General features: G+C 71.5%; 44 protein-coding genes, 8 tRNA genes and 1 pseudogene (2 of these 53 running past the window's edge). 26 read left to right on the top strand and 27 right to left on the bottom strand.

Annotated elements, in window-relative coordinates; translation table 11 throughout:
• Both J8403_RS20660 and J8403_RS20655 read right to left on the bottom strand, forming a co-directional pair.
• Positions 1–640, bottom strand: the start of a protein-coding gene (locus tag J8403_RS20660; protein ID WP_211124461.1) for an ABC transporter permease. The gene continues 1,013 nt to the left of window position 1, outside the view; the window shows 640 of its 1,653 coding nt (coding positions 1–640); it begins with the start codon at positions 638–640; its stop codon lies off the left edge, out of view.
• Entirely contained in the window at positions 637–1,554 is a 918-nt protein-coding gene (locus J8403_RS20655; protein WP_211124460.1) for an ABC transporter ATP-binding protein, read from the bottom strand. The genes J8403_RS20660 and J8403_RS20655 overlap by 4 nt, the downstream gene beginning before the upstream one ends.
• 92 nt (positions 1,555–1,646) lie before the next feature.
• Between J8403_RS20655 and J8403_RS20650 the strand changes: the two genes are divergently transcribed.
• Positions 1,647–2,201: a GbsR/MarR family transcriptional regulator gene (locus tag J8403_RS20650; RefSeq protein ID WP_211124459.1), complete on the top strand. Its 555-nt coding sequence runs from the start codon at positions 1,647–1,649 to the stop codon at positions 2,199–2,201.
• A 1,087-nt stretch (positions 2,202–3,288) separates the two neighbouring features.
• Here J8403_RS20650 and J8403_RS20645 read toward each other — a convergent pair.
• Complete coding sequence (locus tag J8403_RS20645; RefSeq protein ID WP_211128348.1) at positions 3,289–4,335, bottom strand: hypothetical protein; 1,047 nt, start codon at positions 4,333–4,335, stop codon at positions 3,289–3,291.
• Between the two features lie 214 nt (positions 4,336–4,549).
• Between J8403_RS20645 and J8403_RS20640 the strand changes: the two genes are divergently transcribed.
• Entirely contained in the window at positions 4,550–5,833 is a 1,284-nt protein-coding gene (locus J8403_RS20640; RefSeq protein ID WP_211124458.1) for an adenylosuccinate synthase, read from the top strand.
• A 98-nt stretch (positions 5,834–5,931) separates the two neighbouring features.
• Here J8403_RS20640 and J8403_RS20635 read toward each other — a convergent pair whose 3' ends face one another.
• A complete protein-coding gene (locus J8403_RS20635; RefSeq protein ID WP_211124457.1) occupies positions 5,932–7,773 on the bottom strand; it encodes a protein kinase domain-containing protein in 1,842 nt (613 codons plus the stop codon).
• Positions 7,774–9,903: 2,130 nt separating this feature from the next.
• Positions 9,904–11,037, bottom strand: a pseudogene (locus J8403_RS43705) (serine/threonine-protein kinase); the annotation flags it as partial.
• 353 nt (positions 11,038–11,390) lie between these two features.
• Here J8403_RS43705 and J8403_RS20625 point away from each other — a divergent pair.
• The 3 genes from J8403_RS20625 to J8403_RS20615 all read left to right on the top strand — a co-directional run bounded on the left by J8403_RS20625 (position 11,391) and on the right by J8403_RS20615 (position 14,546).
• Positions 11,391–12,752, top strand: a complete 1,362-nt coding sequence (locus J8403_RS20625) for an aspartate aminotransferase family protein (protein WP_211124456.1) — start codon at positions 11,391–11,393, stop codon at positions 12,750–12,752.
• A 209-nt stretch (positions 12,753–12,961) separates the two neighbouring features.
• Positions 12,962–13,687 (top strand): GntR family transcriptional regulator, encoded by a 726-nt coding sequence (locus tag J8403_RS20620; RefSeq protein WP_211124455.1) that lies wholly within the window; start codon positions 12,962–12,964, stop codon positions 13,685–13,687.
• A gap of 208 nt (positions 13,688–13,895) precedes the next feature.
• Positions 13,896–14,546 (top strand): hypothetical protein, encoded by a 651-nt coding sequence (locus J8403_RS20615; RefSeq protein ID WP_014053817.1) that lies wholly within the window; start codon positions 13,896–13,898, stop codon positions 14,544–14,546.
• Positions 14,547–14,610: 64 nt separating this feature from the next.
• Here the strand turns inward: J8403_RS20615 and J8403_RS20610 are convergent, their stop codons facing one another.
• Complete coding sequence (locus J8403_RS20610; RefSeq protein ID WP_211124454.1) at positions 14,611–15,345, bottom strand: SLATT domain-containing protein; 735 nt, start codon at positions 15,343–15,345, stop codon at positions 14,611–14,613.
• A 340-nt stretch (positions 15,346–15,685) separates the two neighbouring features.
• Between J8403_RS20610 and purD the strand changes: the two genes are divergently transcribed.
• The 3 genes from purD (at position 15,686) to J8403_RS20595 (ending at position 20,899) form a co-directional block, all read left to right on the top strand.
• A complete protein-coding gene (gene purD, locus J8403_RS20605) occupies positions 15,686–16,951 on the top strand; it encodes a phosphoribosylamine--glycine ligase (protein WP_211124453.1) in 1,266 nt (421 codons plus the stop codon).
• Between the two features lie 327 nt (positions 16,952–17,278).
• Positions 17,279–19,114, top strand: coding sequence for a hypothetical protein (locus J8403_RS20600; RefSeq protein WP_211124452.1), 1,836 nt, complete (start codon positions 17,279–17,281; stop codon positions 19,112–19,114).
• Between the two features lie 273 nt (positions 19,115–19,387).
• A complete protein-coding gene (locus tag J8403_RS20595; RefSeq protein WP_211124451.1) occupies positions 19,388–20,899 on the top strand; it encodes a N,N-dimethylformamidase beta subunit family domain-containing protein in 1,512 nt (503 codons plus the stop codon).
• A 160-nt stretch (positions 20,900–21,059) separates the two neighbouring features.
• Here J8403_RS20595 and J8403_RS20590 read toward each other — a convergent pair whose 3' ends face one another.
• The gene (locus tag J8403_RS20590; protein ID WP_211124450.1) at positions 21,060–22,514 is read right to left on the bottom strand and encodes a phytoene desaturase family protein; all 1,455 of its coding nucleotides are present in this window, start codon (positions 22,512–22,514) and stop codon (positions 21,060–21,062) included.
• 190 nt (positions 22,515–22,704) lie between these two features.
• Here J8403_RS20590 and J8403_RS20585 point away from each other — a divergent pair, with 190 nt between their 5' ends.
• The gene (locus J8403_RS20585; protein WP_211124449.1) at positions 22,705–23,625 is read left to right on the top strand and encodes a phosphoribosylaminoimidazolesuccinocarboxamide synthase; all 921 of its coding nucleotides are present in this window, start codon (positions 22,705–22,707) and stop codon (positions 23,623–23,625) included.
• A gap of 51 nt (positions 23,626–23,676) precedes the next feature.
• Here J8403_RS20585 and J8403_RS20580 read toward each other — a convergent pair.
• From J8403_RS20580 to J8403_RS20560, 5 genes are all read right to left on the bottom strand, one after another.
• Positions 23,677–23,752 (bottom strand) — tRNA-Gly (locus tag J8403_RS20580).
• A gap of 127 nt (positions 23,753–23,879) precedes the next feature.
• Entirely contained in the window at positions 23,880–24,500 is a 621-nt protein-coding gene (locus tag J8403_RS20575) for a response regulator transcription factor (protein ID WP_211124448.1), read from the bottom strand.
• Between the two features lie 163 nt (positions 24,501–24,663).
• Positions 24,664–24,739: transfer RNA gene (locus J8403_RS20570), tRNA-Gly, on the bottom strand.
• An 80-nt stretch (positions 24,740–24,819) separates the two neighbouring features.
• A tRNA-Gly gene (locus J8403_RS20565) sits at positions 24,820–24,891 on the bottom strand.
• Between the two features lie 104 nt (positions 24,892–24,995).
• Positions 24,996–25,313, bottom strand: a complete 318-nt coding sequence (locus tag J8403_RS20560; RefSeq protein WP_059146536.1) for a histone-like nucleoid-structuring protein Lsr2 — start codon at positions 25,311–25,313, stop codon at positions 24,996–24,998.
• 303 nt (positions 25,314–25,616) lie between these two features.
• Between J8403_RS20560 and purS the strand changes: the two genes are divergently transcribed.
• Genes purS through purL form a run of 3 tightly spaced genes read left to right on the top strand, consistent with a single transcriptional unit; the run spans position 25,617 to position 28,824 of the window.
• Positions 25,617–25,901 carry a phosphoribosylformylglycinamidine synthase subunit PurS gene (gene purS / locus J8403_RS20555; protein ID WP_211124447.1) on the top strand — a complete coding sequence of 95 codons (285 nt, stop codon included), beginning with the start codon at positions 25,617–25,619 and terminating at the stop codon, positions 25,899–25,901.
• The gene (gene purQ / locus J8403_RS20550; RefSeq protein ID WP_093463487.1) at positions 25,898–26,578 is read left to right on the top strand and encodes a phosphoribosylformylglycinamidine synthase subunit PurQ; all 681 of its coding nucleotides are present in this window, start codon (positions 25,898–25,900) and stop codon (positions 26,576–26,578) included. Before purS ends, purQ begins: the two co-directional genes overlap by 4 nt.
• On the top strand, positions 26,575–28,824 hold the full coding sequence (purL, locus tag J8403_RS20545) for a phosphoribosylformylglycinamidine synthase subunit PurL (protein WP_211124446.1): 2,250 nt from the start codon (positions 26,575–26,577) through the stop codon (positions 28,822–28,824). Before purQ ends, purL begins: the two co-directional genes overlap by 4 nt.
• 106 nt (positions 28,825–28,930) lie before the next feature.
• Here purL and J8403_RS20540 read toward each other — a convergent pair whose 3' ends face one another.
• The gene (locus tag J8403_RS20540; RefSeq protein WP_211124445.1) at positions 28,931–29,329 is read right to left on the bottom strand and encodes a nuclear transport factor 2 family protein; all 399 of its coding nucleotides are present in this window, start codon (positions 29,327–29,329) and stop codon (positions 28,931–28,933) included.
• 84 nt (positions 29,330–29,413) lie between these two features.
• Between J8403_RS20540 and J8403_RS20535 the strand changes: the two genes are divergently transcribed.
• The 3 genes from J8403_RS20535 to purM all read left to right on the top strand — a co-directional run bounded on the left by J8403_RS20535 (position 29,414) and on the right by purM (position 33,053).
• On the top strand, positions 29,414–30,211 hold the full coding sequence (locus J8403_RS20535) for a sterol carrier family protein (RefSeq protein WP_211124444.1): 798 nt from the start codon (positions 29,414–29,416) through the stop codon (positions 30,209–30,211).
• A 174-nt stretch (positions 30,212–30,385) separates the two neighbouring features.
• Entirely contained in the window at positions 30,386–31,945 is a 1,560-nt protein-coding gene (gene purF / locus J8403_RS20530) for an amidophosphoribosyltransferase (RefSeq protein ID WP_211124443.1), read from the top strand.
• Positions 31,946–31,985: 40 nt separating this feature from the next.
• Positions 31,986–33,053, top strand: a complete 1,068-nt coding sequence (purM, locus tag J8403_RS20525) for a phosphoribosylformylglycinamidine cyclo-ligase (protein ID WP_211124442.1) — start codon at positions 31,986–31,988, stop codon at positions 33,051–33,053.
• Between the two features lie 120 nt (positions 33,054–33,173).
• On the opposite strand, the gene J8403_RS20520 is transcribed toward purM, so the two are convergent.
• Positions 33,174–33,428 carry a DUF3073 domain-containing protein gene (locus J8403_RS20520; RefSeq protein ID WP_211124441.1) on the bottom strand — a complete coding sequence of 85 codons (255 nt, stop codon included), beginning with the start codon at positions 33,426–33,428 and terminating at the stop codon, positions 33,174–33,176.
• Positions 33,429–33,797: 369 nt separating this feature from the next.
• Positions 33,798–34,952 (bottom strand): Leu/Phe/Val dehydrogenase, encoded by a 1,155-nt coding sequence (locus J8403_RS20515; RefSeq protein WP_246585917.1) that lies wholly within the window; start codon positions 34,950–34,952, stop codon positions 33,798–33,800.
• 176 nt (positions 34,953–35,128) lie between these two features.
• Between J8403_RS20515 and J8403_RS20510 the strand changes: the two genes are divergently transcribed.
• Both J8403_RS20510 and bldC read left to right on the top strand, forming a co-directional pair.
• Positions 35,129–35,965: a DUF8083 family protein gene (locus J8403_RS20510; RefSeq protein WP_211124439.1), complete on the top strand. Its 837-nt coding sequence runs from the start codon at positions 35,129–35,131 to the stop codon at positions 35,963–35,965.
• A 498-nt stretch (positions 35,966–36,463) separates the two neighbouring features.
• A complete protein-coding gene (bldC, locus tag J8403_RS20505; RefSeq protein ID WP_003949541.1) occupies positions 36,464–36,670 on the top strand; it encodes a developmental transcriptional regulator BldC in 207 nt (68 codons plus the stop codon).
• A 462-nt stretch (positions 36,671–37,132) separates the two neighbouring features.
• On the opposite strand, the gene J8403_RS20500 is transcribed toward bldC, so the two are convergent.
• The 3 genes from J8403_RS20500 to hrpA all read right to left on the bottom strand — a co-directional run bounded on the left by J8403_RS20500 (position 37,133) and on the right by hrpA (position 41,646).
• Positions 37,133–37,381 carry a DUF6274 family protein gene (locus J8403_RS20500; RefSeq protein WP_211124438.1) on the bottom strand — a complete coding sequence of 83 codons (249 nt, stop codon included), beginning with the start codon at positions 37,379–37,381 and terminating at the stop codon, positions 37,133–37,135.
• A 116-nt stretch (positions 37,382–37,497) separates the two neighbouring features.
• Positions 37,498–37,572 (bottom strand) — tRNA-Asp (locus J8403_RS20495).
• 138 nt (positions 37,573–37,710) lie between these two features.
• On the bottom strand, positions 37,711–41,646 hold the full coding sequence (hrpA, locus tag J8403_RS20490) for an ATP-dependent RNA helicase HrpA (protein WP_211124437.1): 3,936 nt from the start codon (positions 41,644–41,646) through the stop codon (positions 37,711–37,713).
• A 110-nt stretch (positions 41,647–41,756) separates the two neighbouring features.
• Here hrpA and J8403_RS20485 point away from each other — a divergent pair, with 110 nt between their 5' ends.
• Positions 41,757–42,956, top strand: coding sequence for an ABC-2 transporter permease (locus J8403_RS20485; protein WP_246585916.1), 1,200 nt, complete (start codon positions 41,757–41,759; stop codon positions 42,954–42,956).
• 214 nt (positions 42,957–43,170) lie between these two features.
• On the opposite strand, the gene J8403_RS20480 is transcribed toward J8403_RS20485, so the two are convergent.
• The gene (locus tag J8403_RS20480) at positions 43,171–44,265 is read right to left on the bottom strand and encodes a DUF1152 domain-containing protein (RefSeq protein WP_211124436.1); all 1,095 of its coding nucleotides are present in this window, start codon (positions 44,263–44,265) and stop codon (positions 43,171–43,173) included.
• 151 nt (positions 44,266–44,416) lie between these two features.
• Positions 44,417–45,775, bottom strand: coding sequence for an MFS transporter (locus J8403_RS20475; RefSeq protein WP_211124435.1), 1,359 nt, complete (start codon positions 45,773–45,775; stop codon positions 44,417–44,419).
• Positions 45,776–46,154: 379 nt separating this feature from the next.
• Here J8403_RS20475 and J8403_RS43700 point away from each other — a divergent pair, with 379 nt between their 5' ends.
• Positions 46,155–46,700, top strand: coding sequence for an alcohol dehydrogenase catalytic domain-containing protein (locus J8403_RS43700; protein ID WP_246585915.1), 546 nt, complete (start codon positions 46,155–46,157; stop codon positions 46,698–46,700).
• Positions 46,654–47,163, top strand: coding sequence for a zinc-binding dehydrogenase (locus J8403_RS43695; RefSeq protein ID WP_246585914.1), 510 nt, complete (start codon positions 46,654–46,656; stop codon positions 47,161–47,163). The genes J8403_RS43700 and J8403_RS43695 overlap by 47 nt, the downstream gene beginning before the upstream one ends.
• A 160-nt stretch (positions 47,164–47,323) precedes the next feature.
• On the opposite strand, the gene J8403_RS20465 is transcribed toward J8403_RS43695, so the two are convergent.
• Complete coding sequence (locus J8403_RS20465) at positions 47,324–47,665, bottom strand: ArsR/SmtB family transcription factor (protein ID WP_211124434.1); 342 nt, start codon at positions 47,663–47,665, stop codon at positions 47,324–47,326.
• A gap of 91 nt (positions 47,666–47,756) precedes the next feature.
• Between J8403_RS20465 and J8403_RS20460 the strand changes: the two genes are divergently transcribed.
• Positions 47,757–48,491: an SDR family oxidoreductase gene (locus tag J8403_RS20460; protein ID WP_211124433.1), complete on the top strand. Its 735-nt coding sequence runs from the start codon at positions 47,757–47,759 to the stop codon at positions 48,489–48,491.
• A 167-nt stretch (positions 48,492–48,658) separates the two neighbouring features.
• On the opposite strand, the gene J8403_RS20455 is transcribed toward J8403_RS20460, so the two are convergent.
• From J8403_RS20455 to J8403_RS20435, 5 genes are all read right to left on the bottom strand, one after another.
• A tRNA-Phe gene (locus tag J8403_RS20455) sits at positions 48,659–48,732 on the bottom strand.
• Between the two features lie 4 nt (positions 48,733–48,736).
• Positions 48,737–48,811 (bottom strand) — tRNA-Asp (locus tag J8403_RS20450).
• Between the two features lie 201 nt (positions 48,812–49,012).
• Positions 49,013–49,837: a DUF1684 domain-containing protein gene (locus J8403_RS20445; protein ID WP_211124432.1), complete on the bottom strand. Its 825-nt coding sequence runs from the start codon at positions 49,835–49,837 to the stop codon at positions 49,013–49,015.
• 174 nt (positions 49,838–50,011) lie between these two features.
• Positions 50,012–50,087 (bottom strand) — tRNA-Glu (locus tag J8403_RS20440).
• Positions 50,088–50,168: 81 nt separating this feature from the next.
• A complete protein-coding gene (locus J8403_RS20435; protein ID WP_211124431.1) occupies positions 50,169–51,761 on the bottom strand; it encodes a metallophosphoesterase family protein in 1,593 nt (530 codons plus the stop codon).
• A gap of 240 nt (positions 51,762–52,001) precedes the next feature.
• On the opposite strand from J8403_RS20435, the gene J8403_RS20430 reads away from it, so the two are divergent.
• From J8403_RS20430 to J8403_RS20410, 5 genes are all read left to right on the top strand, one after another.
• The gene (locus tag J8403_RS20430; protein WP_211124430.1) at positions 52,002–52,352 is read left to right on the top strand and encodes a metallopeptidase family protein; all 351 of its coding nucleotides are present in this window, start codon (positions 52,002–52,004) and stop codon (positions 52,350–52,352) included.
• 440 nt (positions 52,353–52,792) lie between these two features.
• Positions 52,793–53,257: a hypothetical protein gene (locus J8403_RS20425; protein ID WP_246585913.1), complete on the top strand. Its 465-nt coding sequence runs from the start codon at positions 52,793–52,795 to the stop codon at positions 53,255–53,257.
• 401 nt (positions 53,258–53,658) lie between these two features.
• Positions 53,659–55,956 carry a DEAD/DEAH box helicase gene (locus J8403_RS20420; protein WP_211124428.1) on the top strand — a complete coding sequence of 766 codons (2,298 nt, stop codon included), beginning with the start codon at positions 53,659–53,661 and terminating at the stop codon, positions 55,954–55,956.
• A gap of 108 nt (positions 55,957–56,064) precedes the next feature.
• Positions 56,065–56,137, top strand: a tRNA-Lys gene (locus J8403_RS20415).
• Between the two features lie 225 nt (positions 56,138–56,362).
• A complete protein-coding gene (locus J8403_RS20410) occupies positions 56,363–57,460 on the top strand; it encodes a right-handed parallel beta-helix repeat-containing protein (protein ID WP_211124427.1) in 1,098 nt (365 codons plus the stop codon).
• A gap of 123 nt (positions 57,461–57,583) precedes the next feature.
• On the opposite strand, the gene J8403_RS20405 is transcribed toward J8403_RS20410, so the two are convergent.
• Positions 57,584–57,671 carry the final stretch of a hypothetical protein gene (locus J8403_RS20405; RefSeq protein WP_211124426.1) on the bottom strand. It continues 416 nt past the right edge of the window, so only the last 88 of its 504 coding nucleotides appear in the window; its start codon lies beyond the right edge, outside the window — the gene reads right to left on this strand; it ends in the stop codon at positions 57,584–57,586.

Below are 57,671 nucleotides of genomic sequence, written 5' to 3'. Positions count from 1 at the left end.
CGACGCCGACCGCGGCGGAGCTCAGGCCCCGGGCCAGCCGTGCGTTCTCCGTGAGCTGGGCGGCGACGGCGGCCAGACCGCCGAAGGCCATACCGGACAGGCCGACGGCGAGGCCGAGCGCGAGCGCGCCGGTGCCGCCCTGGCCCGCGAGGCTGCCCGCGATGAGCAGGGTCACCGCGCCATTGGCGATGCCCACGGCGAGCAGCGCCGAGGTGAGACCCGCGCGGCGGCCGACCATCCCGGCGGAGAGCGCCTCCTGACGGCCGGTCTCCTCCTCCTCACGGGTGTGCCGGATCACGATGAGCAGGCTCATGATCGCGGCGAACACCGTGAGGAAGGCACCCACGCGCCAGACGGTGAGCGCGCCGAGCGAGTCGTCGAAGGCGGCGCCGAACAGGGCCCGGGTCGACCCGTTCCCGTTCATGTCGTGGACGAGGTCGGCGCGCCGGGCGGGGGTGTCGTACGCGCTCTTCAGACGGCCGACGGTGCTGCTGGCCGTGAGCCCCAGGCACAGCACCCACACCGGCATCATGATCCGGTCGCGCCGCAGGGCGAGCCGCAGCAGCGTGCCCGTGCCGGCCAGATCGCGGGCCGATCCGCGGGTGCGGGGGGAGACCCGGGCGTCGGCTACGGCGGTCATCGGACGATCGCCTCGGCTTCCGTGTGCGAGATGTCGTCCTGGTAGTGGCGCAGGAAGAGCTCTTCCAGGGTGGGCGGGGTGGAGATGAGGCTGCGCACCCCGGCCTGGGTGAGCTGGCGCAGCACGGCGTCCATCTTGTCGGTGTCGACCTGGAGCTTGACCTGGCGGCCCTGAATGTCCACGTTGTGCACACCGGGGAGGCCGGACAGGCCGTTCGGCTCGCCGGCGAGCTCGGCGGTCACCGACGTACGGGTCAGATGGCGCAGCTCGGCGAGTGTGCCGGACTCCACCCGCTTGCCCTTGCGGATGATGCTCACCCTCCGGCAGAGCGCCTCGACCTCGCTGAGGATGTGGCTGGAGAGCAGCACCGTACGACCGCGGTCGCGCTCCTCGGCGACGCACTCGCGGAAGACCTCCTCCATGAGGGGGTCGAGCCCGGAGGTCGGCTCGTCGAGGATCAGCAGCTCCACTTCGGATGCGAACGCGGCGACCAGGGCGACCTTCTGCCGATTGCCCTTGGAGTACGTACGGCCCTTCTTGGTGGGGTCGAGCTCGAACCGCTCCAGGAGCTCGGCGCGGCGTGCGGAGTCCAGCCCGCCGCGCAGCCGTCCGTACAGGTCGATGACCTCTCCGCCGCTCAGGTTGCGCCACAGGGTGACGTCCCCGGGGACGTAGGCGATGTGGCGGTGGAGGTCGACCGCGTCGTGCCAGGGGTCCTTGCCGAGCATCTGCACCGCACCGGAGTCGGCGCGCAGCAGACCGAGGAGGACCCGGATGGTGGTGGACTTCCCGGCGCCGTTGGGCCCGAGGAAGCCATGGACCTCACCTGCCTCGACTTCGAGGTCGAGGCCGTCCAACGCGTGGGTCCGGCCGAAGGACTTGTGGAGGCCGGACACGGAGATTGCCGTTTTCATGATTTCGAAGCTACGCTAGTTTCACAAAATTGTGAAGTTAAGGAACCATATAAACTTATGATGATGTGACGAAGAGAGGAGATGATGAAGCGGTGAGGGAGACGATCGAACCGGAGGACGCGCCCGGTGATGCGCGGGACGAAGCGGCGGTGTCCAGGTTCGTCGAGCGGTTCGCGGCCGATCTTGCCGAGGCCGGTATGCAGCGCATGGCGGCGCGGGTCTTCGCGGCGCTTCTCGTCTCCGACGCCGGGGCCCTCACCTCCGCCGAGCTCGCCGAGCAGCTGCGGATCAGCCCGGCCGCGGTCTCGGGCGCGGTCCGGTATCTGTCCCAGGTGGACATGGTGGTGCGCGAGCGCGAGCCGGGCTCCCGCCGCGACCGCTACCGGCTCTACAGCGAGGTCTGGTACGAGACCCTGACCCGTCGCGACCAGATGATGGCCCGCTGGGAGAGCACCATGCGCGACGGTGCGAAGGTGCTCGGCCCGGGCACCCCGGCGGGGCTGCGGATCACCGAGACCGCCGACTTCTTCGAGTTCGTCCAGCAGGAGCTGCCCAGGATGCTGGAGCGCTGGCGCGCCCACCAGGCCGCGGACCGCGCGGCGGAGGCGCGCGAAGCGCGCGAGGCGCGCGAAGCGGAGGCGGGCTAGCAGCCGGGCGGCCGCGGCGGCCGGGGCGGCGCCCCGAGCGCGCCGCCCATAGACACCGGGTCGGGCGCCCCGGGCCTGTAAACGCCGGGCTCGGAGGCGGGCGGTCCCGCCGGTCGCCGGAGGCGGTTGCGTGCGGCGAGGCGCGGGTGGCGGTCGGTCGCCCAGGCCGCGGACCGTGCCGCGGAGGGGCGTGAGGGGGAGGCGGGGTAGTGGCCGGGGCGTCGGCGCGGGCGCGGTGCTCATAGACGTCGGGTCGGGCGCCCCGGGCCTGTAGACGCCGGGCTCGGAGGCGGGCGGTCCCGCCGGGTGCCGGAGGCGGTTGCGTGCGGCGAGGCGCGGGTGGCGGTCGGTCGCCCAGGCCGCGGACTGTGCCGCGGAGGGGCGTGAGGGGGAGGCGGGGTAGTGGCCGGGGCGTCGGCGCGGGCGCGGTGCTCATAGACGTCGGGTCGGGCGCCCCGGGCCTGTAAACGCCGGGCTCGGTAGGCGGGCGGTCCCGCCGGGTGCCGGAGGCGGTTGCGTGCGGCGAGGCGCGGGTGGCGGTCGGCCGCCTAGGCCGCGGACTGTGCCGCGGAGGGGCGTGAGGGGGAGGCGGGGTAGTGGCTGGGGCGTCGGCGCGGGCGCGGCGCCCGGGGCCGGGGCGCTGGACCCGGGGGCGGGTCGCCGGGCGGTCCTGCCCGGCGCCGGTACCCGTCGTGTCCCGCCCGGCTCCGGATGTGGGCGTCAGCCAGTGGCCGTCGCGTGCGGCGCGGCGCCGGTGGCTGTCGTGTCCGGTCCGGCTGCGGATGCTGTTGCCTGCGGCCCGGCACAGATGGCCGTCGCCTGCGGTCCGGCGCCGGATGCGGTCGCCCCCGCGCCCGCGCGCGAGTGGCGGTTGCGTGCGGCCCCGGCACAGACGGCGGTCGCTTGCGGTCCGGCACAGATGGCCGTCGCGTGCGGTCCGGCGCAAGTGGCCCTGGCGTCCGGTCCGGTGCCGGTGGCCCTCGTGTCCGGCCCGGCGCCGGGCCGGGCCCGTGGTCCTCGCGTCCGGCCCGGCGCCCGTGGTCCTCCTGCCCCGCCCCGCGCGGGTTCGTGGGGGCGCGAGTGGGGCTCAAGGGCGGTGGGGGAGCATCAGGGTCCAGGCCTCCGCCAGGACCGTCCAGGTGCGGCTGCGCACCGGGCCCCGGATCAGCGCGTCCGCGTGATAGCGGAAGTCCGGGCCGGAGACGGTGACGGCCCGCGCCCGGGTGCGCAGCGGGCCGTCCGCCGCGTGGGGATGGACGACGACCTCGGCCAGCCCGCCGCCCGGTGCGGCCGTTGACACCGAGACCCCCTCCACCGGCCGGTCCAGATCGGTCAGCAGCACGCCGTCCGCCTCGATCCGCAGCCGCTGCGGCGGCGGATGGGCCGGTCGCCGGGCGCCGCCGGCCAGCCCGATCACGGGGAGCGAGAGCAGCGTCAGCGCGGTGCGGGCGGTGCGGGCCGCCGGGGTCCACCACGGCCGGTTGCCGTCGCCGTCCGGATCGTCGCCGGGCGGGCCCCCGCCGTGCCCGCCGTGCTCGCCGTTCTCCCCGCTCTCCCCGTCTTCCTCGGCCCGGCGACGGCGGTCGCGGTCGCAGGGATCGCAGCGGCAGTCCCGGCCCCTCGACCCGCCGCCGAACGGCCCCGGGTCGTGCCCGTCCGGCCCGTCCGGCCCGGCCGCCGCGCCGCAGCCGCCGCCCGGCGTCCCGTGCGCACTGTAAGGAGCGCGTCCGGAGGGAATCCGCAGGCCACCGAGGACCACCCCGCCGCTCTCGTCCACCAGCAGATCACGCGGGCGCGCGGTCCCGTCGAGGACCGTACGGGCCGCGGCGACCGCGTCCGTCGGCACGCCGAGCGAATGGGCCAGGGCGACCGTCGCGGAGCCGCCGACCGGGACCACCGACAGCGTCGCGTCCGCCAGCTCCCGCCGCCGGTGCAGCAGCTCCACCATCCGCAGCAGGGCGCGGTCGTCGCCCACCAGCACCGGCCGGCGGGCGCCGCGCCGGGCCAGCGCCCGCTCGACTTCCTCCGGGCCGTCCGGCAGGCAGATTTTCGTCTGCGCGCCCGCACAGAGCACATCTTTCGCGATCCGCACCGACTCCCCGTCCGTTCGCCGGGCGTTGGGGTCGATGACCATGAGCAGCGGGCGCCCCCGGACGGTGTCCGGCGCAGGGGGCCGGGGATCTGGAGCCGACACCTCGGTCCTTCCTCAGGTAATCTCTCGGTGCAAGAGCCCCTGTCGCTGTTGCGCCAGGGGCTTCGTCTATCCGGGGCACCGGTTCGACGGCTCTTGTGGTGGCGCACGTCACCATGCACGTTGGACATGCCCCGCCCGGAAGGGGTGTACGCCTGTGCCCGCACTTGTGCTGCTCGGTGCTCAGTGGGGTGACGAGGGCAAGGGAAAGGCCACCGATCTGCTCGGCGGCTCCGTGGATTATGTAGTGCGTTACCAGGGCGGTAACAACGCCGGCCACACCGTGGTGGTGGGCGACCAGAAGTACGCGCTGCACCTCCTCCCGTCCGGAATCCTGTCGCCCGGGTGCACCCCGGTCATCGGCAACGGTGTCGTCGTGGACCCTTCGGTCCTGCTCTCCGAGCTGAGCGGGCTGGATGAGCGCGGCGTCGACACGTCCAAGCTGCTGATCAGCGGTAACGCCCATCTGATCACGCCGTATCACACGACCCTCGACAAGGTGTCGGAACGCTTCCTCGGCAAGCGGAAGATCGGCACCACCGGCCGCGGCATCGGCCCGGCCTACGCGGACAAGATCAACCGGGTGGGCATCCGGGTCCAGGACCTCTTCGACGAGTCGATCCTGCGGCAGAAGGTGGAGGCGGCCCTGGACCACAAGAACCAGGTGCTGGCCAAGCTCTACAACCGCCGTGCCATCGCGGTCGACCAGGTCGTCGAGGAGCTGCTGGGCTACGCGGACCCGCTCCGCGGCTATGTCTCCGACACCACCCTGCTCCTCAACAACGCCATCGACCAGGGTCAGGTGGTCCTCTTCGAGGGCGGCCAGGGCACGCTGCTCGACGTCGACCACGGCACGTATCCCTTCGTCACCTCCTCCAACCCGACCGCGGGCGGCGCCTGCACCGGCACCGGAGTGGGCCCGACGAAGATCAACCGCGTGATCGGCATCCTGAAGGCGTACACCACCCGCGTCGGCGCGGGCCCGTTCCCCACCGAGCTCCTCGACGAGGACGGCGAGAAGCTGCGCACCATCGGCGGCGAGCGTGGCGTGACCACCGGGCGCGACCGGCGCTGCGGCTGGTTCGACGCGGTCATCGCGCGCTATGCGACCCGGGTCAACGGCCTCACCGACTTCTTCCTCACCAAGCTGGACGTGCTCACCGGCTGGGAGCGGATCCCGGTCTGCGTCGCCTACGAGATCGACGGCAAGCGGGTCGAGGAGCTGCCGTACAGCCAGACCGACTTCCACCACGCCAAGCCGATCTACGAGACCCTGCCGGGCTGGTCGGAGGACATCACCCAGGCCAAGACCTTCGACGAGCTGCCGAAGAACGCGCAGAAGTACGTCCAGGCGCTGGAGGAGATGTCGGGCGCCCCGATCTCGGCGATCGGCGTCGGACCGGGCCGGGACGAGACCATCCAGATCAACTCGTTCCTCTGACCCCGGACGGGACCCCCGACCGACCCCGGACGGGACCCTCGACGGGAGAGCGGCCCGCGCGCCGGCGTCATCACGCCGCGGGCGGGCCGTCGGCGTCACTACGCCGCGGGCGGGCCGAACACTCCGGCGGGCTGCTGCGCCTGGCCGACGGGAGCCGTGGCCCGCTGCTCCTGCATCTTGGTGATCCGCCGCACCACCGCGATGGCCAGCAGCGCCGTCAGGATGCCGATGACGTCGTCGGCGATGCTGACGGCGACCCTGGGCCGCTGTTCCCGGATGGTGTCGCCGACGATCTCGCTGACGCCGTTCACCGGGAACATCAGGAACATGATCACGAAGAACGTCCACCACCAGTGCAGCACCCCGCGTCCGCGACGGCCGGGCCCCGGAGGAGTGCTGGAGGTCCAGATGTCGTTGGCGATCTGCTTGGGCAGCCACAGCTGGGCGACCGGGATGAACCAGGCACCCACGGCGTAGCCGCTGCCGAACCGCTGCCGGCCGGGGTTGAGAACCGTGGAGTTGATGTAGGCGGTCCGGAACCAGACCAGCCACAGCACGACGAGCACGAGCGCGGCGACACCGGTGCCGCTGTCCATCGCTTCGACGTCGCTCTTCTTGCTGTAGAGCATGTCATCGGTGACCGTGCCGGAGTCGAGCGAGAAGTACGTGTCGAGCAGCGAGATGTTCAGCGCCATATCGAGCAGCGTCAGCACCAGCCAGATGCCGAACATGCTCATCAACGCGGTGGCCAGACCCCGTATCGGCTTCAGCCTGGTGCCCGGGGCGGGATAGCCCACCGGCGTCTGATAGCCGCCCTGCCAGGGCTGGGTGGGCGGCGGCACCTGGTACGCGGGCCCCCCGCTCGCATGCGCGTGGGGTGTCGCGTACGCCGACGGCGTGCCGTACGCGGAGGGGCCGGGCGGGGTGTGCGGGGCGGACTGGGGGTGGCCGGTCTGGGGGTGGCCGGTCTGGGGGTGGCCGTACGCCGACGGGCCCTGCCGCGGTGCCATGGAGTCCGGCTGGGCGTTCTCGGCCTCCACCTCCAGCAGCTGCAGCGCGTCCCGTCCGAGCCGGGCGAGCAGCCCGCCCGGCAGCCAGGGCTCACCGTCGTCGGTCACCGGCTGGGTGGCGGCGATCAGCTCGTCCACCGAGGGCCGCTGGGCCGGGTCCTTGTTCAGGCACGCGGTGACCAGCCCGCGCGCCCCCTCGGGGAGCCCCACCAGATCGGGCTCCTCCTGGGCTATTCGGTACATCAGGGCGTGGATCCCGCTGTCCACGTTGCCGAACGGCTGACGTCCGGTGGCGGCGAAGGCGAGCACCGAGCCGAGGCAGAAGACATCGCTCGCGGCGGTCACCGGCTCGCCCCGCACCTGCTCGGGCGACATGAACCCGGGCGAGCCGACGACCGCTCCGGTCATCGTCAGATTGCCGCCCGTGGTGGAGCCCACGGCGTCCAGGGCGCGCGCGATGCCGAAGTCGATGACCCGCGGACCGTCGATGGTGATGAGGATGTTGGACGGCTTGAGGTCGCGGTGGATCAGCCCGGCGCCGTGGATGTCGCGCAGCGCCAGGGCCAGTCCGTTCGCCAGGATCCGCAACGACCGCTCGGGCAGCGCCCCGAAGTCCTCGGCGACGACGCTGTGCAGGGACGGACCGCCGATGTAGCCGGTGGCCACCCAGGGCACCTCGGCGTCGGTGTCGGCGTCGAGCACGGGGGCGGTCCACTGGCCGCCGACCCGTGTGGCCGCCTCCACCTCCCGCTTGAAGCGGCCGCGGAAGTCGGGCTGTCGTGCGAGTTCGGCCTGTACGAGCTTCACCGCGACGGTGCGGCCGCGGGCGGAGCGGGCGAGATAGACCCGGCCCATTCCGCCCTCGCCCAGCTTGCCGAGCAGCCGGTACTCGCCGATCCACCGCGGGTCCTGGGCCCCGAGGTTCTCCATCGCGGTGTGGCTCCTGTCCCTGTGCCGATAGTCCCTGCGCCGATCGGCCGATCAGTCGAGGCGGGTGAACGTCTGTGTCATCGTCTCATCGCTGTAATCGTCCGGGTCGTCATACTCGACACGCAGCTTGTCATGTCCGGAAGACGTGAACGTCAGTGACGTGCCGGGCTCACAGAGATTCTTAGGGGTACCCCCGGTGAACTTCGACGGGCTGAGGACGAGGCCCTTCTCCACCGAGGCCAGCACCCGGTCACCCTCGCAGTGGTACTTCTTACTGTCCGCCACTTCCTGGGCCACCGCGGTGCCGATCGCACCCTGCTTGATGGTGATCTTCAGCGTGGCGTCCTGCTTCCCGAACGCGTCCTTCGCCAGCCACGTGCCCTCGTACGAGGAGGGGATCGGCTTGCCGCCGCTCTTCGAGGGGCGCAGCGTCGCCTCGTAGGAGCCGTCCGTGGTGCTCCAGGCGAGGGTGCCGTCGTTGCCTATCCGCAGGGTCTGCTCGCCGACCGTGCTGCAACTCTCCTCGGGGATGCTGGTGGTGACCTCGTCGTCCTCGATGAGGAGCAGGCTGTCGGCCGACTTGAGCTTGGCCGAGTCCTGGCAGAACGAGTCCGAGTCGGAGGTCAGGGTCTCGGCGACGAACGCGCCGACCGGCCCCTGGGAGAGGACGATCCGGCGGATCTTGCCGGTGGACGAGCCGCTCTCCTTGATCTCGCCCTCCCAGGCGCCCAGATACTCGGTGGGCACGTCGCCGGTCGTGTCCAGCTTGGTCGCGGACGGATCGGGCGCGCCCGAACCACCGGGGGGCGCCTTGGAGTTGGCGCCACCGGGGCTGTTGGGCGGGGTGTGGGTCATCTTGTCGTAGTCGGTCTGGGCCTTGTCGCCCTTGCCGCCCTTGTCATCGTTTCCGTTGACCACGACGAGGGCGGTGACCCCGGCGATGAGCAGCGTGGCGACGGCGGCCGAGATGACGATGAGCGTCTTACGGCGGCGCTTGGGCGGCTGCGGCTGCGGCGAGCCGCCGCCGGGGCCGCTCGGCCCGTTCGGCGTGCCCGGTCCGCCCGGCCCGTTCGGCGCGCCGAACCCGGCGGAAGGCGACCCGGCGGGCTGCCGGCCTTGGGCCGGGGCGGGCCCGAACGAGGTGACGGCGGGCGGCCCGAAGGCGTGCGGCGGCGTCTGCGGTTCGCCGCCCCCGCCGGGCCGCGACGGCGTGGCGTGCGGCGGGTAGCCGTACGCCGGGGCGGCGTAGGGGGAGCCGGAACCGGGCGAGTTGGGCGCGGCGGGGGTCGCTCCGGCGTGCGGTGGGGTGGGGGTTCCGGGGGTGCCGTGGGCGGGTGCGGCGTGTGGCGGTGTGGCGGTTCCGGGTGTGCCCTGCGCGCCGCCTGCCCGCGGCGCCGCGTACGGCGCGGGGCTCTGTGGCCCGGCGCCGCCGGGTGAGTTGGGCGATGCGGCAGCCGCGTCGCCCGTTCCGGCGTGCGGTGGCGTCGGGTGTCCGGGTGCGCCCTGGCCTTCGCCTGCCTGTGGTGCGGCGGAGGAGGGCGCGCCCTTCCGAGGTCCGCTCGGCGTCGCGGCGGGGCTCTGGCTTCCACCGGCCGGGGACGCGTTCGCCTGCCGTGGGTCTGCCTGCCCTGCGCCTGTCTGTGGTGCGGCTGCCTGAACTGCCTGCGCCGCGTCTGCCCGCGGTGCGGCCGACCGTTGGCCGGGCGTTCCGGATGCGGCGGCCTGCGGGGCGTCGTGGCCCCGCGCGGCACCACTGGGAGTGCCGGGCGACGCGGCGGATCCCCCCGCCGCCCCGGCCTGCGGTCCGGCGGCCGCCCCGCCCGGCGTTGCGGGCCCTGCGGCGGGATGGCCCGGGGTGTCCTGGTGCGCGGCGGCCTGCTGCGACGCGCCCTGCCCCGGCCCGCCGTGGCCCGAACCGGCCTGCGCGCCGTCGCCCGATGGCGCGTCGGCCGACGACGAGGCGGCCTGCGGCCCGACGGCCGGGTCCGAGCCGCCTTGGTCCCCGCCCGCCTGCGGCGCGGCACCGTACGGTCCGGCGGCCTGCCCGCCCGGCTGGGCCGTGCCGCCCCGCCCCGCGCCCGCCGAAGGAGGCGCGGACGGAGCCGGGGGGAGCGACGCGCCCGCCTGGGGCGCGGCCGACGGGAGCGGCGGAGTGGTGGGCGGCGGTGTGGTGGGCGGCGGGGGCGTGGTGGGCTCCGCCGGAGCCAGCGGGTACGACGTGGCCGACGGCGGCGCGGAGGGCGGCGGCGGCACGGCAGGCCCCGCCACTCCGCCCACGGGCGTCGCGGGTCCCGCCGCCCCGGCCATGGGCGGCACGGCAGGCCGCGCGGGCATTCCCGGCACGGCGGGCACCCCCGGCCCCGCGGGTGTCTCGACCTCCAGGAGCTGCACCGCATGCCGTCCGAGCTGGGCGACGAGCCCGCCCGGCAGCCACGGTTCGCCGTCGTCGTCCGCACCGGCCGTTCGGTCCAGCAGCTCCTCCAGCGAGGGCCGGTCCTCCGGGGCCTTCTTCAGGCAGTCGGTGACCAGCTCGCGCAGTCCCTCCGGCAGCCCCTCCAGGTCCGCTTCCTCCTGTGCGATGCGGTACATGACCGCGTGCACCCCGCTGTTGGCCGTGCCGAAGGGCTGCCGGCCGGTCGCCGCGTAGGCGAGCACCGAGCCGAGGCAGAAGACATCGCTGGCCGGGGTGACCCGCTCGCCGCGCACCTGCTCGGGCGACATGAAACCGGGCGACCCGACGACGGCGCCGCTGCGCGTGAGGATGCCGTCGGTGACGGTCTCCAGCGCCCGGGCGATGCCGAAGTCGATGACGCGCGGACCGTCGATGGTGACCAGGACGTTGGAGGGTTTGAGGTCGCGGTGGACCAGACCGGCGTCGTGGATGTCGCGCAGGGCCTGCGTGAGGCCGTGGGCCAGGATGCGGACGGTCCGCTCGGGCAGCCGGCCCGACTCGGAGACGATCGCGTGCAGGGAGGGACCGGCGATATAGCCGGTGGCGACCCATGGGGTGGCGGCCTCGGTGTCGGCGTCCAGCACCGGCGCGGTCCAGGCGCCACCGACCCGCTGCGCGGCCCGCACCTCCTGTTTGAACCGCCGCCGGAATTCGGCCTGTTGGGCGAGCTCGGTCTGGACGAGCTTCACCGCCACCGTACGGCCACGCGAAGAATGAGCCAGGAACACCCGGCCCATGCCACCCGCGCCAAGGCGCCGGAGCAGCCGGTACTCACCGATCCAGCGTGGGTCCTCGGCCCCCAGGTCTTCCATGCGTCGATCGCCCCTTCCCCGTGAATCCCCCTGATCAGCCCCTTGGAGAGAATAAAGGCGGCTGAGAGCGAAGTGGACGACGCGGACGATCCGTTATCGGTTCCGTATCCGTCCTGTGTCACTCCCGGGCCGGGGAGCGAATTCCGGACGCCGCGCCCCGATCACCGGCGGTGCCGCGCCCCGGTCACCGGCGGTGCCGCGCCCCGGTCACCGGCGGTGACGACAAGAGCCCGGCCACCCGGCAAGGTGTCGGTGGGCGGCCCGAAACCCTGACAGCCTGTCGGTGCCAGGCCCGGGCACACGATCCGTACGCTGGTGCCACCCCGACCCGCGAGCGATGCGAGGTACCGAACGTGTCCGTGCAGCCCAGCCCCGACCTCGCGGCCGGCGCCGCCGTCAAGGCCGCCGACCGTGCGCATGTGTTCCACTCCTGGTCCGCGCAGGGCCTGATCGACCCCCTCGCCGTCGCGGGCGCCGAGGGCTCGTACTTCTGGGACTACGACGGCAACCGCTACCTCGACTTCTCCTGCCAGCTGGTGAACACCAACATCGGCCACCAGCACCCGAAGGTCGTCGCCGCGATCCAGGAGCAGGCCGCGAAGCTGTGCACGATCGCCCCGGGCTTCGCCGTGGACGTACGGTCCGAGGCGGCGCGGCTGGTCGCCGAGCGCACCCCCGGCGACCTCGACAAGATCTTCTTCACCAACGGCGGCGCCGAGGCGGTGGAGAACGCGGTCCGGATGGCCCGGCTCCACACCGGCCGCCCCAAGCTGCTCTCCGCCTACCGCTCCTACCACGGGGCCACCGCCACCGCGATCAACCTCACCGGCGACCCCCGCCGCTGGGCCTCCGACAGCGCCTCGGCGGGTGTGGTGCACTTCTGGGCGCCGTTCCTCTACCGCTCGCCCTTCCACTCCGACAGCGAGGCGCAGGAGTGCGAGCGCGCGCTGCGCCACCTCGAGGACACCATCGCCTTCGAGGGCCCGCAGACCATCGCCGCGATCATCCTGGAGACCATCCCCGGCACCGCCGGGATCATGGTCCCGCCGCCCGGCTATCTGGCCGGGGTCCGGGAGATCTGCGACCGCTACGGGATCGTCTTCATCCTGGACGAGGTCATGGCGGGCTTCGGCCGCACCGGCCACTGGTTCGCGGCCGACCACTTCGGCGTCACCCCGGACCTGCTGACCTTCGCCAAGGGCGTCAACTCCGGCTATGTGCCGCTCGGTGGCGTCGCGATCTCCGCCGAGATCGCCGCGACCTTCGACCAGCGCCCCTACCCGGGCGGGCTCACCTACTCCGGCCACCCGCTGGCCTGCGCCTCGGCCGTCGCGACGATCAACGCGATGGCGGAGGAGGGGATCGTGGAGAACGCCGCCGCGATCGGGGAGAACGTGATCGGCCCGGGGCTGCGGGAGATCGCCGACCGCCACCCCTCGGTCGGCGAGGTGCGCGGCCTCGGCGTCTTCTGGGCGCTGGACCTGGTCAAGGACGAGGAGACCCGCGAACCGCTCGTCCCGTACAACGCGAGCGGACCGGCCAACCAGCCGATGGCCGACTTCGCCGCGGCCTGCAAGCGCGGCGGTCTGTGGCCCTTCGTGAACATGAACCGCACCCATGTGGTGCCGCCGTGCACCGTCACCGAGGCCGAGGCCAAGGAGGGGCTCGCCATCCTGGACGAGGCGCTGGGCGCGGCCGACGCGCATACGGCGTAGCCGCATCGGGGCTCCCGGCGCAGCCGCAGCGGGGCTCCCGGCGCAGCCGCATCGGGGCTCTGCCCGTTTGCCCTCCGGCCGCCGCCCGAGCGCTGCCCGGTGTAGACCACTGCCGCACTCTGCGTGTTCCGCGCAACGGCCCTCGCATATCGTGATGCGAGGGCCGTCCGCTTTCTTGATCCGACGGCCGTGGAAGGAGACGGTCCTCGATGCCCGTGCCCGGCGCCAGCCCGGTAAAGCGGAACACCCTGCGGCAGCAGATCGCCGACGCGCTCTGTGACGAGGTGCTTGCGGGCCGGCTCCCTGCGGGGCGCCAGTTCACCGTCAAGGAGATCGCCCAGCAGTACGGCGTCTCCGCGACCCCCGTCCGGGAGGCACTGCTGGATCTGTGCTCCCAGGGGCTGCTCGATGTCGAGGAGCACCGGGGCTTCAAGGTCCACGACTTCACCATCGACGACTTCCGGTACATGGTCGACGCCCGCACGATGGTGGTCGAGGGCGTCTTCCGGCACTACGTCGAGCAGACGCTGAAAACCATGACCCCGCAGGCGCTGGCCTCGGTGAGGCGGCGGGCCGAGGAGGCCGAGCGGGCCGCCCGCTCCGGCGACCTGGACATCCTCATCGGCTACGACCTGCGCTTCTGGCGCGAGATCTGCGGGCTGGTGGGCAATCCGTATGTGTCGGACTTTCTGCAGCGGCTACGCGTGCAGACCTGGGTCTTCACGGTGCCGTACCTGCGGCGCGTCCCCGATCTGCGCGGCCAGCTGTGGACGGGGCACTCCGAGCTCACCGCGGCGGTCACCCGGGGGGACCCGCATGACTCGGAGCGGTTGATAGGGGCGTACAACACGCATTTCCGTGCGCTGATCGAGCGGTTGGTGGCGCGGGAGGAGTCGCGCGCCCAGAACCGGACCTCGGAGGTCAACTCCCCCTGATCTCCTCCTGAACTCTTCTCGAACTCCGCCCGGCCTCTCGGCGATTCCCCCGGACGGTCGGTGAACCGGAGGCCGGGGAGGCGGGGAGGCCGGAGCGGCGGCAGGTGAAACGGCCTGCCCGGGTTGGCCTCCGGCACTCTTCGCGAGGCGTACGCGGGGCATTACGCTGGGCCGACCATCGACCGTACGGATACGAGAGTGAGATCGCGTGGCATGTGACCTCTGGCTGGTCCCCCTCGTCGATGTGCTGTGCCACAGCCCCGACAACCCCTTCGCCGAAGAGATCGCCGCGTACGACAAGGCGCTCAGTGATGCGGGTTTGCCGCCCGTACCCGTCTTCAGTTATATGCCGGGACTGTCCGGGGATGTCGCCCCGGTGGCCGGTTTCGACTACGACGCGCTGCACTTTCTCCGCCGTGCCTATCTGCTGCAGCTGTGCGGGCTCGCGGTGACGCCGGTGGACGAACTGGGCGGGGATTACGAGCAGTTGCTGGAGATGTTCGAGCCCACGGCCCAGCAGTCGCATCTGGTGTGGCACTACGACCACGCGGGGGCGTATGTCCCCGTCGACTTCCAGAGCCCGCTGTCCAACGACGAACTCCTCGAGGGCGGCGGCCCGTTGGGATCCAGCCACGGCCTGCTGCGCGAGCTGGAGGCGGTCGCCCCGGCGCTCGGCATCGATCCGTCCAACCCCCCGGCCGCCCCCGCGCCCCCGGCCCGCCCCACGAGCCTGGAGGAGCCGGCGGCGTCGGTCCCGTACGAGGACAGCCCCTTCGCACGGGAGCGCCATGTCTGGCTGGGCCTGCACGCGGCGGCGACGCGCAGCCTGGGCCAGGGCTCGATGATCGTCTTCAGCTGACCGCACCCACCAAGCGTCTCCGGTAGGCGTCTCCGGTAGGCGTCCACGACGGGAGTCGCGGCCGTCAGCGGGGCGGCTCGGGAGGACGCTGCCGCGGCATATTGGGCCGGCCGGGGCCCGGCGGCAGCGGAAAGCGGCTCGTGGGGCTCCCGCTGTCCGGACGGGAGCCCTGGGTCATCAGCGCCTGTGTGACCAGCGGCGCCGAACCGGACCCGAAGTCCACCATCCAGCCCGCCGTCTCGGCCCGTACCAGCTCCGACACGTCCTCGCAGAACCGCCGCAGCACCGAAAGACACCGCTCCACGGCCTCGCTCGCGGTGCCCTCGGTCGGGCCCAGCACCTCCCGCACGCTCTCCGACGCCCAGTCGAACTGCAGCGCCTCCAGCCGCCGGTGCACCGCCTGCGCCGTGGCCACGTCCCGCATCCAGCCGGACGTCAGCCCGAAGAACCGGTCGCCGCCGAAGCAGGCGGCCGCCAGCAGCAGCGCCAGCGCGCCCCAGCCCGCGCCGCCGTCCAGCGCCCCGTTCAGATCCACCAGCGGCAGCACCCCCGCCACGACCGCCGCCACCGCGGCGCCCACCCGCAGCACCCGGGCGGTCCGGCGCTTCCACACCCGTTCGGCGAGGTACCACCCCGCGACCTCCAGGGCGCCCTCCTCGACCCACCGGTACAACTCGTCGAGCCGCTCCGCCGGCTCCCCCCAGTCGCCGTGCGGGAAGGGCCGACCGAGCAGGTCACCCTGGGCTCTCGCACCCTCCGGCCGAGGGAGCCCCTCGGGCTGCATCTCCGGCTGACTCACCGTGCAACTCCCTCTGCGGCGGCGTTTCTCCTGGCGCGCGGCTGATGCGCGACCACCATTCCTACCGCCGAACGGCTGGCCACGAAGACCCGATCACGGGTTTTCAGCCCGTAAGAGCTGCCCCATCGGGTATAGGACCGCCCACTCCTCACCCAAAAGAGTGGCCCGCGGACCGGACCCGGACCGGTCGGCCCGGCCGGGGGCGCCTCCATGCGCCGAAGGCGCGAGACGGAACCCTCGGCGCCGAGCGCGGTAGCCCCGGGGGCCGCAGCCTGGCCGCGCGCGGGGTGGCGGCCCCCACCGCACAGCCGCCCCCGCCCGAGGCAATAGGCTGCATACCGTGAAGGTCCTCGTCATCGGCGGCGGCGCCCGCGAACATGCCCTGTGCCGCGCTCTCTCCCTCGACCCCGACGTCACCGCACTGCACTGCGCCCCCGGCAACGCCGGCATCGCCGAGGTGGCCGAGCTGCACGCGGTCGACGCGCTCGACGGCGCCGCCGTCGCCGACCTCGCCGCCTCCCTGGGGGTGGGCCTCGTGGTCGTGGGGCCGGAGGCACCCCTCGTGGCGGGGGTGGCCGACGCCGTGCGCGAGCGCGGGATCCCGGCCTTCGGGCCGTCCGCCGAGGCGGCGCAGCTGGAGGGCTCCAAGGCGTTCGCCAAGGACGTGATGGCGGCGGCGGGCGTGCCCACCGCCCGCGCCTATGTGTGCACCACGCCCGCCGAGATCGAGGAGGCCCTGGACGCGTTCGGCGCGCCCTACGTCGTCAAGGACGACGGCCTGGCCGCGGGCAAGGGCGTCGTGGTGACCGAGGACGTCGAGGCCGCCCGCGCACACGCGCTGGCCTGTGACCGGGTGGTGATCGAGGAGTTCCTGGACGGCCCGGAGGTCTCCCTCTTCGCGATCACCGACGGCGAGACCGTGGTCCCGCTGCAGCCCGCCCAGGACTTCAAGCGCGCCCACGACGGCGACGAGGGCCCGAACACCGGCGGCATGGGCGCGTACTCCCCGCTGCCCTGGGCCGACCCCGAGCTGGTGGACGAGGTCGTGGCCACGGTCTGCCAGCCCACCGTGGATGAGCTGCACCGCCGCGGCACGCCCTTCTCGGGGCTGCTGTACGCGGGCCTGGCGATCACCTCGCGCGGGGTGCGGGTGATCGAGTTCAACGCCCGCTTCGGAGACCCGGAGACCCAGGTGGTCCTGGCCCGGCTGAAGACCCCGCTGGCCGCGGTGCTGCTCGCCGCCGCCACCGGCCGTCTGGAGGCCGAGCCGCCGCTGCGCTGGAGCGACGGCGCCGCCGTGACCGTGGTCGTCGCCTCGCACAACTATCCGGACACCCCGCGCACCGGCGACCCGATCACCGGGCTGGACGCGGTGGCCGAGCAGGACGGCCCCAAGGCGTACGTCCTGCACGCGGGCACCAAGCGGGACGGCGCGTCCGGTGAGGTGGTGAGCGCGGGCGGCCGTGTGCTCTCCATCACCGCGACCGGCTCCGACCTGGCGAAGGCACGCGAACGGGCCTACCGCGCGGTGGGCCGGATCGGCCTGGAGGGCTCCCACCACCGCTCCGACATCGCCGCGAAGGCGGCGGCCGACGCGGCCTCGTAAGGACAGGCCGCGAGTCGGGCTGTAAGAAGAGTCTCAAGCGGTGTCCCCGGCGGGCCCGTAAACGGTCCCGAAGGCCGCTTCCGCCTGTTCACACGGGGCCGGGCGTCGCCGTCGCGAAGTTCCCGGTTTTACCCAAGGCCATTCCATCGGGTGAGCGCTTCCGCATCCTGCTGACGCGCGCCCTGCCCCCAACTAGTGTGCCGCTCAGGCGAGGTGCGGCAACTGGCCCACCGGCATTGCGGAGTGGGCGGCCAGTGCGACAGTGGGTGGGAGAAAACAACGCCGCCGTCGTCCGCTGTTCAAACATCGGCCGGACAGTAGGGGGTGATGAGAACCGTGGCAGGTACCGAAGCAGGTGCCCTGGCGGCGCGCGCTCGCGCCCTCGCGGTACTGCGCATCCGGAGCACGGCGCTCGCGGTCGCACTCCTCCCGGCCGCGGCCGCCGTCGTGCTGCTGGCCGGAAGCGCCACGGGCAGCGTCGGAGGTTCCCAGGACCAGGGCTGGACGGCCCTGCGCTGGGTGGTGACCGGGGGCGCTCTGCTGGTCCTGCTGCTGGCGGCGGCCGTGGCCGCCGTGGTCGTCCGGGCCAGACCCGCGCTCACCCCGACGGTGCCCATCGCCGAGGAGACGGCGCCCGATCTCTACCGGCTGGTGCGCGATCTGGCCGAGCGCCTGGAGGTGCCCGCGCCCTCCGCCATAGCGCTCACCCCCGACTGCGACAGCTGGCTGGAGGACCGTACGCATCCGGCGCACGCCCAGCGCCGGGAGCATAGGGACCGCGGCGCCCTGGCGGTCGAGGAGCCCCGCTCCGCACGGGGCGCCCCGGCCCCCGCCAGCGGCGCGGACCGGATCGGGGACCGCCCCGAGCGGCGGGTTCCGCAGGCGCCGGTGCTGGTGATCGGCTCGCCGTTCCTGTGGTGGATGCGGGTCGCCGAGCTGCGCGCGCTGCTCGCCCCGGTGGTGGCGGGCACCGGCCCGTCCGTCCATCCCGACATAGCCGCCGCCCGCCGCTTCGTGCGCGGTCTTGACGCCGCCGTGGCCGTCGCGGCCCAGGGCGGCGAGCCGTCGTCCGGCCCCGCGCCCGCCCTGGTGGCGGTGGTGCGCCGGCCCGCCTTCGCCTTCGTCGGCTGGGTCGCCCGGCTGCTGCTGCGCGGCTGCCGGGACCATGCGGCCGAGATGGAGCGCGCGGTCGCCGCGGCCGCCTCCGAGCGGGCCCAGGCGGTCGACTACGGGCTGCGGATCGTCGCCCAGGAGCAGGTGGGCCTCGCCTACGCGGGCTGGGACCGGCTGCTGACCCGGGTCGCGCTGCCGGCCTGGCGGATGGGCCGCTGGCCCTCCCGGCTGGACGCGGGCGTGGTCTCGGCGCTCACCGAGCTCTCCCGCCGGGACCGGCTCGCCGAGGGGTTCACCTCGCGGCTGAGCGAGCGCCCGGCCTGCGACCTCCTGGAGGAGCCCGGGGTGATAGACGAGGCCACCTCGCTGCTGGCCGCCCGGCTCTTCCACGGCGGCCCGCCGGAGCCGGGCCCCGACTGGTCCCCGGTCGACTGGGGCGCGTATCCGGAAGAGGTCGTGGACCGCAAATGGCGGCAGGAGGCCGCCCGGCTCAACCGGCTCCTGGACGAGCGGGAGGACACCCACGACCTCGTCGGCGCCGCCCGCGCACCGGCCCCCGTGAGCGCGCCCGCGCCGCCCACCCTGGCCCGGGTCATGGACCGGCTCACCGCCACCCCGGCCGACCCCGCCGACGCCCCCGACGGCGGCGCCCCCGGGCTCGCCGCCCGGCTCAGCGTCGAGGTGGCCCGCGAGGAGGCCGCCGCCACCCGGGCGTACGGCCAGGGCCCCGCGGCGGGCGCGGAGGGGGCCGCGGGCGACCCGTGGATCGACGACTTCGCCCCGGCGTTCCCGCTGCAGCCGCCGCGCACCGGCCGCGAGCTGCTGGCCGACCACGTCACCGCCATGGTCTGCTGCGCCGCCGTGGACACCGCGGGCGCGGCCCCCGGCCTCGACTGGCTCGACGGGCCCGCGCTGCTCGTCGGCGGGCGGCGGCGGGCCGATCTGGCCCATCCGGTGCTCAGCCTGGTGGAGGACGGGGACGACGGGCCGCTGCGCGCCTGGCTCGGCGAGGTGGGAATCCGGCCGGAAAAGCCCGTCCGGCTGGTGTAGGCGCGCATAGTGCGCCGAATCCGGTCCTATGTCCAGCCTTGTCGCGCGTTCGGCGTCTGTTCCGGCAAATTAGCGACTATCGGTGACGGAGTAGGTGCGTAATGTGATGTGCTTGGACCGGTCGCTGTCCGCCCGGCCCACGAGTTCCGGCCCACCGGCCCGGACCGCCAGACCGGCCCCGCAGCCCGGCCCACAAGGCCGGATCCGCTGCGGTGCGGTGTGCGAGGACAGCGAGGCGAGGCGCCGCCGGGCACGCAGGGGAGGGGAACGATTGTGGGGACGGACCAGATCCGGCGCTGGGAGTCAGGAGCGCTCGCGCACGCGGTGACGGATCCTTTCGGCCAGGGCCCGCTGCCCTGGCTGCGCGACAGTGAGAACTACTTCGACGACACCGGGCGGGTGGTCCCGTGGTACGTCGACCACGTCCGGCAGTCCGGGGCCCACCCCGGGGCCATCGACCGGGCGCCCGGGCGGGTCCGTGCGAAGGGCCCCGCCAGGATCCCCGGCCCCCGCACCGCCGACGATGTCCACCGGCAGATCAAGGGCTTCCCCTCCGCCTCCGCGGCGGCCCCCGGCGAGGCCATCGACTTCCGGATCACGGTGGATCCGCCCCAGCAGTTCAGCGTGGACATCTACCGCATCGGCTACTACGAGGGCGTCGGCGCGCTGAAGATCACCACCAGCCCCCGGCTGTCCGGCATCGTCCAGCCGCCCCCGCTCACCGCCGACCGCACCGTCTCCTGCCACCACTGGTGGCTGTCCTGGCGGCTGCAGATCCCCTCGTACTGGAAGCCCGGCGCCTATGTCGCGGTGCTGACCACCGTGGACGGCTACCGCAGCCACATCCCGTTCACCGTCCGCGACCCCCGCCCCGCCGATCTCCTCCTCGTCCTCCCCGACCTCACCTGGCAGGCGTACAACCTCTATCCGGAGGACGGCCGGACCGGCGCCAGCCTCTACCACGCCTGGGACGAGCAGGGAAAACTGCTGGGCGAGTCGGAGGCGGCGATCACCGTCTCCTTCGACCGGCCGTACGCGGGCGCGGGGCTGCCCCTCCATGTGGGCCACGCATACGACTTCATCCGCTGGGCCGAGCGCTACGGCTACGACCTGGCCTACGCCGAGATGAGCGATCTGCACGCGGGCCGGGTCGACCCCACCCGCTACCGGGGGCTGGTCTTCCCCGGCCACGACGAGTACTGGTCGGCGCCGATGCGCCGCACCGTGGAATCGGCCCGCGACAGCGGCACCTCGCTGGTCTTCCTCTCCGCCAACACCATGTACTGGCAGGTCGAGCTCACCGCCTCGCCCTCCGGCCCGGACCGGCTGCTGACCTGCCGCAAGCGCCGCGGCCCCGGCCGCTCGGCGCTGTGGCGGGAGACCGCGCCCGAACAGCAGCTGATCGGCATCCAGTACGCGGGCCGGGTCCCCGAGCCGAGCCCGCTGATCGTGCGCAACGCCGGCCACTGGCTGTGGGAGGCCACGGGCGCGGAGGAGGGCGATGAGCTCCCCGGCCTGGTCGCAGGCGAGGCCGACCGCTACTTCCCCCGCACGGCCCTGCCCGAACACCTCCGCCGCATCCTGCTGGCCCACTCGCCGTACGAGGACACGGAGGGGGTGGTCCGCCACCAGGAGACGTCGCTCTACCGCGCCCCGAGTGGTGCTCTGGTGTTCGCGTCGGGGACGTTCGCGTGGTCGCCCGCGTTGGATCGTCCGGGGCATACGGATGAGCGGATTCAGCGGGCGACGGCGAATCTGCTGGATCGGATCTGCAAGCGGGGCTGACGAACCTCGCTCGCGGGCCGATGCGCAGGGGGCGTGGCGGATGGCCGGGCGGGTGCTCGCGCCCATCGGGGGTGGTGGGCCGGGGTCCGGGGCGGAGCCCCGGTTGTGGGAAGGGGAGGGGAACAGCCCGCCGCAGGCGGCAAGACCCGTTGGGCACCCCCTACGCCACCGGGGCCAGAGAGGGCGCCGTCCGCACGCCGAAACGATGCCTCAGCGCCGACAACGCGGCCAGATACCCGCACATCCCATGGACCCCCGGCCCCGGCGGGGTCGCCGCCGAGCACAGAAAGAGCCCGGGGAGCGGGGTGCGGTACGGATCGAGCCGGGGCACCGGCCGGGCGAGGCTCTGCCACAGCGTCATCGCGCCCGAGCCGATGTCCCCGCCCACATCGTTGGGGTCGTACGCCTCCAGGTCCCGCCCGGACAGGCCGCGTGCCGCGAGCACGGTGTCCCCGAAGCCGGGGGCGTAGGTCTCGATCCGGGAGCGGATCAGCTCCACGGGGTCGGTGTCGTCGCCGTTCGGCACATGGGCGTAGGCCCACACCGGCCGCCTGCCGGGCCGGGCGCGCCCGGCGTCGGTGACGGCCGGGTCGACGAGCAGGACGAACGGCTCCCGGCTGCGCACCCCGCGCGCCGTCAGGGTCTCCTGCCGGGCCAGCTCGGCGTGGCCGCCGCCCAGGTGCACGGTCCCGGCGCGGCCCACGGCGGGGTCGGCCCACGGGATCGGCTCGCTGACCAGGAAGTCGGCCTTGGCGGCGGCCGGGCCGTAGCGGAACCGCCGCAGCGCCCGGACGTAGCGGTCGGGCAGCCGGCGCCCGGCGATGTCCAGCAGCCCCGGCACACCGGTGTCGAGCAGGACCGCACGAGCGCCACCGGCCAGCTCGCCGAGGTCGCCGATCGCGCGCCCGGTGTGGAAGGTGCCGCCGTGCGCGGTGATGTCGTCCGCCATGGCCTCGGCGATCCGGGCGCTTCCGCCGCGCGGCAGCGGCCAGCCGGGGCCGTGTGCCAGATGCCCGAGGAGGGCGGCCACCGCGCCCCCGGCCAGGCTGGGCAGTTCGCCCACGGCATGGGCGGCGACCCCGGTGAGCAGGGCGGGCGCCGCCTCACCGGTGAAGCGGGCGGCGCCGAGCCGGGTGCCGTGGACGAGGATCCGCGAGGCCAGCAGAAGGGGTGCCACCGGATCGCGGGGGAGGGCGCGCTGTCCGGAGAGGACGAAGTCGACCACGCCCTCGCTGTGCCGCAGCAGCGGCGCCATCAGCCGCCACCAGCGCTCCCCGTCCGGGCCGAGCCCGGCGCAGGTGGCCGCCAGGTCGCGGTGGGCGAGCGCGGCGCGGCCGCCGTCCAGCGGATGGGCGTAGGAGACCTCGGGCGTCAGCAGCTCCACCCCGCGCGCGGCCAGGTCGAACGCGCGGAAGAAGCGGGAGACGGGCGCCATGGGGTGGACCGCCGAGCAGATGTCATGGGCGATGTCCGCGTCGAAGAGCGACTGGGTGCGCAGCCCGCCGCCGATGCTGTCGGCGGCCTCGTACACCTCCACCCGCAGCCCGGCGCGGGCCAGGGTGACGGCGGCCGCGAGCCCGTTGGGGCCGCTGCCCACGATCGCCGCGTCGGCCATGCCACACCTCCCGTCCGGACCCTTCCGGCCCGCCCCCGGACGAGTTCCTCCTGCGAGGTGTTCGAACCGGCCGGAAGCGGAACCCGAAGCGCTGGGCCCCGCGGTCCGCGCCCCGCCGCCGGTCACGGCCGCTTCGTGCGGCAGAATCAAAGAGGGCTGGGACAAATGGACAAAAACACCAGGAGGAAGCGTGTCCGGATTCGTCGAGAAGCCCGAACCGGTCGAGGTTCCGGGCCTTCAGCACCTGCACACGGGCAAGGTGCGCGACCTCTACCGGAACGAGCGCGGTGAGCTCGTCATGGTCGCCAGCGACCGGATCTCCGCCTACGACTGGGTCCTGCCGACCGAGATTCCCGAGAAAGGCAAGATCCTCACCCAGCTCTCCCTCTGGTGGTTCGATCTGCTCGCCGACCTCGTCCCCAACCACGTCCTGTCCAGCGAGCTGCCCCCCGGCGCCCCCGCCGACTGGGAGGGCCGCACCCTGATCTGCCGGTCGCTGCGGATGGTCCCGGTCGAATGCGTGGCACGCGGCCATCTCACCGGCTCCGGCCTGGCCGAGTACCGCGAGACCCGTACGGTGTGCGGAATCGCCCTGCCCGAGGGGCTGACCGACGGCTCCGAGCTGCCCTCCCCGATCTTCACCCCGGCCACCAAGGCCGAGGTCGGCGAGCACGATGAGAACGTGGCGTACGAGGAGGTGGCCCACCGCATCGGCGCCGAGCCCGCCGCCCAGCTGCGCCAGGCCACCCTCGCCATCTTCAACCGGGCCCGGGAGATCGCCCGGGCCCGCGGGATCATCCTCGCCGACACCAAGTTCGAGTTCGGCTACGCGGAGGCGACCCTGGGCGCGGAGGGCGCCGAGCCGGTGCTCGCCGACGAGGTGCTGACCCCGGACTCGTCCCGCTTCTGGCCCGCCGACCAGTGGCAGCCCGGCCGCCCGCAGCCGTCCTTCGACAAGCAGTACGTCCGCGACTGGCTGACCTCCCCGGCCTCCGGCTGGGACCGCGCCGGTGAGCAGCCGCCGCCCCCGCTCCCGGCGGAGGTCGTCGAGCGGACGCGGGCGAAGTACGCGGAGGCCTACGAGCTGCTGACCGGCACCGCCTGGAAGTAGGCCCGGGAAACGACCAAGGGTCCCGGCCGATCGGCCGGGACCCTTGATACATGGAGCGGACGACGAGGCTCGAACTCGCGACCTCAACCTTGGCAAGGTTGCGCTCTACCAACTGAGCTACGTCCGCCTGCGCCGGACTTTTCCGGTTCGACGCGCCTCTACTATAACCAAACCCTCGACCGGTGAACTACCACCCGGGTGTCGAGGCCACTCAGGGCGGCCGCACGGAGCGCTCGGGGGCGCTTGGGAGCCGCTCAGAGCCAGCCGTGCTCCTGGGCGATCCGCGCCGCCGCGTGCCGGTTCTCCGCCCCCAGCTTCGCCGCCGCGGCCGACAGGTAGTTCCGGACCGTCCCCTGGGAGAGCGCGGCGCGCTGGGCGATCTCCGCGATGGAGGCGCCGTCCGCCGCCAGCTCCAGCAGCTCCGCCTCCCGCGCGGTCAGCGGGGAGTCCCCGGCGCTGATCGCGTCGGCGGCCAGACCGGGGTCGACATAGCGGGACCCGCCGTGCACCGTGCGGATGATCTCCGCGAGCCGCTGCGCGGAGGTGGTCTTCGGCACGAACGCGCGCACCCCCGCCTCCAGGGCCCGCTTGAGGTGCCCCGGCCGGCCGTGGCTGGTCACGATCATCGTCCGGCAGCCGGGCAGCTCCGACCGGAGCGCCGCGGCCACCGAGACCCCGTCCGCCTCCGGCATCTGGAGGTCCAGCACCGCGACATCGGGCCGGTGCGCCCGCGCCATCGCCAGCGCCTCGGGCCCGGACGCCGCCTCCGCGACCACCACCAGATCGTCCTCGAGCGCCAGCAGGGCGGCCAGGGCGCCCCGGATCAGATGCTCGTCGTCGGCCAGCAGCACCCGGATCGCCGCGGTGTCGTTCACACGCCCCTCCCAGCGGGACCTTCGCGCAGCGGGACCACACGGACCCGGTACGCCGTCACTTTCCCTCGGTGGCACCGCCGTTCGCCCCCGCCCCGGCCCCCGCCGGGGATTCCGGGGCTGAAAACGCCTGAGGCGCCGGTCGATTCGACCGGCGCCTCAGATCTGGAGCGGACGACGAGATTCGAACTCGCGACCCTCACCTTGGCAAGGTGATGCTCTACCAACTGAGCCACGTCCGCATGCCTCCGACCAGCTTTCACCGATCGGCGCGTGCATCACTCTACCTGATCCTCTTCGCAAGAGGGCGATAGACGATGAGAGCGGGTGACAGGGATCGCACACTGCGCCTCCCCCTTGGAAAGGGGGCGCTCTACTACTGAGCTACACCCGCATGGTGTCGTCCTCGGGGTTTCGGCCTTTCGGCCTCGCCCCTCGGCGTGCTCCAGACTTTAGCGGATCACCCGGGGTGGTGTGCAACTCGGCTGAACGGGTCACTCAGGCCGACTCGTTGAAGGCCTCGTAGACCTTCTTCGGGATCCGGCCGCGCGGAGGCACCTCCATGCCGTGCGACCTGGCCCAGGCGCGCACCGCGGCCGGGTCCGGGGCGACGTCGGTGCGGCGGTACGTCTTGCCCGAGCGGGCCCGCTTGCGGCCGGCCTCCACGTACGGCGCGAGCGCGTCGCGCAGTTTCGACGCATTGGCAGAGTTGAGGTCGATCTCGTACAACTTGCCGTCGAGTCCGAACGTGACCGTCTCTTCCGCTTGGCCGCCCTCGAGGTCGTCGGAGAGCGTGACTACTACGCGCTGCGCCACGGATATCGGTCCTTTCGGGCTGCATCGATGCGTTGACGTGCAAAGATGTCAGCTGTCCAGTTGTGTCCAACAATGCTTTTTCATTTGTACAGCGACTGGCATTGCATTGTGAACCCCGGTAATTCCATCCGCGTGTCACGCCGCGATCGGGACCATACGTTTTTCCCCGACCTTTCCCCGTCAGTTGCCACCGACGATGCTTAAACGTGACCGAACCCTTGCATATCTACTCGCGTAGAATTTTCGCCGGGGTAGGCTTGGGCCACCGCCTTACGCACCAGCACCACACCACCGGGAGTGCCAGTGGCACGCGTCGTAGTCGACGTCATGCTCAAGCCGGAGATCCTCGACCCCCAGGGCCAGGCGGTGCAGCGAGCACTGCCCCGCCTCGGTTTCGAGGGGATCGCCGATGTCCGTCAGGGCAAGCGCTTTGAACTCGAGGTGGAGGGCCCGGTCGACGATGCCGCCCTCGCCCGTATCCATGAGATCGCCGAGACCTTCCTGGCGAACACCGTGATCGAGGACTTTTCCGTGAAGGTCGAGGTCGGCGAAGGTGCCGACACCACCGCCGTGAAGGCCGAATCGTGACCGCACGCATCGGAGTCATCACTTTCCCCGGCACGCTCGACGACCGCGACACCCAGCGCGCGGTGCGCACCGCCGGCCTCGAAGCCGTACCGCTGTGGCACCGCGACAAGGACCTCAAGCAGGTCGACGCGGTGATCCTGCCGGGCGGCTTCTCCTATGGCGACTATCTGCGGGCCGGCGCGATCTCCCGGTTCTCTCCGGTAATGGAGTCGGTGATCGACCAGGCGAAGGCCGGTATGCCGGTGCTTGGCATCTGCAATGGCTTCCAGGTTCTCACCGAGACCCATCTCCTCCCCGGTGCGATGCTGCGGAACAACCATCTGCACTTCATCTGCCGCGATCAGAAGTTGCGAGTGGAAAACGCGGAGACCGCCTGGACGCGCTCATACGAGCAGGGCCAGGAGATCAACATCCCGCTGAAGAACATCGACGGACGCTATGTCGCCGATGAGCGCGTCCTCGATGAACTCGAGGCCGAGGGACGCGTCGTCTTCCGCTATGAGGAGCTCAACCCCAACGGCTCGCTCCGCGACATCGCCGGAATCTCCAATGCGGCGGGCAATGTCGTCGGCCTCATGCCCCACCCCGAGCACGCCGTCGAACCGCTGATCGGCACCGGTCGCACCGACGGTCTCGGATTCTTCACCTCGATCCTCAAGAGGCTGGTCAGCGCATGACCCTGGACACCACCAAGCACGCGGCGCAGACCCCGGACGACGGGCAGCCCTGGGCCGAGCTCGGTCTGAAGCAGGACGAGTACGAGCGCATCCGCGCCATCCTGGGCCGCCGCCCCACCGGCGCCGAGCTCGCGATGTACTCCGTCATGTGGTCCGAGCACTGCTCGTACAAGTCGAGCAAGGTCCATCTGCGGCAGTTCGGTGAGAAGGCCCCGGAGAGCGACGCCCTGCTCGTCGGCATCGGCGAGAACGCGGGTGTGGTCGACGTCGGCCAGGGCTACGCGGTCACCTTCAAGGTCGAGTCGCACAACCACCCCTCGTACATCGAGCCCTACCAGGGCGCGGCCACCGGCGTCGGCGGCATCGTCCGCGACATCCTCGCCATGGGCGCCCGCCCGGTGGCGGTGATGGACCCGCTGCGCTTCGGGGCCGCCGACCACCCCGACACCAAGCGGGTACTGCCCGGTGTGGTCGCGGGCATCGGCGGCTACGGCAACTGCCTGGGCCTGCCCAATATCGGCGGCGAGGTCGTCTTCGACCCCTGCTACCAGGGCAACCCGCTGGTCAACGCGCTCTGCGTGGGCGTGATGAAGCATGAGGACATCCACCTCGCCAAGGCGTCCGGCGCCGGTAACAAGGTGATCCTCTACGGCGCCCGCACCGGCGGCGACGGCATCGGCGGCGTCTCCGTCCTGGCCTCGGAGACCTTCGACGATTCAAAGCCCACCAAGCGCCCCGCCGTCCAGGTCGGCGACCCCTTCCAGGAGAAGCTGCTCATCGAGTGCACCCTGGAGGTCTTCAAGGAGGACCTGGTCGAGGGCATTCAGGACCTCGGCGGGGCGGGCCTGTCCTGCGCCACCAGCGAGCTCGCCAGCGCCGGCTCCGGCGGGATGCGGGTCGAGCTGGACACCGTGCCGCTGCGCGACTCCTCGCTCTCCCCCGAGGAGATCCTGATGAGCGAGTCGCAGGAGCGCATGTGCGCGATCGTGAAGCCCGAGAAGGTCGACCGCTTCCTGGAGATCTGCGAGAAGTGGGACGTCATCGCCACCGTCATCGGTGAGGTCACCGACGGCGAGCGGCTGGAGATCTTCTGGCACGGCGAGCAGATCGTGGACGTGCCCCCGCGCACCGTCGCCCATGAGGGCCCGGTCTACGAGCGCCCCTTCGCCCGCCCCGAGTGGCAGGACGCGCTCCAGGCCGACGACGCGGGCAAGCTGCCGCGCCCGGCCACCGCCGAGGAGCTGCGCGCGCAGGTCCTCAAGGTGGTCGCCTCGCCGAACCAGGCGTCCAAGTCCTGGATCACCGATCAGTACGACCGCTTCGTCCAGGGCAATACGGTCCTCGCCCAGCCCGAGGACTCCGGCATGGTCCGCGTGGACGAGGAGACGGGCCTGGGCGTGGCCGTCGCCACGGACGGCAACGGCCGCTACGCCAAGCTGGACCCGTACGCGGGCGCGCAGCTCGCGCTCGCCGAGTCGTACCGCAATGTGGCCGCGTCCGGCGCCACGCCGCTGGCCATCTCCAACTGCCTCAACTTCGGCTCGCCGGAGGACCCCGCGGTCATGTGGCAGTTCGCGGAGGCCACCCGCGGTCTCGCCGACGGCTGCCTGACCCTGGGCACCCCGGTCACCGGCGGCAATGTGTCGCTGTACAACCAGACCGGCGAGGTGGCCATCCACCCGACGCCGGTCGTCGCCGTCCTCGGCGTGATCGACGATGTGGCCCGCCGCACCCCGATCGCCTTCGCGGAGGAGGGCCAGCTGCTCTATCTGCTGGGTGACACGGAGGCGGAGCTGGGCGGCTCGGCCTGGTCCCAGGTGATCCACGACCATCTGGGCGGACTGCCGCCGAAGGTGGACCTGGAGCGGGAGCGGCTGCTCGCCGAGATCCTGATCTCGGCCTCGCGTGACGGCATGGTGGACGCGGCCCACGACCTGTCCGACGGCGGTCTGATCCAGGCGCTCACCGAGTCGTGTCTGCGCGGCGGCAAGGGCGCCCGGATCGTCGTCCCCGACGGTCTGGACCCGTTCGTCCTGCTGTTCTCCGAGTCCGCGGGCCGGGCGGTCGTCGCCGTACCGCGCAGCGAGGAGGTCCGCTTCAAGGACATGTGCGGGGCGCGGGGGCTGCCGGCGGCCCGTATCGGTGTGATCGACGGCGACGCGATCGACGTCCAGGGCCAGTTCTCCATCCCGCTGGCCGAGCTGCGGGAGCCGTACGAGGCGACGATCCCGGGCCTGCTGGCCTGAGGACCCGCGTCCTTTGTGACATACGGCCCGCTCCCTGACGGCAGGGAGCGGGCCGTACGGTCCATCCGGGCCTCGCGCGCCGGGGTTCATGGGCCCCAGGCAGGCCTCACGGGCCCCAGAACGCGTCCCAGGCGTCGATGTCCTCGACGCATTCGTCGATGTCGGTGATCTTCCCGCCGACGACGGTGAAGAAATTCCCGGTCCTCATGTCCAGGCCGCGGTTGCCGCGCTCGGCGCGCAGATGGTGGACGGACATCGCATGTCCGCGCCCGTCGCACAGCACCCTCTCCAGATCGACCCGCAGCGTGCCACCGGTCTCCTCGTACATCGAGCGGTACAGGTCCATGCAGGCGTCCCGGCCCTTGTGGTGGCCCGACATCGCGTTGTCACCCGGCAGATGATGGACGACGTCCGCCGTCATCAGCGTCGATACCGTGTCCAGATCGCCCTGGGAGAAGGCCGTGCAGGCGCGGCGCACCAAGGCGCGATCGGGGTGTTCGCCCATGGCATCTCACACCTTCCATGCCGATGGAAAACCCTTCCTCCTTCCATCCTGCCGCTGTCGGTGGCCTCCCTTAAGCTCTCCGCCATGCCGCCCCGTGCCCGTGCCCGCAGCTATGACCCCGCCAAGACCCGTACCGCCGTGATCGCGCAGCTGAGGCTGGTGCGGAAGGCGGCCGAGGAGCTGGACGCGACGGGTCTGGACGCGCCCACCCGGTTCGGCGGCCGGACGGTCCGGGAGCTGGTCGCGCATGCGGCGATGGCCGTGACCTCCGTCGTCCGGCTCCTGGAGCGGCCCGCGCCGCCCGCGCGGGAGGTCACCGTCACCGGCTGGGCCGCGGCGCTCGCCGCGCACGCCGATCCGATCGACGAGGAGACTGCGGCGGCGGGCGAGGACCTGGGCGGGCTGCTGGAGCGTGCCGAGGCGCGGTTCGCGGAGACGGCCTCGGTCGCGCCCGGCGACCGGCTGCTGGCCACCCGCGTCGGCGCGATGCGACTGGAGGACTACCTGGTCACCCGGTGTGTGGAGCTCGTGGTCCACGCCGACGATCTGACGGCCGCCACCGGAGTGCCCGTACGGCACGACCGGCAGGCGCTGGCCACCGCGGTCCGGGTGCTCGCCGACGCCCTCGCGGCGAAGGCGCCAGGCGGCTCGGTCGAGCTCCGGATCCCGCCGTTCGCCGTGGTCCAGTGCGTCGAGGGCCCCCGGCACACCCGCGGCACCCCGCCGAACGTCGTCGAGACCGACCCGCTGACCTGGATCCGCCTCGCCACGGGCCGACTGACCTGGGCCGAAGCCCTGGATTCCGCACCGCTGAGCGCGAGCGGCGACCGCGCCGACCTCTCCGCGCACCTCCCTGTGCTCGGCCGAGCGCACACCGTGTGATCCTCTTCGGGGTCGCGAGATGTGATCCTTGCCTCGGCCATGGCATTCCGCGCCTGGCCATCGCAGGTCGGGCACGGGTTCCGGGGGCCCGGAGCGGTACGGGGAATGTGACTTACGCCCCCCTGACGGGTCCCTCGTTCGGAGGCACCGCCGAACTGGCCTAGACTCGTTGACGTGCCACGTGGTGACGGACGACTCAGCCACGACCTGCTCCCCGGTGAGAAGGGCCCCCAGGACGCTTGCGGCGTCTTCGGAGTCTGGGCACCGGGTGAAGAGGTCGCCAAACTCACCTATTTCGGGCTGTACGCACTGCAGCACCGTGGACAGGAGTCCGCGGGCATCGCGGTGAGCAACGGCTCCCAGATCCTCGTCTTCAAGGACATGGGCCTGGTTTCCCAGGTCTTCGACGAGACCTCCCTCGGCTCTCTCACGGGCCATATCGCGGTCGGTCACGCCCGCTACTCCACCACCGGAGCCTCGGTGTGGGAGAACGCGCAGCCGACCTTCCGGGCCACCGCCCACGGCTCGATCGCGCTCGGCCACAACGGGAACCTGGTCAACACCGCCGAGCTGGCGGAGCTGGTCGCGGCCCTGCCCCGGGACGGCGGCCGGGCCACCCAGGTCGCGGCGACCAACGACACCGACCTGGTCACCGCGCTGCTCGCGGGCCAGGTGGACGACGACGGCAAGCCGCTGACCGTCGAGCAGGCGGCCCCCATCGTCCTGCCCAAGGTCAAGGGCGCTTTCAGCCTCGTCTACATGGACGAGCACACGCTGTACGCGGCGCGTGACCCCCAGGGCATCCGCCCGCTGGTCCTCGGCCGCCTCGAGCGCGGCTGGGTGGTGGCGTCCGAGACCGCCGCCCTGGACATCGTGGGCGCGTCCTTCATCCGTGAGATCGAGCCCGGCGAGATGGTCGCCATCGACGAGAACGGGCTGCGCTCCACCACCTTCGCCGAGGCCCGCCCCAAGGGCTGTGTCTTCGAGTACGTGTACCTCGCCCGCCCCGACACCGACATCGCGGGCCGGAACGTGTACCTCTCCCGGGTCGAGATGGGCCGCCGGCTGGCCAAGGAGGCCCCGGCCGACGCCGACCTGGTCATAGCGACGCCCGAGTCCGGCACCCCCGCCGCCGTCGGCTACGCCGAGGCCAGCGGGATTCCGTACGGCTCCGGGCTGGTCAAGAACAGCTATGTGGGCCGGACCTTCATCCAGCCCTCGCAGACCATCCGCCAGCTCGGCATCCGGCTCAAGCTGAACCCCCTCAAGGAGGTCATCCGGGGCAAGCGCCTGGTGGTCGTCGACGACTCGATCGTCCGCGGCAACACCCAGCGCGCCCTGGTGCGGATGCTCCGCGAGGCCGGCGCCGCCGAGGTCCACATCCGGATCTCCTCCCCGCCGATCAAGTGGCCGTGCTTCTTCGGCATAGATTTCGCCACTCGCGCCGAGCTGATCGCCAACGGCCTCTCGGTCGAGGAGATCGGCAAGTCGCTGGGCGCCGACTCGCTGGCGTACATCTCCACCGACGGCATGATCGAGGCGACCACGATCGCCAAGCCGAATCTGTGCCGCGCCTGCTTCGACGGTGAGTACCCGATGGAGCTGCCGGATCCGGGGCTGCTGGGCAAGCACCTCCTGGAGGCCGAAACACAGGCCCCGAACAGCGCCGACGCCGATGGTGTGACGACGCTGACCGCCGGTGTCGGCGGCGCCGACGCCCTGCGCCGTCCCTGAGCGCACGCCTGTCATCCCCGATACGAAAGATCTCTACGTCATGCCTGAGTCCGGGTCCACCTACGCCGCCGCGGGCGTCGACATCGAGGCGGGTGACCGCGCCGTCGAGCTGATGAAGGAGTGGGTCAAGAAGGCGAGCCGACCCGAGGTCGTGGGCGGCCTCGGCGGTTTCGCGGGGCTCTTCGACGCCTCCGCCCTGGCCCGCTACCAGCGTCCGCTGCTCGCCTCCGCCACCGACGGCGTCGGCACCAAGGTGGACATCGCCCGGCGGATGGGCGTGTACGACACCATCGGCCGCGACCTGGTCGGCATGGTCGTGGACGACCTGGTGGTCTGCGGTGCCGAACCGCTCTTCATGACCGACTACATCTGCGTCGGCAAGGTCTACCCGGAGCGCGTCGCCGCCATCGTCAAGGGCATCGCCGAGGGCTGCACCCTCGCCGGCTGCGCCCTGGTGGGCGGCGAGACCGCCGAGCACCCGGGGCTGCTGGGCGCCGATGACTTCGATGTCGCCGGGGCCGGTACGGGCGTGGTCGAGGCCGATCGGGTGCTGGGCGCCGATCGCATCCGAACGGGGGATGCGGTGATCGCCATGGCTTCGTCCGGACTTCACTCGAACGGGTACTCACTCGTCCGCCATGTGCTCTTCGACCGGGCGGGCTGGGCGCTGGACCGCGAGGTGCCGGAGCTCGGCCGGACGCTGGGGGAGGAGCTGCTGGAGCCCACGCGGATCTACTCGCTGGACTGCCTGGCCCTCACCCGCACCACCGAGGTGCACGCCTTCTCGCACATCACCGGCGGCGGGCTCGCCAACAACCTGGCGCGGGTCATCCCCGAGGGGCTGCGCGCGGTCGTGGACCGCTCGACCTGGGCCCCCGGCGCGATCTTCGAACTGGTCGGTCAGGCCGGCTCGGTCGAGCGCCTCGAGCTGGAGAAGACCCTCAACATGGGCGTCGGCATGATGGCGGTGGTCCCCGCCGACTCCGTCGATGTGGCGCTCACCACGCTCGCCGACCGCGGCGTCGACGCCTGGGTCAGCGGTGAGATCACCGAGCGCACGGCAGGGGACGCGGAAGCGGTGACGCTGACCGGTGACCATGTGAGCTGATGACCATGCGGACTGAGTGGACCGCGCCGGGTGCGCGGACAGCACAGAAGCCGGTCCGAGGCGGGTGCCCCGGACCGGTGGAGGTGTGCGGCGATAAGCCGAGCGCCTGGAACGGGTGGTTCAGGCGCGGCGACGCTGCGGGGACGGATCGGACTGTTCGTCGTCCTCGTCCTCATCGTCGTTGTACAGATCCGCGTACTGTGCGTACGGGTCGTCGTCCAGCTCATCGTCCTCGAACTGCTCGCCATTCGGCGGCTGGCTCGGTGTCGATGCGCCCAGCTCCTCGGCCAGGCGTGAGAGATCCGTCCCACCGCTGTTGTACTTCAGCTGGCGGGCGACCTTCGTCTGCTTGGCCTTGGCCCGGCCGCGCCCCATGGCTCGACCCCCTCAACGACGGGGCTCGACGGCCCCAGAGTCTTGACACGCGTTCACGTTCATAAATCGGAGCGGACTCTCATAAGAGAGACCGGTCCGTAGGGCTTCAACGGTACCTGCTTCTGTGGCCATACGGTACGTCGCCCACACGACGTGCCACGAGGCAGAACCCGCGAGGAGCCCGTTCCTCGCTGGTCAGCTGCGATTTTAACCTGTCTTGCGGGCCGACCCGCCGACAGGCCGTGAGGGATGTCTCGCCGATGGCTCCCAGGGGGCTCCCGTGTCGCCCCTCCGGTGGCCCCCGGCAAGATCCCGCACGGCCTGCCCACGGCTGCGCTCAGACGCCCTCAGGCGCCCGTGGGCCACGGCTCAGGCGTCGTGGCCCTCCGCCATCCGGTGCTCGGCCAGCCGGTCGGCGGCCGCGGCGGGCGGGATTCCGTCGGTCTGTGCACGATCGAATATGGCCAACGTCGTGTCGAAGATCTTTGTCGCCTTCGCCTTGGCCCTGTCGAAGTCGAACCCGTGCAGCTCATCCGCCACCTGGATGACACCACCGGCGTTCACCACGTAGTCCGGCGCGTAGAGGATCCCGCGGCCGGCCAGGTCCTTCTCGACCCCCGGGTGGGCCAGCTGGTTGTTGGCCGCGCCGCACACCACCTTCGCGGTCAGGACGGGCACCGTGGCGTCGTCCAGGGCGCCACCGAGCGCACACGGGGCGTAGACGTCCAGGTCGGCGCGGACCAGCGCCTCGGTGTCCCGGACCGCCTGTACGCGCGGGTGGCGGGCCAGTACGCGGTCCACCGACTCACCGCGCACATCCGTGACCACGACCTCGGCGCCGTCCTCCAGCAGATGCTCGACCAGGTGGTGGCCCACCTTGCCGACCCCCGCGATGCCGACCCGGCGGCCGCGCAGCGTGGGCGCGCCCCAGGACGCCTGGGCGCTCGCCCGCATCCCCTGGAAGACACCGAAGGCGGTCAGCACCGAGGAGTCGCCGGCGCCGCCGTTCTCGGGCGAGCGGCCGGTGGTCCAGGGGCACTCGCGGGCGACGACGTCCATGTCGGACACATAGGTGCCCACATCGCAGGCGGTGACGTAGCGGCCGCCCAGAGAGGCCACGAAGCGGCCGTAGGCGAGCAGCAGCTTTTCGGTCTTGATCTCTTCGGGATCGCCGAGGATCACGGCCTTGCCGCCACCGTGGTCGAGCCCGGCGAGCGCGTTCTTGTAGGACATGCCGCGGGCGAGGTTGAGGGCGTCGAGGAGCGCCGCTTCTTCGGGGTTCTCCTCGGAGGCGTAGGCGTGGAAGCGGGTGCCGCCGAGGGCCGGGCCCAGGGCGGTGGAGTGAAGGGCGATGACGGCCTTGAGGCCGCTCTCGCGGTCCTGGCAGAGCAGGACCTGCTCATGCCCGCCGAGATCGGACCGGAACAGCGTCGCAAGCGGTGAGAGAGGGTTCGGCACGCGACTCTCCGTCGGACCGTCGGCACTGACGGTGTGACGTACGTCGGTCACGGTGGTGACTCCCATAGGTCGGGGTAGACGCCCTCCTGGCTGGTGGGGAGGGCCGTGGGCAAGAGCGTAAGCCCTGGGGCCCCAGGGGATCGGCCATGTCCCCGACGAGTCCGGATAGCGGGCATGGGACGATGCCGTCAGGTGGGGGTAAGGGAGCCCCTGGCGGTGGTCTCAGCCTTGAGGGAGCGCGTGTGACCTTGGCGTCTTCGGTGATTGTCCCGTACGCGGCGTATCTCCGGGTCTATGAGCCACTGGCAGCGTTTCCGGAGCCGGAGCGATCGCACTGGGCGCGGTATGCCAAGCGCGACGACCTGCCGGGTGCGCAGGACGAGCTGCGCCGCTCGCTCGCGGACCTCCTGCCGGTCCCGCCGGTGGCGGTTCCGGTGCACGAGAGCGCGGACGCCTTCGTGGCGCTCGTGGACGGCGTCACATGCGTCTGTCCGTGGCGTACGCGGCTGAGGGGCTGGCTGGCCCTGGAAGAGCTGCCGGAGCGCCTTCCCGGGCCCCTCCTGGACGCGGCCCTGCCCCCGGTGGTGCGCCGGCAGGCGGTGGCGGACTTCGAGCGGTGGCTGGAGCGCAACCCGGACGCCCGGCCGTGGATCCGGTCGGCCACCTGGCATGTGCCGGTGCGCTGGTTCGTGCTCTTCGGGGACGAGGAGCGCGAATTCACCAAGGGTGACGAGGGACTCATCCTCCGTTACCGCACTCCGATGGTCCAGGCCAGGCGCCGGGTTGCGCGTGGCCTTAAGGTGCTCAAGGAGTCCCTCGGCGAGGGGCCGCTGATCGACGGGCTGGTGGACGTCGGCCGGTGGCTCGAGGAGTTCCACCCCCGGTCGCTGGTCGAGCTGGACTACGGCGGTCTGGTCCACACCCTGCCCGCCGGGCAGCTGGAGGAGGACCACTCGGCCGCGGATGTGGCGGAGGGCCTCGCGGCGCTGCGCGACGGGGACGGGGAGCGGGCGGGCAGCGCGTACGAGCGGCTGACCGACCGCTGGAGCGTGATCCGTGGGCGGCAGAACGCGAGCTGAGCCCGGCCGGAGCGGCGCCGGGTGGCCGGTTCGACGGTCGACCGGAGCAGACGGGGACGTAGGTCCCGATCCGGGCCATTGCCTCAATCGTGACCTAAAGCACTGACTTCGGGCCTTGCGGTAATCACCCATCCTCGTGTCAAAATAGGACAAGGAGTCCGGGAGGGACTCCTTCCGCCCAACTATGGGCGGATTCATCGGTATTGCACTCCTTGATGGATCTGGCTACCCCTGATCCTGATGTGACTGATCGTCACGGCCGCGTGACTGTCCGCTATGGCATGGTCCATCGGCTTCCGTTGAGGTTGGACACCTGAGAGGGCAATTCCATCGGTTTGGCCGACGGGGCTGGACAGATGGTGTAGTTGTAGTGCCGAGGACAAGCCGTTCGTCCTATAACCGACTCGGCCCGCGTCCGCCATTTCGGGCAACGTGGGTCAAGGTGCAGAATTTAGAGGAAAGAACCGTGATGGTTCGGTTCTCCCGAGGAGGCCGCTCATGACCGCTCGCACCCCTGATGCCGAGCCGCTGCTGACCCCGGCTGAGGTTGCCACGATGTTCCGCGTGGACCCGAAGACGGTCACTCGCTGGGCGAAGGCGGGCAAACTCACGTCCATCCGCACGCTCGGAGGGCATCGGCGCTACCGCGAAGCGGAGGTCCGTGCACTTCTGGCGGGCATCCCGCAGCAGCGCAGCGAGGCCTGAACAACCGCATAACCGGGCATTTCCGGGCCCCCCAGCCCGGTTTTCGCCTGTATAGCTCCACACGACGGGTGCCTGCCCCAACAGGCCCGCCACCGCTCGACATGGGTGCGTCGTTGATCGCGCTGGACTCCGCCGGGTCCGGCGCGATCTTTTTATGCCCGGGAACGGCCTTCCGGAGGGTGCCTCCACAGGGGTCGCAAGTGGCCCTGGAGGGGCAATCGTTCGGCTTGCCCGGGGGTGTCCCGCGGTGTCTCCCGGAGGCTCTCGGGGAGTCCCCCGGGGGGCGTTCGGGGATCGTTCGGGAGCCACGGACAGACGGTGCAATTGCACATATTAAATTGACCCATGGTGAGCGGGGTGTAAGTTCCCTCACTCCGGAAACTCATTCGGTGACTCCCGTCACACTGCCCAACCATTGCCTCGCGCTCACTGGTTGCGCTAAAGGGCAACTGCGGTAAGGGCTTACCGAGTTGACGGTGGAGCGGCGGCCGTCGCCTCATGGCCGGCCCCGTCGCCGGCCTCCTCCCCCACTCCGCTGCCGGCCCCGTCGCCGGCCCTGTCACCCGCCTCGTCGGCCGCCGAGGGCTCCATCGCCAGCCGCAGCAGGCGATGGCAGATCGGGCAGTGCCGGGTGAAGTGGCGGTAGCCCGCGGCGGCCGCCAGATGGGCGCGCAGCAGCGCCCTGGTCTCATGCCTCGCGGACGTCGTCATACGCCGCACCTCCCGCGCGCCCCCCGCGCCTTTTAGCTTGGGTACCTCTGGGGGCGGTGTGCCGTCAAGACGCCAAAGGCCCGGATCCATATACGGATCCGGGCCTTCCGGTTAAGCGGTCCTGACGGGATTTGAACCCGCGGCCTCCACCTTGACAGGGTGGCGAGCACTCCAAACTGCTCCACAGGACCAACAGTGGCGCCTGCGACTTCGTCGCCCCGCGCCGCGCCGGTGTGCGCTGCGATGCAGACTCTACAGCAGGTCAGGGGGTGCGGTCGAACTCGCGCCCGGCGGGGCTCCGGCGGGCCGCCGGAGCCCCTGGGACACCCTTACGGCGCCGCCGCGTCGATGGCCTTCACGATGCGCTTGTCGGACACCGGATAGGCCGTGCCGAGGGCGTGCGCGAAGTAGCTGACCCGCAATTCCTCGATCATCCAGCGGATCTCCAGCGCCTCCTGGGGCACCGGGCGCCCGGGCGGGAACTGCTCCAGCAGCCAGGCGTACTCGTCCCGCATCTCGTGCACCTTCGCCATCCGGGCGCGGTCCCGGTCGGCGTTGCCCGGAAGCTGCTGCAGCCGCCGGTCCACGGCCACCAGATAGCGCATGAGGTCCGGAAGCCGCCGTACGCCGTGCGCGGTCACGAAGCCCGGCGTGATGAGCTCCGAGAGCTGCTCCCTGATGTCCGTGAGGGACGGCAGCAGCACCGGGCTGCTGGTGGTCTTCAGCCGCCGCTCGCACGACTGCCAGGCCGCCAGCACCTCCTGGACCTTGCGCACGGTGTCCAGCGTGGCGTCCGTGATGTCGCTGCGCACCGCGTCGAAGAGCTTGCGGAACGACTCCTCGTCCCAGGCGGGGCCGCCGTGGGCCGCGATCAGCCGGTCGGCCGCCGCGGCCACGCAGTCCTCGAAGAGCGCCTGCACACCGCCGTGCGGGCTGCTGGAGAGCGCCAGCTTGGCCTGGTTGGAGAGCTTGCCCTGGACGAACTTGGCCGGGCTGGACGGCAGCTGGAGCAGGATCAGCCGACGCGTCCCCCGCCACATCGCCTCCCGCTGCTCGGCCTCGGTGTCGAAGAGCCGCAGGGCCACCGAGGCGCCCTCGTCGACGAGCGCCGGATACGCCTTGACCGGCTGGCCGCCGCGGCGCGTCTCGAAGGTGCGCGGCAGCGTCCCGACCGTCCACCGGGTCAGCCCGCCGCGCTGCTCGATCCCCACGCCCTCCTTGGAGGACTCGAACGCCTTGGAGATCGCGGCCCGGGTCTTCGGCCGCAGCCGCTGCCGCAGCACCTCCAGGTCCTTGTCCTCGGCCAGCTTGCGGCGCCGCTCGTCCACCACCCGGAAGGTGACCTTGAGGTGGTCGGGGACCTTCGACAGGTCCCAGTCCTCCGCCTCGATCCGTACGCCCACCATCCGCTGGAGCTCACGTCCGAGCGCCGCCGTCAGCGGCTCCTGGAGGGGGACAGCGCTTTCCAGGAAGCGCTTGGCATAGTTCGGCGCCGGGACGTAGTGACGGCGCACCGGTTTGGGCAGCGAGCGGATCAGCTCGGTGACCAGATCCTCCCGAAGCCCCGGAATCTGCCAGTCGAAACCGTCCGCGGTGACCTGATTGAGCACCTGCAGCGGGATATGGACGGTCACACCGTCCGCGTCCGCCCCCGGCTCGAATTGATAGGTCACCTTGAACTTGAGCTTCCCCTGGCGCCAGGAGTCCGGATAGGCGTCCTTGGTGATGTCCTGCGCCCGCTCGTTGATGAGCATCGACTTCTCGAAGTTGAGAAGCTCCGGCGCAGTCCCTCCTTCGCGTTGCTTGTGCTTCCACCAGGAGTCGAAATGGGCGCCGGAGACCACATGCTCGGGGATCCGCTGGTCGTAGAAGTCGAAGAGGGTCTCGTCGTCCACCAGGATGTCGCGGCGCCGGGCCCGGTGCTCCAGCTCCTCGACCTCGCCCAGCAACTTGCGGTTGTCGTGGAAGAACTGGTGGTGGGTGCGCCAGTCACCCTCCACCAGGGCGTTGCGGATGAACAGATCGCGGCTGGTCTCCGGGTCGATCCGGCCGTAGTTGACCTTCCGCTGGGCGACGATCGGCACCCCGTAGAGCGTGACCCGCTCATACGCCATCACCGCGGCCTGCTTCTGCTCCCAGTGCGGCTCGCTGTAGGTGCGCTTGACCAGGTGCTGGGCGAGCGGCTCGATCCACTCCGGCTCGATCTTCGCGTTGACCCGCGCCCACAGCCGGGACGTCTCCACCAGCTCCGCCGACATCACCCAGCGCGGCGGCTTCTTGAACAGCGCCGAGCCGGGGAACACCGCGAACTTGGCGCCGCGCGCGCCCAGATACTCGTTCTTGTCGGTGTCCTTGAGGCCCACATGGGACAGCAGCCCCGCCAGCAGCGACGTATGGACGTGATCGGGCGCCGCGTCCTGCTCGGACATATGGATGTCCATGGTCTTGGCGACCGTGCGCAGCTGGCTGTAGATGTCCTGCCATTCGCGTATGCGCAGGTAGTTGAGGAATTCATTGCGGCACATCCGGCGGAAGGCGGAGGAGGACAGCTCCTTCTGCCGCTCGCGGATGTACTTCCACAGATTGAGGAAGGCCAGGAAGTCGCTGGACTCGTCCTTGAACCGGGCGTGCTGCTGATCCGCCTGCTGCTGCTTGTCCGAGGGGCGCTCGCGCGGGTCCTGGATGGACAGCGCCGCCGCGATCACCATGACCTCGCGGACACAGCCGTTGCGATCCGCCTCCAGCACCATCCGGGCCAGCCGCGGGTCCACCGGGAGCTGGGCCAGCTTCCGGCCGACCTGGGTGAGCCGCTTGCGCGGGTCCTTCTGCTTGCTGTCCAGGGCGTGCAGCTCCTCCAGGAGCTGGACGCCGTCCTTGACGTTGCGGCGGTCCGGCGGGTCGATGAAGGGGAACTTCTCGATGTCGCCGAGGCCGGCGGCGGTCATCTGGAGGATGACGGAGGCCAGATTGGTCCGGAGGATCTCGGCGTCGGTGAACTCCGGGCGGGTGAGGAAGTCGTCCTCGGAGTACAGCCGGATGCAGATGCCGTCGCTGGTCCGGCCGCAGCGGCCCTTGCGCTGATTGGCGCTGGCCTGGGAGATCGGCTCGATGGGCAGCCGCTGGACCTTGGTGCGATGGCTGTAGCGGGAGATCCGGGCGGCGCCCGGGTCGATCACATAGCGGATACCGGGGACGGTCAGCGAGGTCTCGGCGACGTTGGTCGCCAGCACGATCCGGCGGCCGGTGTGTCTCTGGAAGACCCGGTGCTGCTCGGCGTGCGACAGCCGGGCGTACAGCGGAAGGACCTCGGTGACCGGGAGCTTCTTCTTGTTCAGCGCGTCGGCGGTGTCGCGGATCTCCCGCTCACCGGAGAGGAAGACCAGGATGTCGCCGGGCCCCTCGGCCTGGAGCTCGTCGACCGCGTCGCAGATCGCGGTGATCTGGTCGCGGTCGCTGTCCTCGCCGCCCTCCTCGAGCAGCGGGCGGTAGCGCACCTCGACCGGATACGTACGCCCGCTCACCTCGACGATCGGCGCGTCGCCGAAATGGCGGGAAAAGCGCTCCGGGTCGATGGTGGCGGAGGTGATCACGACCTTGAGGTCGGGGCGGCGGGGCAGTAGCTGGGCCAGATAGCCCAGCAGGAAGTCGATGTTGAGGCTGCGCTCATGGGCCTCGTCGATGATGATCGTGTCGTACTGGCGCAGCTCGCGGTCGGTCTGGATCTCGGCGAGCAGAATGCCGTCGGTCATCAGCTTGACGTGGGTGTCCTGGCCCACCTGATCGGTGAAGCGGACCTTCCAGCCGACGGACTCGCCCAGCGGCGACCGCAGCTCCTCGGCGATGCGCTCGGCCACGGTGCGGGCGGCGATACGGCGCGGCTGCGTATGGCCAATAAGTCCCTTGACGCCGCGCCCCAGCTCCAGACAGATCTTCGGAATCTGGGTGGTCTTCCCGGAGCCGGTCTCACCTGCGACGATCACCACCTGGTGATCCCGGACGGCCTCGAGGATCGCGTCCTTCTTCTGGCTGACCGGCAGCTCTTCCGGATAGGTGATGGCCGGCACGGCGGCGCGGCGGTCCGCGACCCGCAGCTCGGCACGCGTGATCTCCTCGGTGATCTCACCGAGCACGGCCGCTCGGGCCTCGGGTTTACGGATCCGGCGCGCACCGTCGAGCCGGCGTCCCAGCCGCTGCTGGTCGCGCAGCATCAGCTCGGGCAGCCGCTCCAGCAGGGCGGGCAGGGCGGGGGCAGGCGTGGTGGACATACGGATCCCAGGATCTCACCTCGGCAAAACGACTGGCGAACCATTTCCGCCGGGTGTTGTCCGGGCCACGTCGTGCGGTATGCCGGGATTGTCCGTTCTAGCGTGGACGCATGGCGGACGACGAAAGCGGCGAAGGCGCGGGCGGGGGCGACGCGGGCGAGGGCAAGGGCGGGGATGGGGGTGATGCGCGCGAGGGCAAGGGCGGGGCGGACGCGGGGAGGGGCCGGGGCAGGGACAGGGCGGACGCGGGCAACGGCGGGGACGGGGTGGACGCGGGCAACGGCGGGGCGGACCGGCTCTCCCGGTGGGCCCGCTTCAAGCGCACCCCCTTCTTCCCCGCGACCGTCATCGTGCTGCTCATCTCCGCCGGCGCGGGGCTCTTCGCGGGCTCGTACACCTTCGCCTTCGCCAATCCCACCCCCCGGAACATCCCCACCGCCATCGTGACCACCGATGACGACTCCGCCGTGCGGAACCAGTTCCTCACCGGGATGGAAAAGGCCCTGAACGCGTCCCTCAAGCTGCACCCCTACCCCAGCTATGCGAAGGCCCACTGGTCCCTGGAGGAGCAGCGGGTCTTCGCGATCCTGCGGGCGCGCGACCATGGCGTCGAGCTCGATGTCGCGGGCGCGGCGGGGGCGACCGTGGCCCAGGTGCTCAGCCAGGCCGGTAGCAGGGTGGGCCGGGCCTCCGGGGTGCCCGTCACGGTCAGGGATCTGAAACCGCTGCAGCCCGGCGACCCGCGCGGACTCGCGGTCTTCTACATCTCCCTGGCCGCCACGATCATCGGCTTCCTCGGCGCCATCCAGCTCAGCGTCAACGCCGCCGGGCTCAACCCGGCCGAGCGGATCGGCTTCAACGTCGCGTACGCCATGCTCGGAGCCTTCTCGATCGCGGCGATCGTGGACTGGGGGCTGAAGGCGCTCCAGCTCCCCTTCGCGGAGTCGTGGGCGATCCTGGCGTTGACGATGTTCACCTCGGGGCTGGTGTTCTCCATGTTCAACGTCCTCTTCGGGCGCTGGGCGCTCCTGCCCACCTGGGGCGTGATGGTGATCCTCGGCAACCCGTCCTCCGGCGGCGCCGTCTCCTGGCCCCTGCTCCCCTCACTCCTGGGCACCGTCGGCCGCTGGCTCCCGCCGGGTGCCTCGGTCAACGCCCAGCACACCGCGATCTACTTCCCTCACCACCAGCACCCCTTTCCCTTCCTGGTGCTGGGGGGCTGGTCCGTGGTGTCCGCCGTGGTCTTCTGGACCTGGCGCCACCGCCACCCGGGCGGGCGGCCGCCGAGGGCGACGCCGACGCGGTGCTGAGGGTGCGGTGCGGTGGGTGCGGTGGGTGCGGTGCGGGCATACAAAAAAGTCCCTCCCCCGAAGATCAGGGGAGGGACTTCTCCAAGGAGCGCCGAGCAGGCCTTGCACCTACATCCCTCGTTTGGAGACGAGTATCTTTCCTTAGACGACCGACGCATCAACTCCCGCCCCGTTGGGGCGGCGTTGCGAGATCAACTATAGCCCATCCGGGCGATCACAGCCGCCACAGCGGGGCGTCGTCGTACCCCTCCGGCTGAGTCCCGATCAGCAGGGCCCGTAGATCCGCGCGTTGCACACCGCTCAGGCCCAGGGCCTCGGTGAGGCGGCGGAAGGTGGTGTGGCTGACCCCGCGGGCGCGGGCCTCCTCCGCGAAGCGGGCGACCCCGGCCAGTACGGCCCTGGGCCGGAACGGGCCCTCGGGCGCCGCCCCGAACCGCGTGGCCTTCTCCCGCTCGTAGTCGATCTCCGAGTATCCGCAGATGTCCCGGCAGTGCCGCTCGGCCTCGGCGAGACCGGTCGTATCGGCGATGGCCCCGGCGAGCCGGTTGCGGCGGAACGCGGCGTCGAGATCCGCCTGATGGACCACGGGCCCGTCCTCCGTCAGCGGAATGGTGAGCCCCGCGTCCCGCACCTCGCACAGCCCGCGCACCCCGCGCGCGGTGGCCGTGAGCATGCCGGTGGCCTCCGACGGATGCCACTCCATGACGGGACCGATGGGCGCGACGTCCTCGGCGGTGAGCGTATGGACCACCGGCCCCAGCCGTTCGCGCAGCACGTCCACCGGGAGCTCCCCGTCCAGCCCCGGCCCGGCGACCAGGAGCCGGATCTCCGCGGTCACCTGCGCGCACGCGGCAAGCGACAGCGCGTCCCCGAGCGGGCTGCGCAGCGTCGGCTCATCGCCCCGCGCGAGGATGTCGCCGCCCACGTCCAGCAGGTCGATCGAGGCCGGGGCCAGGTGCTCGATCAGCTCTTCCAGTTGCCGGACCATGCCTTCCACCCCGTGGTGGGGGTCGAGCAGCGCGAAGGTGTGCGGCAGCTCGGCGGCCAGCCGGGGCAGGGTGGATCCGGCCGGCGCCACCGGCCGCGCGTCCTTGGGCACGGCGTACACGCTCGGCGTGAGCGCCCGCAGCCCGGTGAAGTCGGCCGCTCCCCGGGGTCCGGGGACGGGGTCGACGAGCAGCCGGTCCCAGGCGTAGGTCAGGACCACCGCCCGGTCGTCGGCCGTACCGGGCCCGTACAGAGCCCGGTCGATCACCGCGGCGGCAACGGCGTCCCCGCCACCTCCCCCCGCCACGATCAGCCGCGTCATCAGCCCAGCGTACGGCCGGAACGGCCGATACCGGCGTACTTCGGGCGCGCCCCGCCCGGCCGTCGCCCCGCCCCGGCCGCGCTGGCCTCACCGACCGCGCCGGCCTCACCGGCGGCGGGCGGGGCAGGACGCGGTCGGCGAGGGAGGCCGGTCAGGAGTGAATCGGCGAGGAATCGGACGGCTCGGGCTTCTCCTCCGCCTCGGCCTCCTTCTGGGGCTTGCGGTCCCCGATGACATTCGGGTTGGTCTCGGGGGCGGCCGCCACGGCGAAGACGGTGACCAGGCCCATGCCGATGAGGAACAGCGCGATCGGCCAGGACGCGCCCGACCAGGCGAGCAGCGCGGTGGCGACGATGGGGGAGAACCCGCCGACGATCATCGACGCGAGCTCATGCCCCAGGGCGAGCCCGCTGTAGGCCACCCGGCTGGCGAAGAGTTCGGTGAAGAACGCCGGCTGGGTGCCGATCATCGCCCCGTGGCCGATCACGACCGCCACGAAGATCGCCACGAAGATCAGCACCGGATTGCGCGAATCGAACAGCGCGAAGAACGGATACGCCCAGACGATCACCGCGATCGCGCCCCCGATATACACCGGTCGGCGTCCGACGCGGTCGGAGAGCGCCCCGAACATGGGCATCGCGAACGACTCGAACAGCATCCCCACCACGAGCGCGCCCAGCACCACGCCCTTGCCCACCCCGATCTCGGACGCGTAGGAGAGGGTGAAGGTGAGGAAGAGGTAACTCGCACCGGTTTCGGCGACCCGCGCGCCGAAGGCGATCAGGATGGACTTGGGGTGGGTGCGGATGACGTCGAGAAGCGGCGGGGCGGACTTCTTCGGCTCCGACTCCTTCTCCTGGAACGCGGGCGTCTCCATGATCCGCAGCCGGATCAGCAGTCCGACGGCGGTGAGCAGGATGCCGATCACGAACGGAATGCGCCATCCCCAGGCGAGGAAGGACTCCTTGGTGGTCACCTCCTGGGCCAGCGCGTAGGCGGCGGCGGAGAGGACGAACCCGAGCCCCACGCCGGTCTGGCTCCAGGCCGAGTAGAAGCCGCGGCGGTGGCTCGGCGCGTGTTCGCTGACGATCAGCACCCCGCCGCCCCACTCGCCGCCGACCGCGATGCCCTGCACGATCCGCAGTGTCACCAGCAGCACCGGCGCCCAGACCCCGACGGTGGCGTAGGTGGGCAGCAGGCCGATCAGACAGGTCGCGACGCCCATGATCACCAGGGTGGTCACCAGCATCGACTTTCGGCCGATCCGGTCCCCGAAGTGCCCGAAGATGACGCCGCCCAACGGCCGGGCGAGGAACCCCACCGCGTTGGTACCGAAGGCGGCGATCGTCCCCACCAGCGGGTTGAAGGTCGGGAAGAAGAGGGTGTTGAAGACGAGCGCGGCGGCCGTGCCGTAGAGGAAGAAGTCGTACCACTCCAATGCGCTACCGAACAAACTTGCGATCGCTGCCTTGCGTACTTCGCTCGGGGTGCCCTTCACGTCTGCCATGTCGGCTCTCCAATGGCCGCTTCGGATGGGATCAAGACCTGCGGCTCGGTTGTGTTCGGGGATTGTTCGCCGTTGGTTCTCGTGGCGGGAATGGCGGCGTTCCGCTCACCGGGACGCGGGTGGGAACCGGCGACCCGCCGCCCTTCAGGCGTGCCGCACCCGTACGCTCCTCACGCTTCCCTCGTTCGTGCGATTTTCGTACTTGCCGGTCTTGTATTCCGCTTCGCCTGGTCACGCTCTTCACGGCGTCGGTCCCGTCCAGGGGCCCACGCGGAAGGTAGACACGACGCAGCGGGCCACGGCGACGCAGCGGCCACCGAAACGAAGAAGCCCCCTCCGGACGCACCGGGAGGGGGCTTTGCCCCGCAGGAGGAGAGCCATGAACCGGCGTGTCGTCTACACCCGTGGCGGGTCGCCCGCCGACGTCCTGACCGTCATCGAGGAGCCCGAGCCGACGGCACCCGGGCGTGGCCAGGTCCTCATCCGCACCACGGCCTTCCCGGTACACCCTGGTGATCTCCAGGCCATCCAGGCGTACCCGGGGGAGGCCGCGGATCCGGTGACGCCGGGCATCGAGGCCACCGGGGTGGTGGAGGCGATCGGCCCGGGCACGCGGTTGGCGCCGGGTGTCGAGGTGGGCGGCCGCGTGACGGTCTTCCCCCAGCAAGGGGCGTGGTCCCAGCGGCTGATGGCGGATGCCGAGGCGGTAGTCGCCGTTCCGGAGAAGTTGCCGGACGCGGTCGCCGCACAGATGCTGACGAACCCGCTCACCGCGGTGATGCTGCGCCGTGCGGCGCAGGAGCACCTGGCCTTCGGCTACGACGGCGTTTCTGGTGCAGACCGCCGCGGGTTCGTCGGTCGGGCGGCTGATGACGGGTGTGTCGCGGTTCCACAACTTCGGGCTCATCAACGTCGTCCGCAGTGAGCGCGGTGCGGCCGAGCTGCGCAAGCGGTTCCCGGACGTGCGGGTCGTGGCGACAGAACACCCGGGCTGGACCGATGACGTCCGCAAGGCCGCCGATGGCCGGCCGGTGAGCGTGGCCCTGGACCCGATCGGGGGCGAGATGTCGAGGAGCCTTATGGAACTCCTGGCGCCCGGCGGGAAGCTGGTCAGCTACGGAATGATCGCCGAGGAGCCCCTCTCGGTGCATGCATCGACGCTGGTCAGCAAGTCCCTGACAGTGTGCGGGAAGAACATCATCAGCGGGTGGCCCGCCGAGTCATCCCCTGAGCGACGGTCGTCCGACATCGCCACGGCCAAACAGATCGCCCTGACCCTCACGGAGCAGTTCGACGTGGCCGCCACATACGGCCTCGACGACCTGGCCGGCGCAGTGGAGCACGCGGTACGCCCCGGCAAGGTCGGCACCGTCCTGATCCGCCCCTGACCGCGGGGACCATGCAGGTCGTCCACACCACAACGAAGAAGCCCCCTCCGGGTGACCCGGGAGGGGGCTTTTCCCTGGTGAGGCCGGTGGTGGCTGGGGTCGGCGCCGAACCGGCGACCTTCCGCCGTTCGGGCCGTGACTGTGCTGGTGGCGGTTCGAGTTACGGCGTGCCGAGGCGCTCCGGGGCGGTGGCGAGCACCGCGTTGAGGAGGCCGGGGAAGCAGGATTCGAGCTCATCCCGGCGCAGGCTGAGCATGCGCCGTGCCCCGTCCACTCGGACCTTGAGGACGCCGGCTTCGCGCAGCACCCGTTGGTGGTGGGAGAAGGTCGACCGGCTGATGGCGAGCCCTGCCGCCTGCTGCAACTGCGTGCACGGCGATTCGCCCATCGTGGCCAAGGTGCGCACGGCACTGAGCCGTGCGGGGTCGGCCAGCGCTGCCAGGACTGTGGCCAGCCGCAGCTCGTCCGAGGTCGGGTGCGGTGTCTCGATCTGCGTGCTCACCCTGGTGATCGTAGTGGAGGCTTGCCGCCATGTCGATGATCATCGTAGTGTTCGATGGTCATCGACATAAGGGCCTGTGGAGGCGCTGAACATGAGCATCGAGAAAGTAGCCCTGGTAACTGGTGGCTCTCGCGGCATCGGAGCCGCCATTGCCCGGCGCCTGGCCGGCGACGGCCTGCCAGTGGCGTTGACCTACTCGGCATCGCCGGACCGTGCGGATCAGGTCGTGCGGGAGATCGAGCACGCCGGTGGGCGTGCACTGAGTCTCCGGGCTGACGCTGCCGACCCGGACGCGGCCACGGCAGCGGTCGAACGAACGGTCTCTGCTCTCGGGCGCTTGGACGTTCTTGTCAGCAACGCCGGTGTTGCCGCTGCCGGCCCTGTGGAGGCACTCGAACCCGAGCAGATCGACCGGATGATTGATGTGAACGTGCGTGGCGTCCTGCACGCCATCAGGGCGGCGCTTCCCCATATCGGTGAGGGCGGACGGATCATCACCATTGGCAGCATGATTGCCGACCGCGTGCCCTTCGCCGGGGGCGCCGCTTATGCCATGACCAAGGCGGCCGTTGCCGGACTGGTGCGTGGCCTGGCAAGGGACCTGGGCCCACGGGGGGTCAGTGTGAACAACATCCAGCCCGGCCCCACCGCAAACGACAGCATGTCCGCCGACAGCCCAGCTGCGGACGGCATGCTCCCTTGGCTCGCACTGCCTCGCATAGCGACCCCAGATGAGATCGCTGGACTGGTTTCCTACCTGGCCGGCCCTGAGGCCGGCTACATCACCGGGGCGAGCCTGACCATCGACGGCGGTTTCACCGCCTGACCCAGGCGGAGCCTCAGCTCATCCACTCCGGCGCCGGAGCCTCCACATCGTCCGGCAGATCGTCGGAGCCACAGCGACGTAGGCCTACCGGTCGGCGTAGGCAGGCGGTACGAAGAAGCCCCCTCCGGATGACCCGGGAGGGGGCTTTGCCCTGGTGAGGGCTGCGGTGGCTGGGGCCGGGGTCGAACCGGCGACCTTCCGCTTTTCAGGCGGACGCTCGTACCAACTGAGCTACCCAGCCGCAGCGGTCCTGACGGGATTTGAACCCGCGGCCTCCACCTTGACAGGGTGGCGAGCACTCCAAACTGCTCCACAGGACCTTGCGTGTACGAGCACGAGTCTCGCACATGTGGGGTGCGGTCCCAACGGGATTTCCCGCCGTGGATTCGCACTCCTTGCGATATCGAACCGGGCCTTGATTTTTCTCCGCCGCGTCGTTGTCGCTGGATCAGCGTATCAGACCTCTGACCGTGTTCTGACCGCTCACCGAGGGGGTCAGAACACGGTCGGGGTGGCCTGCGTCAGGGGCGGCCGCCGCGTTCCAGGGGGATCCGCTCGCCCGCCTCGATCGCGACCGGGAGCCGGTTCTCGGTGGGTGGCAGGGGGCAGGTCGCGAGGTCGGTGTAGGCGCAGGGGAGGTTGGTGGCGCGGTTGAAGTCGAGGGTGACGCGGCCGGCGTCGTCGGGGGCGTCGATCTGGAGGGAGCGGTTCGCGGCGTAGGTGGTCACGCCCGAGGTCGCGTCGGTGAGGAGCACCATCAGGCTGCCGGGCCGCTTGCCGTTGAAGACGGTGAGCCGGAGCGTCTCGCCGTCCTCCAGCTCGAACTCGACCTGGCCGGGCGCGTCGTAGACGTGCTCCAGCCCCTCCACCGCGGCGCCCACGGTGATCGCGCGCGGCTCGTCGAAGGGGAGGTAACGGCCGCCGCGGACCCAGCGGGGGTCGGGGGCGTAGGCGGGGGTGCCGGTGAAGGCGGTGCGGAGGGGGTTGCCGGGGTGGCGGGGACGGACGATGTCGTGGCCGCCGCGCTTGGCGACCTCGATCACCGCGTCGCCGTACCCCGCGTACAGGCTGTCCCGCTCGGCGATGGCCCCGAAGACGTACCGCCCGTGCACCGCCGTGCCGTCGATGGTCAGCTCCTCGCCGTCGGCCAGCTCGACCACCACGCCCTCCGGGCCGCTGGACCAGGCCCCGGGGGCGTCCTCGAAGCGGGCCGGCTCCGGGCTCAGCCAGTGCAGGCCAGTGATCGCGAGAAAGCCGTGGGGGTCGGCGAGTGCCTGCTCATGGGCGCGGTGCCAGCGCTCCCACTCCTCGGCGAAGCTGGTCCGGTCGACGTCCTGGACGGTCATCTGCGCTCCCTCGCGTACGTGGGGCCTGCGGCGGGTCCGTCGCGTACAACCCCGTGGGGGAGGGAGTCATTCCGGGGGTTCTGGGGCCCCCGGAGGTGCCGGGGTTTCCGGAGTGCGTGTGGGCATAAAAAAGTCACCGGCAGGTGCGTGCTGACCTGCGGTGACTAAAGAATGTGGTGCCCCCAACGGGATTCGAACCCGTGCTACCGCCTTGAAAGGGCGGCGTCCTGGGCCACTAGACGATGAGGGCCGATGGCCCACCTGGGCGCCTTGCGGCGCTTTCGGGGACGCGAGAAGCATATGGGATGCCGGTGAGGTTCGCCAAAACGGTTTACGGAGTGGTGGGCGTCGGCGTCGCCCCCGGGCGGTTCTCGGCCGGCAGATGACGGCTGACCTCGGCCTTCGCCAGGCCCAGACCGCCCAGATCGATCTCGTCCCACGCCTGGAGCCGGCGCGTGTCCCGGTCCAGATAGAGGACCGACGCCTGCACCGTGTCCGGTGTGCCGTCGTCCACCGCGCGCAGCCCGCTGCCGCCCGTCGACCCCTCCGTCATCAGCCGGGTGCCGCCGGGGAGCACCTCCGTACGGCGGTGATGGACGTGGCCGGTGAGGGCGAGCGGCACCGTGCCGTCGGTCTCCCGGGCGGCGATCGGGTTGTGGGCGAGGGCGATGTCGACCGGGGCGCCGGTGGCCTTGCGGTCCCGGATCGCCTCGGCCAGCCGCCGCCCGGCGCTGTGCTCGGCCGCGTCACCGGCGGCCGCGCTGGAACGGTCGGGGGTGAACTGCGGATCGCCGATGCCCGCGATCCGCAGCCCGGCGATGTTGATCACCTGGCCGTTGTCCACCACATGCGCCCCCTTGCGCTGCGCGAGGTAGCGCTGGGTCGCCGCCGAGTCGTGGTTGCCGCGCACCCAGACATAGGGGGCGCCGAGGTCGGAGACCGGGTCGAGGAAGCCGTTCTCGGCGGCGGTGCCGTGGTCCATCGTGTCGCCGGTGTCGATGATCACGCTGACCTTGTACTGCCGCACCAGCGATTGCACGATGTGCCACGCGGCCGGATTGAGATGGACATCCGAGATGTGCAGAACCCGCATGGTGGTCGGATCGGGCTGATACGCGGGGAGCGTCGAGGTCGCCTCGTAGAGCTGGGTGACATTGGTCACCAGCCGGGCCAACTCCCGCTGGTATACGTCGAAATCGCTCACGATGCTGCGTGCGTTGCCGACCACCGAGGGGGCGCTGGAGAGCAGTCCGGAGTAGCGCGGCTCCAGGACGGAATTGGGGTTCCAGGTGGCGTAGACGGCGCCCCCGGAGGCGGTCAGCAGCGTGAGCGCGAGCCCCCCGGCGGCCAGCGCCCGGCGCGGGCGGCGGTAGACCGCAAGGCCCAGCGCGGTGGCGCCGAAGACGACGGCGACGCAGGAGCGGAACGCGAGGCCGAGGGTGCCGCGGGTGACATCGCTCGCGACCTCGTCCTGCAGCCCGGAGAGCCGCTCGGGGTGGTCGACGAGGGCCTGCGACCGTATGGGGTCGAGTCGGTCCACATCCACGTCCAGGCGGAGCGGGGCGTGGTGGCTGTTCAGCTCGAGCGCGCCCAGCGGGGCCACGTTGATCTTGGTGCCGCCGGTGAGGGACGGCCGCAGCGCCATCCGGGTGTCCATGGGGCCGACGGAGATATGGACGCTGCCGACCACCAGCAGTCCGATCCAGGCGCCGAGGACGGTCACGGCGGCCAGCCCGGCGGCGCGGACGAGGGGGCGTGGGCCCGCGGTGGGGTCGAGTGCCGAGGGGTCGAACGCTGCGGCTTTGGGGGAGGCGGCAGGGGAACGGGGACGCGAGGGGCGGCGGAAGCGGCGAATAGGGGAGACGGCCGCGGTACGTGCGCGCTGGGCGGTGGCACGGAGCAGCCGGAGCGGTTCGCGGGCCATTGCTCCCGTATGCCCGGCCGTACGGGGGCGTATGCCTGGGTGGCGCGGGGGCGGAATGGGGGCGGGCGGTGGCGGTGCGCCTGGCGCCCCGGAGATGGTGGTGTGCCTGGCGCCCGGGCGGTGGTGGCGCGCTGGAGGTCGGGGCGGTGACGGGCCTCCCATGCGCCTGTCCTGCGTCCGGCGCGGATGCCTTGGCGCGGACCGCTCCTTTTCCGGGCCCGGCTGCCTGACAATGGCCTCGTGCTGGAGATGACGCGCGAGGAGTTCGAGGAACTGGTCGCCGAGGCGCTGGACCGGATTCCGCCGGAGCTGACACGGCTCATGGACAACGTCGCCGTGTTCGTGGAGGACGAGCCGCCGGCGGAGGATCCCGAGCTGCTCGGGCTCTACGAGGGGACGCCGCTCACCGACCGTGGTGAGTGGTACGCGGGTGTCCTGCCGGACCGGATCACGGTCTACCGGGGTCCGACGCTGCGGATGAGCGAGACGCGGGAGGATGTCGTCCAGGAGACCGAGGTGACCGTGGTCCATGAGATCGCGCACCACTTCGGGATCGACGACGACCGGCTGCACGCGCTCGGCTACGGCTGATCCCCTGACCTCGGCTCATCCCTGACCTCGGCTGATCCCCTGACCTCGGCCGCTCCCTTCCGCCCACCCCGGCCCGCCGCCGACCCTGGCTTCTGCCGGTCCCGGCCTCTACCGGCCCGGCCCGCCGCCGATCCCGGCTTCCGCCGGTCCCGACCCGCTGCCGGTATCGGCCTCCGGCCGCCCCCGCCTACGACCGACGCCGGACGCGCGGTCCACGCGATGGGCCGGGTCCGCGCCGTATGCGTGTCCTGGGCGGGTCGGGGCCAGTTGGGCAGGGCGTCACATCCCTGCCGTCTGGAGGTGTCCCGCGCATGCCTGGATTCCCCGTGCCCGGATCCCCCGCTCCTCGCACCGCCCGTTCCCCCCGGACGTCCGGGCCCTCCCGTCCCTCCCGGCGTGCGCCCCGTCCCGCGGCGCGCGGTGCGGCGCTCGCGGCACTCGTGGCCGTCACGATGGCGCTGGGCGGCTGCATGAGCATCGCCGACGACCCCGAGCGGCCGGACAAACACCGTGGCTCCCACCAGAAGGGCGAGGCGGCGGACACGGGCGGCGCCGTGGTGCGGTCGGACGGCAGGGGGCCTGCGTACGAGGACTCCGGCCGGGAGAAGAAGGACGGGAAGGGGAAGGGGAAGAAGGGCGAGAAGCGGAAGGACGGCGAGGACCGGTCGGCCTCGGCCTCCGCGACCGACCCCGAGACCGAGCCCTCGGCCCCGCCCGGTAAGCACGGGGCCCCGCACCATGGACCGGACCCCTCCGCCCCGCCGCAGCCGGGCGGCGCCACCCCGTCCGACGCGCCCCCCGCGCCCCGGCCGACGAGCCCGCCGCCGAGCGCGCCGGACCCGAAGCCGACCGACGCCCAGCCCCCGACCGCGCCCGCCTCCCCGTCGGCCCAGCCGGCGGGCTGACCCGCCCCGGACGCCGCGGGCCGACCCCGCGACGACCCGGACCCAGAAGACCCACCAGAAGACCCACCAGCCCCAGAAGACCCAGACGAGCCCGCTACCCCCCACGACCCAGAAGACCCCCACCACCCAGACGGCTCAGAAGTCCCCGAAGATCCAGCAGACGCATCGGACCGGGCCAAAGGACCCGGCCCCGCCGTCCACCACCGACGGAGCCAATTTGCTCTTGAGGGGTCAAGGTGCGTATGGTGGTAGATCGTTTGATCCCATTTGCCCGGCGCCTCGTAAAAGTGCGCCGTGAGGCGCGTTCCTTGCCATCCCGTGGCTGACCGCATAGAGGCGGTCGTTTGCGACAACACGGAGTTTGGGCGCGTGCCGAGACTCCGGAAGGTTTCGCATTTCGCATGTCCGTTTCCACTGATCACGCCGTCATGCCCGCTGTCGATGAGCCGAACGAGCTGACCGCTCCGGCCGAGCCGTTCGAGCAGGAGCAGCGCGACGAGCAGGCTGAGCAGGCCGCCACGGAAGCCCCCGAGACCCCTAAGGCGCCCGACATCACTTTCGCCGACCTCGGCCTCCCCGAACAGATCGTCCGCAAGCTGGCGCAGAACGGCGTGACCACGCCCTTCCCGATCCAGGCCGCGACCATCCCCGACGCCATGGCCGGGAAGGACATCCTCGGCCGCGGCCGTACCGGCTCCGGCAAGACCCTCTCGTTCGGTCTTCCGCTGCTGACCACGCTGGCCGGCGGACACACCGAGAAGAAGCGCCCCCGGGGTCTCATCCTGACCCCGACCCGCGAGCTGGCGATGCAGGTGAGCGACGCGCTGCAGCCTTACGGCGATGTCCTCGGCCTCAAGCTCAAGGTCGTCTGCGGCGGCACCTCGATGGGCAATCAGATCTACGCGCTGGAGCGGGGGGTGGACATCCTCGTCGCCACCCCGGGCCGACTGCGCGACATCATCGACCGCGGCGCCGCGTCCCTCGACAAGGTCCAGGTCGCCGTCCTCGACGAGGCCGACCAGATGGCCGACATGGGCTTCCTGCCCGAGGTCACCGAGATCCTGGACCTGGTGCCGCAGGGCGGCCAGCGGCTGCTGTTCTCCGCGACGCTGGAGAACGAGATCGACAGCCTGGTCAAGCGCTACCTGGTCGACCCGGTCACCCACGAGGTCGACTCGGCGCAGGGCGCGGTCACCACGATGACCCACCACGTGCTCGTGGTGAAGCCGAAGGACAAGGCCCCGGTCACCGCGGCCATCGCGGCGCGCAAGGGCCGCACCATCATCTTCGTGCGGACCCAGCTGGGTTGCGACCGCGTCGCCGAGCAGCTGTGCGACGCGGGCGTGCGCGCCGACGCGCTGCACGGCGGCATGACGCAGGGCGCCCGTACCCGCACGCTGGCCGACTTCAAGGACGGGTACGTCAACGTGCTCGTCGCCACGGACGTCGCCGCGCGCGGTATCCACGTCGACGGCATCGACCTGGTGCTGAACGTGGACCCGGCCGGCGACCACAAGGACTATCTGCACCGCTCCGGCCGTACGGCCCGGGCGGGCCAGAGCGGCACCGTGGTCTCGCTGGCCCTGCCGCACCAGCGCCGCCAGATCTTCCGGCTGATGGAGGACGCGGGCGTCGACGCCTCCCGTCACATCGTCGGCGGCGGCGGTGCGTTCGACGAGGACGTGGCCCAGATCACCGGCGCGCGTTCGCTCACCGAGGTGCAGGCGGAGGCGGCCTCGAACGCGGCCAAGCAGGCCGAGCGCGAGGTGCAGGACCTCAGCCGGGAGCTGGAGCGGGTGCAGCGGCGCGCGGCCGAGCTCCGCGAGGAGGCCGACCGGCTGTCCGCGCGGGCTGCGCGTGAGCGCGGCGAGACCGTGGCACCGGCGGAGCCCGCGGCCGAGGCCGGGGCGGAGACGGTGGCCGCGGCCGCTGTGACGCTGCCGGCGCAGCGTACGGCGGAGCCCGTGACCGTGCCCGCGGTGAAGTCCGCGGACGCCGCCGAGGGCGCGGGCGACGACGAGGCGCCGCGCCGCTCCTCGTACGACCGCCGGGACAACGACCGAGGTGGCCGTTCCTTCGACCGCCGGGACAACGACCGCGGCTTCAACCGGGACCGGGACCGGCGTGACGACCGTCGCGACGACCGCCCGTTCAACCGCGACCGTCGGGACAACGACCGGGGCGGTCGCTCCTTCGACCGCCGGGACAGCAACGACCGCGACCGTGGCGGCTTCAACCGCGACCGCCGGGATGACCGTCGCGACGACCGCCGTGACGACCGTGGCGGGGACCGCCCGTTCAACCGCGACCGTCGGGACAACGACCGTGGCGGCCGTTCCTTCGACCGCCGGGACAGCAACGACCGCGACCGTGGCGGCTTCAACCGTGACCGCCGCGACGACCGTGGCAACTTCGGACGGCGGGACGACCGTGGCGGCCGTCCGTACGAGCGCCGTGACGACCGCGGTGGCTTCGGCCGCGACCGCCGGGAGAACGACCGTGGTGGCCGTTCCTTCGAGCGCCGCGACCACAACCACCGTGGCGGGGACCGTCCGTTCAACCGTGACCGTCGCGACGACCGCCCGGCCCGCCGTGACGACCACCGGGGCGGTTCCACCGGCGGCCGTTCGTACGAGCGCTCCGGCGGCTCGTCCATCGACCGCCGCGCCGACAAGCCGCGCTGGAAGCGCAACGGCTGATCGGGCCGTCTGGAGGGCCGTGCAACACCGCGCTGTTGCACGGCCTTTCGCTCCCGGAGGGTATTGGCTCGGGTGTTGGCCCCCGGCCGAGCTATGCTGCGGGGGTGCGGGTCATTAGCTCAATTGGCAGAGCAGTGGACTTTTAATCCATTGGTTCAGGGTTCGAGCCCCTGATGACCCACCTCGGAAACCGCAGGCGCCATCGGTGACCTGCGGTTTCGTCGTTTCTGAGGGTCCCGTCGCGCGGTCTTTCGCGGCCCGGGACCGGGGTGTTCGCACCCCCGTCGTACAGAAGATCGAGTCTCACTCGACCGGCGCTTGAGCGGATGCCGAACGGTACTCGACCGCAGAGTCTGAACCTGCTGCGTCTGACCCCGCTGCTCGGAAACGCTAAAGGAGACTCCTCGTGCGACTCGCGACAACGATCCGGGGATTGATCCCCGTCATGGCGCTGGCGGTATCGGCATGGGCGGTTTCCGCTCCCGCGTCCGCCGAAGGGAAGGGAGGCGCCGGAGGGGCGGACGAGACGGCGGCCCCGGTGCCCTGCGGGGACGTGGCGGCGCTGATCACCGCGGTGAGCGCGGCCAACAGCTCGCCATCGGGCGGCTCCGTCGCCCTGGCCACGGGGTGTACGTACACGCTGGGCACCGCGGCGTACACCGGCGGCCCCAACGGCCCCGACGGACTGCCGCTCATCACTCGTAACGTGGCCATCAGTGGGACCCAAGCGACCATCAGACGCAGTGCGGCCGCCGGCGACTTCCGGCTCGCGGAGATCGCGCCCGGTGGAAGCCTTACGGTCAACGGCGTGACCTTCTCGGGCGGCCGGGCGACCTCGGGCGCGGGCACCGACGGCGGTGGCATCCTCGACGCGGGCTCGCTGAGGCTGATCAACGCCACGGTCACGGGCAACACCGCGAGCAACGTCGGCGGTGGCATCGAGGTCGCCTCGGGTGGTTCAGCGGTGCTTTCGGCCACGGATGTGACGCACAATTCCGCGGGGGACGGCGGCGGCATCCACGTCAATACGTCGGCCACCCTCAGCGTCTCGGGCGGCAACATCTCCGACAACACCGCGTCCAGCTCGGGCGGCGGCGTCAGTAACTTCGGAACGACGCTGCTGAGCGCCGTCACGGTCGCGCGGAACAGGACCACCAGCTTCGAGGGCGGCGGTATCTCGACCGCGGTCGGAGATCTCACGATCAACGGCGGCCGGGTCGCCGAGAACACCGCCGGCAGTTTCGGTGGCGGTATCGCCAATATGGGCAGCGCACTGCGCGTACTGGCCACCACCGTGTCCGGAAATACCGCGACGCTGAACGGCGGTGGGGTGTTCCAGCACGCGGGCACGACGCAAATGATCGGGGACACGGTCACCGGTAATACGGCCAATGGCGGTCAGGGCGGTGGGATCTTTACCGACGGCGGCACGATCTCGCTCTCCGCGACCACGGTCACCGCTAACAACCCGAATCAGTGTGTACCGGCTCTTGCGGGATGCTGAAACACGCCGCTGAAGCACGTTCCTGAACCACCGAACGACCCGGCTGAAGGCCGCGGCGCCCCCGGAAGTCGCTGCCGGGGGCGCCGCGTGGTCGACCGCGAGATCGCTCGCGAGATCGATCGCTCAGTGCTTGCAGTCCTTCTTCTTCGCCTTGGCCTTGTGGTGCTTCTTGGCCTTGTGCGGGTCTGCCTTGGCCTTGTGGACCTTCTTG

Source organism: Streptomyces yatensis, assembly GCF_018069625.1.
GTDB classification, from domain to species: domain Bacteria; phylum Actinomycetota; class Actinomycetes; order Streptomycetales; family Streptomycetaceae; genus Streptomyces; species Streptomyces yatensis.
The sequence above is the reverse complement of the archived record's forward strand: the minus strand, read 5'-3'. Positions and strand labels throughout refer to the sequence as shown.

Excerpts from the sequence above, each read along its gene's own strand:
- J8403_RS20435 (WP_211124431.1), bottom strand. The coding sequence starts at position 51,761 with ATGGCCCGCGAACCGCTCCGGCTGCTCCGTGCCACCGCCCAGCGCGCA.
- J8403_RS20590 (WP_211124450.1), bottom strand. The coding sequence starts at position 22,514 with ATGGCCGACGCGGCGATCGTGGGCAGCGGCCCCAACGGGCTCGCGGCC.
- J8403_RS20655 (WP_211124460.1), bottom strand. The coding sequence starts at position 1,554 with ATGAAAACGGCAATCTCCGTGTCCGGCCTCCACAAGTCCTTCGGCCGG.
- J8403_RS20540 (WP_211124445.1), bottom strand. The coding sequence starts at position 29,329 with ATGGGCGAACACCCCGATCGCGCCTTGGTGCGCCGCGCCTGCACGGCC.
- purL (WP_211124446.1), top strand. The coding sequence starts at position 26,575 with ATGACCCTGGACACCACCAAGCACGCGGCGCAGACCCCGGACGACGGG.
- J8403_RS20485 (WP_246585916.1), top strand. The coding sequence starts at position 41,757 with ATGGCGGACGACGAAAGCGGCGAAGGCGCGGGCGGGGGCGACGCGGGC.
- J8403_RS20635 (WP_211124457.1), bottom strand. The coding sequence starts at position 7,773 with ATGGAGAACCTCGGGGCCCAGGACCCGCGGTGGATCGGCGAGTACCGG.
- hrpA (WP_211124437.1), bottom strand. The coding sequence starts at position 41,646 with ATGTCCACCACGCCTGCCCCCGCCCTGCCCGCCCTGCTGGAGCGGCTG.
- J8403_RS43700 (WP_246585915.1), top strand. The coding sequence starts at position 46,155 with ATGAACCGGCGTGTCGTCTACACCCGTGGCGGGTCGCCCGCCGACGTC.
- J8403_RS20515 (WP_246585917.1), bottom strand. The coding sequence starts at position 34,952 with ATGGGAGTCACCACCGTGACCGACGTACGTCACACCGTCAGTGCCGAC.
- J8403_RS20600 (WP_211124452.1), top strand. The coding sequence starts at position 17,279 with ATGAGAACCGTGGCAGGTACCGAAGCAGGTGCCCTGGCGGCGCGCGCT.
- J8403_RS20445 (WP_211124432.1), bottom strand. The coding sequence starts at position 49,837 with ATGACCGTCCAGGACGTCGACCGGACCAGCTTCGCCGAGGAGTGGGAG.
- J8403_RS20460 (WP_211124433.1), top strand. The coding sequence starts at position 47,757 with ATGAGCATCGAGAAAGTAGCCCTGGTAACTGGTGGCTCTCGCGGCATC.
- J8403_RS20475 (WP_211124435.1), bottom strand. The coding sequence starts at position 45,775 with ATGGCAGACGTGAAGGGCACCCCGAGCGAAGTACGCAAGGCAGCGATC.
- J8403_RS20535 (WP_211124444.1), top strand. The coding sequence starts at position 29,414 with ATGCCGCCCCGTGCCCGTGCCCGCAGCTATGACCCCGCCAAGACCCGT.
- J8403_RS20420 (WP_211124428.1), top strand. The coding sequence starts at position 53,659 with ATGTCCGTTTCCACTGATCACGCCGTCATGCCCGCTGTCGATGAGCCG.
- J8403_RS20620 (WP_211124455.1), top strand. The coding sequence starts at position 12,962 with ATGCCCGTGCCCGGCGCCAGCCCGGTAAAGCGGAACACCCTGCGGCAG.
- purM (WP_211124442.1), top strand. The coding sequence starts at position 31,986 with ATGCCTGAGTCCGGGTCCACCTACGCCGCCGCGGGCGTCGACATCGAG.
- J8403_RS20480 (WP_211124436.1), bottom strand. The coding sequence starts at position 44,265 with ATGACGCGGCTGATCGTGGCGGGGGGAGGTGGCGGGGACGCCGTTGCC.
- J8403_RS20645 (WP_211128348.1), bottom strand. The coding sequence starts at position 4,335 with ATGGTCATCGACCCCAACGCCCGGCGAACGGACGGGGAGTCGGTGCGG.
- bldC (WP_003949541.1), top strand. The coding sequence starts at position 36,464 with ATGACCGCTCGCACCCCTGATGCCGAGCCGCTGCTGACCCCGGCTGAG.
- J8403_RS20520 (WP_211124441.1), bottom strand. The coding sequence starts at position 33,428 with ATGGGGCGCGGCCGGGCCAAGGCCAAGCAGACGAAGGTCGCCCGCCAG.
- J8403_RS20500 (WP_211124438.1), bottom strand. The coding sequence starts at position 37,381 with ATGACGACGTCCGCGAGGCATGAGACCAGGGCGCTGCTGCGCGCCCAT.